Below are 57,341 nucleotides of genomic sequence, written 5' to 3' on the forward strand. Positions count from 1 at the left end.
GGGGGCGGCGAGCTCCCGGTCTTCCCTGCGCCCTCGTTGCGGAGGGTCTTCAGATCGATGCAAAGCTCGGACGCCGGGTGCGTCGCGAGATCGATGCGGTGTGGGCGGCCGTGGCGCAGACCTTTCGTTTTGGTGTCTGAAAGATTCACAAATCGAGAGGTCGCATGCGCAGGCGCGACGTTGCGTGCTCAAAGACAAGCGCCGCCTTGGAAGGCGGCGCCAGGTTGGACTTTCGCTCTTGGTCACTACATCGAGGCCGGCGGCACGTCACAGCCGTTGAGGTCGGAGAGGCCGCCTTCGTTGTCGAAGATGTGGCCGCTGGCCGGCGCGGCGGGATTGAGCGGCGTCAGCGTGACGGCGTTGCAGGTCAGCCCAGTGATGTTGCGCAGCCGCATGAAGATGCCACTCGCATTGGCCGAGGTGATGCTCACTCGGTTCAGCGCGATCTTCAGCACCGGCGATTCCGGCAGGCCGATAATGAGGCCGCCGGTGGTGACGACATTGCGCACCGTCTTCGGATTGGTGGCGGTGAGATCGGAGATCGTGATGTCATGCACATGCGGCTGCGTCGCCGGAATGTGCGGCTGGCTCAGATCGCCCTGGGTTGCGCTGGGGATGGTCGGATAATATTCGCTGATCGAGATCGGCGTCGTCACGTCGGTCATGGTCAGCCGCTCGATCTTCATGTCGGAGATATCGTTGCCGCGGTCGCGTCCGGTCTTGATGCGGAAGCCGTTATCGGTGCCGAGGAAGGTGATGTCATGGGCGTGAATATGGCTGACGCCATTGACGGTTTCGCTGCCGACCGACATGCCATGCCCGCGCTTGAAGGTCGAATTCGCGATGTGGACGTGGGTCAGCGGGAGCTTCGGCAGATTATAGGGTGGCTTGTAGTAGGCGAAGGTCGGGACGCCGGGAACGGCAGGATCGATGCCGGGCAGGCCGGACTTCATCGCGATATCGTCGTCGCCGGTGTCGATGTCGAGATGGGTCAGCCGCACGTCGGTCGAGCCGACCAGGTCGACGCCGTCGGTGTTGGGCGCGCCGGTCGTATCATTGGCGTTGTTGTAGACGCGCAAGCCCTCGACGATTACGTCGGTGTCGTAGCGCAGGCCGAGGTCCCACATCGGCGAGTTGGTCAGCAGCACGCCCTCGATGCGGATGTGCTTGGAATTGTAGAACTCCACCAGCCAGGGGCGCGGCAGGCCGTTCGAGGTCGGGATATCGGGAAAGCCGGGATAGGAGGTCAGCGTCTTGGCGTTGGCGGCGAGCTGCCACCAGCTCAGCGCGCTCGGATTGTCGCTGGTCGCGGCCGCCGCCGGGTCGGCGCCGGAGCCGTCGATGGTGCCGTCGCCAATGATGCCGGATTCGACGACGTCGACGGCCGATATCATCGCCTCGGGCTTGCCCGGCAGGGTCGGGCCGGTGCCGGTCACAGTGGGATCATTGGCAAAGCGGAAGGGATAGCCGATGAAGGCCGGCTGGTAGCGGCTGTGGTCGGTGGTGTTCTTCAGCACGGTCGGCGCATCGATGCGCAGATAGACCCGGCTCTTCAGCTCGATCGGCCCGGTGATATAGGTGCCGCCGCCGCTGATCCGGACGATGCCGCCGCCGGAGCGGGCGCAGCGATCGATCGCGGTCTGGATCGCGGTGGCGTTGTCGGTCTTGCCGTCACCCACGGCGCCATAGCTGTGCGGATCGCACTGGCGGAAGCGATCATCGCGGTCGCCGTAGTCGCGACCGCCGCGATCGTTCATGATGTCGTTGGCCCGTGCGGTCCCCACCGCCGCGAGAGATGCGACGCATCCGAACGCCAGGATCCATTGCAGACGCCGCTTGCCCATGACTTCCTCCCGTTGTGAATAGTTATTTTTGGTTGTGCGAAAAATTATCGGAAACGAATGGTGGGGTAAATCGGGCGGGCGGGATCACCAACGATGTTGTTTCGGCATCGAAGCGGTGCAATGTCAGCATTGATCCGGTTCCCGCAGCACATCGTCTGCTTGGTCTTATGCTTGGAGGTCTGTCATGTCCGAAACGTCAGCCCGATCTTTGGTCCCCGATCTCGCGCGCGAGGCGGCAGGCATCCTGACTGCGCTCGGCGTCGCGCCTCAGTCCATCGTGGGCGGCACCTTGGCGGCGCATTCACCGATCACGGGCGAGGTGCTGGGGCATGTGCATGAGAGCGGCGCCGCCGAGGCGCGCGCCGCGATCGAACAGGCGCATGCGGCCTTTCTGCGCTGGCGGCTGGTGCCGGCGCCACAGCGCGGCGAGCTGGTGCGCCTGCTCGGCGAGGAGCTGCGCGCCAACAAGGCCGATCTCGGCCGGCTGGTCTCGATCGAGGCCGGCAAGATCGTCTCGGAGGGGCTCGGCGAGGTCCAGGAAATGATCGACATCTGCGACTTCGCGGTCGGGCTGTCGCGTCAGCTCTATGGTCTCACCATCGCGACCGAGCGTGCCGAACATCGCATGATGGAGACCTGGCATCCGCTCGGCGTGACCGGCATCATCTCGGCGTTCAATTTTCCGGTCGCGGTATGGGCCTGGAACGCGGCGCTGGCGCTGGTCTGCGGCAACAGCATTGTCTGGAAGCCATCCGAGAAGACGCCGCTGACGGCGCTTGCAACCGATGCCTTGCTGGCGCGGGCGATTGTCCGCTATCGGGATCAGGGCGGGCAGGCGCCGGAGGGGCTATCGGCACTGCTGCTTGGCGGCCGCGACGCCGGCGCGGTGCTGGTCGATCACGCCAGCGTGCCGCTGGTCTCCGCGACCGGTTCGACCGCAATGGGGCACGTGGTCGGCGCGCGTCTCGCTGGCCGCTTCGCCCGCGCCATCCTCGAGCTCGGTGGCAACAACGCCGCGATCGTCGCACCGTCGGCCGATCTCGATCTGACCTTGCGTGCGGTCGCCTTCGCCGCGATGGGCACGGCCGGCCAGCGCTGTACGACCTTGCGTCGCCTGTTCCTGCACGAGGACGTTTATCAACGCTTCATGCCGCGGCTCAAGCAGGCCTATGCCTCGGTCGCGGTTGGCAATCCCTTGGAGAACGGCACGCTGGTGGGACCGCTGATCGATGCGCGGGCCTATCAGGCGATGCAGGCGGCGCTGGCCGCAGCGCGCGGCGAGGGCGGCCTGGCGTCCGGCGGCGAACGCATCATGGTCGGCGGTTGTGAGCAGGCCTATTATGTGCGGCCGGCACTGGTGGAGCTCGCAACGCAGGCCGGGCCGGTCGCGCAGGAGACCTTTGCGCCGATTCTCTATGTGATTCCCTATCGCGATCTCGACGCCGCGATCGAGCTGCACAATGCGGTGCCGCAAGGCCTGTCGTCCTCGATCTTCACCAACGATCTGCGCGAGGCGGAGATCTTTCTGTCGGCGCGCGGCTCCGATTGCGGCATCGCCAACGTCAATATCGGCCCGTCGGGTGCCGAGATCGGTGGGGCCTTCGGCGGCGAGAAGGAGACCGGGGGCGGCCGCGAGTCCGGCTCGGATGCATGGAAGGCCTATATGCGCCGCGCGACCAACACCGTGAATTACGGCCGGACGCTGCCGCTGGCGCAGGGAGTGAGGTTCGACATCGCGTGAGGTCGGAGCGGGCTCGGATCGGTAGGGTGCATCGCTGTGCGGAGCAGGGGGAGCGAGGGAGCTGCAGGGCGATTCATTCCGGCCGCTTCGGCGGCTGCAGCGAGCTATTGGTCCAGCCGATCGCTCTCGGCGAGTGCAGCGGATCGGGGCCATCGCAGGTCGGACAGGTCAGCTCTTTTCGTCCGTCGGCCTGTTCGCGCACGGCAAGCGACCTGCCGCAGGTCGGGCACAGCTTGCGTCGTGGCAGTTCGGGTGGCTTGGCCAAGGCTCCGTCTCCCTGGTCGAAGCTAAGGGAGAGAGATCGGCTTGTGGAATCACTTATGTGAGTATTGCGGACGGACGCGTGCTCGAATTCATCGCGATTGCACCGCAGCCCGGGCTGGCCGCGACCGTGTTGCGTCTGTCGCATTCAGAGCAGCGGGTAAACGATCCTCTGCTAGGACGCGAAGGCGAGCCCGGCCATCATCAGCCCGATCGCGGCAATCCAGCCGCCCAGCGCGCGCAAGGCGATGCCACGCCAATCCTTCGAAGTATCCTTCGAACTATCCTTGGAGCTGTCGGAGAGCGGCCCGCGGAAGGCGAGCGTCAGCGCCATGATCAAGGTGATCGCAGCGTAGCCAGCGCAAGCGAGGCCGCCCGCGAACAGCAGACGGTCGGTGTTGGGGGCGAGATCGCTGGCGTTGGCGGCGCCCCGCAATGCGGCCAGCGCGAAAGCCATCACGCAGAGCAAAACGGTCGGCACGCGCGCACCGGCGGCCAAAAGCAGGCCGAGCACGACCGCGATCACAGCATCGATCGCGGGATTGGCCGCAATGGTCCCAACTCTTGCGCCCAGCGCCAGGCCGGCCAGCAGCCCGAGCGGAAACAGCGCGACCAGCCAGCGGCCGCGTGCGGCGCCCAGCGAGCCCGCGAGCAGGCCCATGGCCAGCCAGAGCAGGACGTCCTGGAGATCGGTGAACGGGTGCAGCGCGCCGGCATAGAAATCGCCAAGCCGGATCGCGACGATGTGGGCCTCGGCCGCAGGCGCCTGCGCGAGCAGCAACGCGGTGGCGATCAGGCCGTGCTTGAGCGTGCGCCTCATGCGGAGGCTCCCAAACTATGAAGCAGGAAATAGCCGCCGAGCAATGCGATGATGGCGCCCAGTCCCTGGACGATGCGCTCACCGGCCGGCCAGCGCGTCAGGGTGCCGATCACGATCCCGCAGAGGTGCAACAGGCCGGTGGCGACGACGAAGCCGATGCCATAGGCGAGCGGATTGGCGGAGCCGGGCAGCTCGGCGCCATGGGCGTGACCGTGAAAGATCGCGAATACCGCAACGATCGCGGCAGCGGCGGCAAAGGGCAGCTTCAGCCGCAGCGCGACCGCGCCGCCAAGCACCAGCGCCGACAGAGCGATCACGACCTCCGGCATCGGCAGCGGCACGTGCAGGATGCCGAGCACACCGCCGAACGCCATCACCAACGGGAAGGTGATCGGCAGCACCCAGATCGCAGGCGCGCCGAGCTGCGCGCCCCAGATGCCGACCGCGACCATCGCGATCAGATGATCGGCGCCGGTCAGCGGGTGCAAGAGCCCGGCCGCAAGGCCGCCGCCGACATCGGCCTGTTCATGGGCAAGCGCCGGCTGCGAGAGCAGAATGGCGGCTGCGGCGAGCGGCAGGGTGCGGAGAGAGCGCAATGACATGGTTCAATCGCGGGTCATGTGGACAGAACAATGAGGAGGCGGCCGATGAACCAGAACATCGCCACCGAGCCGATGGCGTAGGCGGGCAGCGCCTCGCCCCAGCGCGGCAGGACCGCGTCGAGCCGGCGATGCGCCCAGATCAATGCGAGCACCAGGAGCACGAAGGCGAGCTGGCCGATCTCGACGCCGACGTTGAAGAACAGCAGCGCCGGCGGCAGCAGGCGGCGCTCCAGCCCGAGGCCGGCGAGCGCGCTCGCAAAGCCGATGCCGTGCACAAGGCCGAAGGTAACAGCGACAGCCCAGGGATAGCGCGCAGTCCATCCGATCTCGCCGCGCTGCTGCTTCACGATCTCGACGCCGACGAAGACGATGCTGAGCGCGATGCAGGCATTGAGCGGGCGCTCCGGCACGCCGATCAGGCCGAAAGCCGTCGCCGCAAGCGAGGCCGAATGGCCGACCGTGAAGGCCGTGATCGTCTTCACCAGCCGCCAGCCGCCGTTCACGATCCAGATCAGGCCCAACACGAACAACAGGTGATCGGCGCCGAGCAGGATGTGGTCGATGCCGTAGTTGATATAGGTCTTGGCCAGCTCGAGCCAGGTATCGATCGTCGGCGCATCGGTGCCGAGCACGGTCACGACCGGGTTGGCGGTCGAGATCGTGTAGCTGCGCGGCTCGCCTTTGAGCGGAATGATCTTGATCAGCGCCGCCGACATGTCGGCGCCGAGATTGCCGATCGTGATCTGGCCGACCAGGCCCTTCTCGCCGCAGTTCAGCTCCGGCAGACGCAAAAAACAATGCGGCGGGACCTTGAGGTCGACGCGATCGGCCCCAACCGTGGGCTCCATGGTCCAGAGCCCGATGAAGGCGCCGGGCCGCACTTCACGAAACTCGAGCACCCCCAGCGTCGCCTCATGGGCGAACAGGGCGCGAGGAAGGATCAGCGCCGTGACAAGCAGCAGCGCGATCCGCAGATAACGGAGGTCGATCACTGCTCGTACCGCACTTTGTAGTTGGCCTTGAGGCGGGTCACCGCTTCCCACGCCTGTTTGCGGGTCTCTTCGGTGTGCCACATCTTAGCGACGTCGTCGCGCACGTCCTCGAATTTCGCGGGCGTGCCCGGCTCGCGGGAATCGAGCCGCACCACGTGCCAGCCGTCCTTCGACTGCAAGAGACTCCATTCGCCGAGCGGCAGCTTCAACAGCCCGTCGCTGAAGCTCTGGCCGAAGGCGCCGGCGAGGCTTGCGACCGGGCGGCCAAGAATGGCGCGGGTCTGGTCGCGCAAATCCTCGGTTTCGCGCTGCGCGCGGATGTCTTCGAGCTGTTGTTGCGCAGTCGCCTGATCGGTGGGGGGCGTCAGAAAGAAGCCAACACGCTCCGGCGCGTCGAAACGGGCATGATTCTCTGCAAACCAGGTCTGGAGCTGCTCGTCGGTCGGCTGCGGCACACGAACCTGGTCGAAGATCAGGAGTTGCAGCTTGAACGCCACGCGATCACGGATCATCTCATCGCCACGATCGACGCCGAGCGCCTTGCCCTCGCGATACAGAATCTCGCTCGCCACCCAGGCCTCGACCATCTTCTGGATGTCGGCCTCGGTCGGCTTGCGCTCCTTGTCCTCGTCGAAATTGTCGATGAAGGATTGCCGCATCGCCTTGGTGACCACGATCACCTTGTCGTCTTTCGCGGGCGGATGAAGAATCCGGTCTCCCGCGAAGATCAGGCCGCCCAGTACAGCGAAATGCAGGAGCGGCTCGCGAGCGAGCTTCCGCAGCGCGGAAAGCGGCGAGCGTGCATTGCTCGCGTCGCGCTCGCTCGGCTTGCTGTTGCTGTGGTCGGAAGGAATTGCGGAGGCAATATCAAGAGTGTGTGTCGCGTTCGACATCGCGGGCGAAGCCATACTTCTTACAATTCTGCGGGACAGCAAGTGCGGCGCGTATATGCAACGGCCAACTTACTGTTGTCACCCGGCAATCCGCGCTGTCACAAAAATTTCGCACGCCGATGCGGCGGTGCATTTTTCCCCAAAGCAGTGATCCCTAATAAAACCTTCAACAAACTGTCTCCGAGATTTGATTTGGTCCGAGCTGCGAAGAAATTGGCGCGCCGCGTCAGCGGTGGGCATTTTCGTATTTTTGCACTCGTGAAAATTCTGTAGGGGCAACTACATGGTTCCGTCTTCCAAGAAGATCCTGCTGACAGCGGCCTCGGTGTCGCTGGCATTGACGCAGGGCGCCACCGCCGACGAGCGGTTCGGCGAAAAGCATAGGGGCAATCCCTATGTCGCTGGCGATATGCACAATCACAATACCTGCACCGACGGCTCGGTTGCCGCGGGCTACTCGATCGATCGTTCGGTGGGTACCGGTACGGCGGCTGCGGGCGGCAACAACTTCAATCTCGACTGGTTCACGCTCGGCAACCACGGCGGTTCCGGCAACCGCGACTGCCGCTTCAGCGACACCAGCGCGAACATCCCGGGCGACACCACGACCACCTGGAGCCAGACGCTCGGTCAGACCATCGACGGCATCACCATCACCAGCCTGAAGGGCACGCCCAACGGCAGCGGCACCGGTCAGACGATGTGGCGCTGGCAGTCGATCAAGGAAGTCGAATATCCAATCATCGTCAACCGCACCTCGATGTACGACAAGGTGCTGGTCGAAGGTCTGGAGTGGATCGTCCCCGGTCACGAGCACACCGACGTGGCCGTGATCTCGGGCCAGAATCCGCGCGGCTACGGCAATGCCGACAAGATGGCCGAATATGAATTCCGCTTCGACCGCGCCGACACCGACGCGATCGGCCCTGTCGACGCCAGCAACAACCAGATCTGGACCGGCAAGGACAACGTCAACAACTCCGGTACCGCAGGACACGGCAAGGCTGTCGCCGGTATCCAGTGGCTGCAGGCGAATTATCCGCTGACCTCCTACGCGATTCCGACGCACACCGAGCGCCAGGGTCCGTTCAATGCCAGCGGCACTGCCGGCTACAACATCGAGCACTTCCGCGACTTCAACAATGCCGGCCCGACCGTGGCGTTCGGCATCGAATCGCCCGGCCACATGGCCCAGGGGTCGAAGAGCGGCGGCTCGGGATCTTACGGCTCGGGCGCGGTCGGTGGCGGCACCTACGGCATGGCCGGCATCTACACCGCCAAGGTCGGCGGTCTGTGGGACGGCATGCTCGGCGAAGGCCGCAACACCTTCGTCTATGTCAGCTCCGACTGGCATAACCGCGGTGCATTCGGTGCGCGCGATGCCGCGACGACGTCGGACTTCATTCCCGGCGAGTACACCAAGCTCTACGTGCCGAACAAGGATGATTTCCGCGCGCAGTCGATCATCGACGGCATGCGTTCGGGCAATTCCTACTCGGTCAACGGCGACATCATCGGACCCGACCTGAAGTTCCGCGCCAAGGGCGAGTGGGATTTCGACTGGAAGACCATGGGCGAAACGCTCGAAGTCTATCCGGGCGAGAAGATCGTGGTCGAGATGCAGCTGACGATCCCGGCCAAGAACAACAGCCCCTACAGCTTCAACAACCCGCTGTTGGCGCAGGTCGGTATCAACCAGCCGCTGAACAAGCCGTCGCTTGACCACGTCGACCTGATCACCAGCGACATTACCGGCGTGATCCAGCCGGGCGCTCCGGGCTATGCGGTGGCGAACGCCGCCGGCACTGCCGGTGCGGCGATCGTCTACAACACGTCGGCCAAGATCGCCAAGCAGATCAATGCCACCAAGATGAAGAGCGAGAAGCAGAAGGACGGGTCCGTCCGGCTGAGCTTCACGACCACCTTCACTGCGACCAAGACGCCGTTCTACATCCGCGCGCGCGGCACCAATATTCCGGTTGCCACGCCGAACGTGACGGACAGCGCCGGCAACCCGCTGCTGGACCTCAACAACGCCAACGTCAGCTGCACCGATGCGGCCTGCCCGGCACATCTCGATGTGGTCAATGGCGTCAAGAAGGTGACCTACGACGTCCAGGCCTACTCGAACCTCTGGTTCTACGCGAACCCGATCTTCGTGCGGCCTTTCGGCACGCCGAAGCTTCTGGTCGAGAAGAATGCGGAGCTCGCTCGCAAGCTGGCGTTCGAGCACAATCACTGGAACAACTGGGATCACTGGGGCCATTGGGGTCACTGGGGTCACTGGGCCTGGAACGACTGATTGAGTCGCATCCTCAATGGCGGGCACCGTGTTCGGTGTCCCGTCAAGACAACGAATGCGAAGCACCGGTTTCTGCAACCGGTGCTTCCTCTCTTGGGGGATATTTTGAGTCGAATTGATCGTCTTGGGTTTTGTCTTCTCGTCACCGGCGTTTGCAGTCTGGTCTTGATTGGCGGCGCGCGGCCGGCATCGGCCGAAGAGCCGACGCGTGAGGCTTGCGAGGCCGCTGTTGCCGAGGCCAGGGGGCTGGCCGCAACCTTTCCTGCGGATGATATCTCGCGCTATTTCGCCGAGCGCCACCTGCATCAGGCGCTGGTCGAAGCGGGGAACGGCGAGTTCGACGATTGTCTCGAGGCGGTCGAGCGCGCCACGGTGGAACTACGCGAGCACCGCCACGCCCTGAAGCCCGGTGAGCGTCTCAACGTGCTGCAGGCCAACGAGCTGCCGCCGCGCTGAACAGGCGCCGGCGCCGCGTTGTCATTCGCCTGTCATGCTCCTGGGCACATTGTCCGCCGGATTTCAGACACGCTGGATGCCTTGAGCCATGGATACGATCGAGCCGCTTTTCCCGATTCCGCTGATGCGATCCCCTGGTCTCTTGAGCGCAGAGTTGAAGGACGCGGCCGTCGCGGCGATCCGCAGCGCCAAGATCGAGACCAATCTGCGCTCGGGCCAGCTATTCCACACCCAGGTCGCCGATCCCCGCAACAACAACCTGTTTCAAGCGATCGCGGAGCTCGCGGTGCCGAAGCTGGTGGACTTTGGCGAGCTGCTGTTCGGCGAGAAGCTGCAATGGACCGTCAAGGAGATGTGGACCAACATGCTGGAGACCGGCGGCAATCAGACTTTGCACGCCCATGCCAACAGCTTCATCTCCGGCGTGTTCTATTTGACGCCGTCGCATCCCGCGAGCAACACCGTCTTCGTGCGCCCGCCGGGCGGCTATGATTTCTCGTTCCGCCACCATACGCGTGGCGCTGCCGTCGGGCCATACAACGCCGGCAAGTACATGCTGCCGGAGGCGGAGCCGGGCGACCTCGTGCTGTTCCCGAGCTATCTCTATCATGAGGTGCCGCGAAACCAGGGCGAGCAGCGGATCACGATCGCCTTCAATGCGATCCCGGATCATCTCGACTGCTGGGGCTATCGGGTCACCTTCGCTCCCTAGGCGCAACGGGGGTTAGCGGCCGAATTCACGGGCCAGCAGCTCGCTGGCCTCACGACGCGCTGGCGCTGCCGCCGCGATCGCCTGCAGCAACTGTTGTGCTGCAGCCCGGTCGGACCCGAGCAGTGATTTCGCCATGCCCATCAGCGGCACATAGGCAGGATCGAATTCAGGGCTCGCGCGCAGCGCCTCGAGCAGGCCGGGCGAGGCCGCCTCGATCAGCGCCTTGCCGCGGGGATCACCCGGCAGCGCGGCGCCGGCCTCGAGAAATCGATCGCGGGCGCGCCAGTAAGCAGGGAGCCGTTCGGAGAGAGCGTCAGGTTGGGTCAGCAGTTCGGCTGGATCCGGCTGCATGGTTCTGATCACCGACAGCAGCAGCGACCAGGGCGGCGCGGTCAGCGCGACGACATTGCGGCGCGCGTCGAAGGTCACGAACGGATAGTCGTCGGTGTTGCGCGGACCTTCGCCGGCGAAGGCGGCGAGGGCATGCGGACCACCGACATACTGCCCGAGCAGGTCGATCGGAGCCTCGAATCCCAGCGGTTGCACGACGGCGCGCGTGGTGGGAGCGCGCAACCGCGCGGCAAGCGCATTCAGATCGAGATCGCTCGCATCGACGGGGCCGATCAGCGCCAGCATCGGGGTGCGGACGCTGTAGTGATTGAGCCAGGCTGATCCGTTCGGATAAATCGCCAGAAAGCTTCGGATGATCGCGCGCAAGGACGGCAGATCGAGCTGATACAGCGGCAGCCATTGACAGAAGATGCCGCCGGGCGCGAGCCGCCGTTTCACGGCCGCGAAATGCTCGGTCGTATAGAGCGCGCCGCTGCCGTCGAGCGCCGGATGAAACAGGTCGGCAACGATGACGTCGTAAGAGGCCTGGTCCGCAACCACATAGCGCCGCGCATCCGCGACCGTGATCGGTGGCATGCGGTCGTTGGCGGCCGGATTGGCGAAATAGGGCAACAGCTCGACCACCTCTCGCGACAGCTCGACGCCGTGGACGCTGACATCAGGCATGTGCGCGGCCCCGATCACGGTGGCGCCGGTGCCGATGCCGAGAAACAGCGCACGCTTCGGGGCCGGGTGCAGCAGCAGCGGCAGTGTCGCCTGGCGATAGTCGGAGCGGGCCGAGCTGGTGCCGCCCATCCGGAAATGGCCGTTGATCTCGAGATAGCGCGTGCCGGAGACATCATCGACGACGCTTGCTGTGGCCATGGGTCCTTCGCGCATCGCGAGCAGCGAGCCGCCGGCGGGAACGCGGGTCAGCAGCGGAGTCGGGCGGAGCCAGAGCACGAGCGCCGCAAGCAAGGGGGCGGCAGACCACACCAATGCGGTCCGGCGTACCGGCACAAGCAGCAGGTAGGCGAGCGCGACAGGCAACAGAGCGGTCCAGGCGCCGAAGCCAGGGATCAGGATTTGCGCTGTGACCAACGGTGCCAGCGCAGCACCGGCGCCGTTGACGCCGACCGCCCAGCCCAGCGAGCCGCGCTGATCGCGGACGCGCTGAGCCAGCTGACCGAACAGCGCGCCCATCGCCGCCGACGGCACCAGGAACAGCGCCATCGCCACCGCAAGTTCACCGATGATGCCGGCCTCCCGCGCGAACTCGGCCATGTCAGGGATTGCGGGCACGAGGAATGCCGTGGCCAGACAGGCCAACGCCGTCCCGCCCAGCAGCCAGCCTTCTCCGCTCTCGCGCGCGCGGCTGGGCATTCGTTGCCAGATCAGACCGCCTGCAGCGGTGCCCAGCAGGTAGGCCGCAAGCAGGCCGGCGAAGGTGAAGACCGTATCCTCGAGCACCTGGGCTGCAAGGCGCACCACCAGCATCTCGAAGGCAATACCAAGAAAGCCGGTGGCAAACAGCGTGAGCGTCAGCCGCGGGCTATCGATCGTGCGCGGCAAATTCTCGACGTCTGGCTTGGTCGACCGCATGGTCCGACCGAGCGCAAGCGCGCCGAGCGCGCAGAGCAGATTGATGCAGGCGAGCGCAAGCAGGGTGCCGGAGAAGCCGAGCGCAGGGATCAGCAGGAAGGTGGAGGCCAGCGTGCCGGCGACCGCACCCGCGGTGTTGGCGCCGTAGACGCCGGCACTGACGCGGCTCGCACCGCGCCATTCGCGCGTGATCCGCTCCAGCACGGCAAGCGTGCCACCCATCGCGATGGTCGCAGGCAGCAGCGCCAGCGTCGGCAGTGCGAAGCTCGTGGCCCACAGCAGCACCGGCGCCGGCTCGGTGCCGAGCAGCGGGGCGAGGGTGCGGCCTGCGGCCGGCAACAGCCAGACCGCGACCACGCCCCATAGTCCGATGACGGTTTCCAGTGCGGCATAGACCCGCGCAGGCGAGCGGGTGCGGCGGATCAATCCATCGAGCGCGAAGGCGCCGAGCGCAAGTCCGGCGAAAAAGCCTGCGACGGAGCCGAGCACGGCCATCATCTCGGTGCCAAGCGCAAGGCTGAGCTGCCGCGTCCACACGATCTCATAGCCGAGCCCCGCAAAGCCCGAGGCCGTGACGATCGGGATCAGCGCCCAGCTTGCCGGACTTGTGTGTCGCGCCGATGCCTCAGTGGCGAGCCCAGTCGCTGTGATGCTCTGCGGCGCTGCCGAGTTGCGGTCGGTATCAGAGGAGATGGTGGTCATCGCGATGCTTTGGTGGGCTCACAGCGGCACGCTGCGGCCTGCGGCGCATCCCGTGTCGTGCAGCAGTGTCTTATGACCGCCACTTGACAGAAATATTAAGCGGTCCCGCTTGAGATCAGGCCGGCAGGACGCCATGCTACCAGCCGGATGTCGGGTAACGCGGACATTGGACTTGATGCAGATACGGCCAAGTGAAGACCTGCTGCTCATTATCGATGTGCAGAATGATTTCTGCCCCGGGGGCGCGCTCGCCGTCGGCGATGGCGATGCGGTGGTGCCCATCGTCAACCGGTTTGCTGCGAAATTCGACCAGGTGGCGCTGACGCAGGACTGGCATCCTGCCGGCCATAGCTCGTTTGCCTCGAGCCATCCAGATGCCGAGCCATTCCAGACGGCGACCATGGCGTATGGCCCGCAGACCCTGTGGCCGGACCACTGCGTGCAAGGTACGCCGGGTGCGGCGTTCCATCCGGGTCTCGAGACCGACAAGGCACAGCTGATCATCCGAAAGGGCTTTCGCCGGGCGATCGATTCCTACTCGGCGTTCTATGAGAACGACAAGACCACACCGACAGGCCTTGCCGGCTATTTGCGCGAGCGGGGGCTGACGCGCGTATTCCTGGTCGGGCTCGCCACCGATTTCTGCGTGCACTATTCGGCAATGGATGCGCGGCAGCTCGGCTTCGAAGCCGTCGTGATCGACGCCGGCTGCCGGGCGATCGATCTCGGAGGTTCGCTGGCGCGCGCTCATGCCGAGATGGCCGAGGCCGGCGTGCAGCGGATTGCGGATCTCCCGTAAGCGGGACATTCGGAGATCAGCAACCGCGCCGATGCGGAACCCCCTTACCAGGCTGCGCATTGCTTGGACGGCGCACACAGAAGAAAGCGCGGCGCAATGACGCAGTCCGGCCCCAGCTTGCGAGGCCGCATCAGGGTAGTGGGGCGCTTTCTACCTCAAGTCGCAAATGAAAATGCAATGGGCTTTGCACAACCCACATCTGGGTGTTGTTGGCTGACAGGGACAAATACGCCGAACTTGTGAAGCTGTTCATAGGACAACCTTGAGTGGTCTGTTTATTGGAGCATCCGCGAGAGCGTCGCCGTCGGACTCCAAGCGCTTCCGACATCGATAGGACTTCAAGGTTCTCTCGGTCGCCTGACGTTTGGGAATCCGTCAGCGAGGCCCGTCGCGCCCATGCTCGATGCGAATCCAAATCCACGGAGGGAGACCAAAAATGTGTCCACGTGATCTGATGTGGGACTCAGTCAAGGTCCTTGGAATGATTTCGGCCGTCGCTACGACCGTCGTCCCGGCTTCCGCGCAGCAAGTGCCCGCAAGCCCGCTGGCAGCGGCGCCCGCCGACAATCGCTATCCCGATGGAAGCAGGTTGCAGGCGCAATATGCGTCGGTCAATCAGTCGGTCGCGTTGCCGGCGGCGTCGGCCGCGGTGCGCGCCGCGGCTGCAGGATTTGCGTCTGCCGCCGCGGTGCAGACCGATCTTCCGGACGGCTATTCACTGCTGCCGGCGACGGCGAGCCATATCGGCGCCGCCGACCGGCAGGCGAGTGTGGCGCCCGGGGCGAACCCGACCGCCGCTGCCGCGGCTGCAACGGAAAAATTCATCACGGTGTTTCCGTTGGCTTACCATGGCGTGCCCTTGTCGAAAGGAAGCGACTATCTCACTGTCGTCGCGGGTGATGGCCGTGTTCTGGTGACGCGCAAGCGCGGCATGCCGAACACATTCGATGCCACGCAGCCGACGGTCGCACCAGCCGCTGCGGTGCAGGCGGCACGCCGAGATGCCGGCGCCGCCTTCGGGGGGCCCGACCCGCGGCCCGAACTGCAGATCTGGGTCGACGATCAGCAGAAGGGAAATCTGAGCTGGACATTCACACTCAGCTCCGGCGCGCCCGGTGACGCCAATGTGCGCAAATACTGGGTCGCTGCGGTTGGTGAACCGCGTGTGCTGAACTGGGAAAGCGAAGTCTATCACACGCAAAGCGGCATCGTGACCGGTAATATCTGGGCCACGAGCCCGTCGCCGACGACCGCGAACCGCGCCTTGGAGGAGCTTGAGGTCTCGCGTCAATCCGACGGCGTCACGCAGATCACAGGAGCCGATGGACGCTACGGATATTCGACCGCCGCTCCCAGTACCGAAATTCGCGCGAAGCTGCGTGGACCGTTCTTTGTCATCAACAATCAGTCCAGCCCCAGCATGGAGACGGCACAGAGCGGACCAGCGAGCTCGTCGGTCAATCTTAATTTCGGTGCCGGCGGAGATGACCAGCTTGCTCAGACATCCGCATTCTACTGGGCGAATTTCGCCCGCGATCTCGCCCACAACATCCTCGCTCCGACCGATCTCGCCAATCTGCCGGTGCTCACCAACATCAACAATAGTTGTAACGCCTTCTGGAACGGGTCATCGCTCAACTTCTTCAAGGCCGGCAACAACTGCCCGAACACGGCGTATTCGGACGTCGTGATGCACGAGTATGGTCATGGAATCGATGCCGCAAAGGGCGGGATCGTGCACGCCGGCTACAGCGAGGGCTTCGGCGATTCCCTGGCGGTGCTTGCGACGCGTCAACCCTGCGTCGGCCGCGACTTCTTCGGACCGGGCACCTGCCTCAGGCCGGCGAGCGACGTCGTGCTGTGGCCTGCCGCAAGTCCTGACCCGCACGTGGTCGGCCGGCCCTATGCGGGCTTTACCTGGGAGCTCGTGCAGCAGCTCAAGCAGACGTTTTCGGATGATGAGGCCTATGCCATCGCAGCACGCCTCGTGCTCGGCGCAGCTGCCGCCAATCCGGCTGATGTCGCCGACGCCGTTCGCCTGAGCTTTATCGTCGACGACAACGACGGCAACCTCGCGAATGGAACGCCGCATTTCCGTGCCATCGCGAACGCGGCAGACTCCCGCAAGATTCCGCGGCCGGCCGATCCCCCTGTCGGTGGACCATCGGTTGGCGCATCGGCTTCGTTCCCATGGACGCCGGTGAAGACCGTCAATGCGAACAGCAATATCCTGCAGGCGACCATTCATTTGGACAAGCCGGGTCAGGTCCACATCTCGGCTGATACCAGTGCCAGCAGCACCGGACCGGTTCAGTTCGAGAGCGGCGTCTACAACGGCGCGCAGCCGAATGTCGTCTGGACCGACTCCTATCGCAGCTTCAGCCTGCCAGCCGCCAACCAGTGGGCGGCGATGGAGACCAAGTTCGCCATCGATCTCCCGGCTGGCGACCACACGATCTACTGGAAAGTGTGGATTGCCGGAGGATCGCTCTCCCTCAGCTCTGGCGTGATGACGATCGAGGCTTTCGAGGCGGCCGGCGGGCCGGCGGCGCTCACGACGGTCGCGCTCGGACAAAACCAAGAGCCCGGCGTGACGGTCGGCATGTCCGCGACGAACCCAACGCGCAGTCCACCCGGCCTGCCCAACATCTCGCTGTCGCGAGACGATGGAGGACGCGCAATCACGGTCCTGCAATAGAGCGCGCCAAAGGGGCGGACGGTTCGTCCGCCCCTTCCGCAAACGATCTCGGTCACTATGTTCAAATCATGAGACGGCAGAACCCCAGCATCAGGCCTCTGGCTGCAGCACGTGTCGTGTTGCTGGCGTTGGCTGCCATCATGATGCAGTCCGTTCCGTCGGGCGCCGCCAACTGCGCGGGTGGTCCCATGCTTACGGTCAAGGATTCGCAGGACGGATTTGCAGGGAAAACCGGGACGATCTGGACCATCAACGCGGACTGCAGCTATGAAGTCGCGCAGTTCCGTGGTGCAGAGATCAGCGCGCCACATCGGCGCGGCCAATTGACGCCAGAGCAGCAGGCCGAACTTGCAAAGGTGCTCGCGGCCGCGGGCCTCAACAGCCTTCCGTCCCAGATCGGCGACATTCCGCCGGTCAATGCTCATCAGCTCTCGATCGAATATCAGGGCAGAACGATCGTCCTCAGCCTGGGCATGGGCAATGAGGCGCCCGATGCAAAATCGGGCCCCGCACAGCGCGTGATTGAGGTCAGCAACGCGGTGAGGGCTGCGACCGGGATTCAGTGACGAGGAGCGGCGACCCGCTCCTCCTCTGCGTCGTGAATGGAAATCCGACGAGGCACCTCAGGCCGCCGCATCGATGTTCGGATCGGCGATCGCGCCGGCGACACGGACGCGCACCCGCAACGCATTGCCCGGCAGGTAGGCGATCGGCATGTCCTCGACATCGACCGTCTTCAGGCTCTCGCGCTCGGCGCCGGCCTGCACGGCGCGATCCTCGGCGATGGCACGTGCGGCCGCAATCGCCTCGTCGCGGGTAAGATCGCGGAACACCTGGTCGGCCTCGCCGCTGACCTGCGCGATTGCCGCGCCGACCGCATTGGCGCAGTCACCATGGGGCACGCGGACGATCTCGGAAATGCCGGGTAGCCGATCCGGCACCAGGAACGCGCCGCCGCCGACCGCAAGCAATGGCACGTCGCCGGCCTCGGTCTTCATGCGGTCGATGTCGTCGGCCAGCTTGCGATGGGCGTCGGCCAGCGCGGCCTCGATCAGGCTCTTGCCCAGATGCGCCACACGCGAGCGGTTGCCGATGTCGACGAGGCCTGCTGCGACCGCGATATCGGTTGCGGTCAGCCTGTTGCCGCCGAACACCAGCGCGTCCTCGGTCAAGCGATAGCCGACGCTGAGCGGGCCGACGCGGACCGGATTCTCATCCACATGGCTGCCGCCGCCGAGCCCGATCGAGAGCAGGTCGGGCATCCGGAACAACGTTCGAACCCCGCCGACCTCGACCACCGCATTGGCCTCGCGCGGAAAACCGTGGCGCAGCTGGCCGATGTCGCTGGTGGTGCCGCCGACATCGACCACCATCGCATCGTCGAGACCGGAGAGATAGGCTGCGCCGCGCATCGAATTGGTCGCGCCCGAGGCGAAGCTCATCACCGGAAATGCGGTCGCGATCTCCGCCTGCATCACGGTGCCGTCGTTCTGGGTCAGGAACAGCGGCGCATCGATGCCGGAATCGGCAATCGCCTTGCGGAAGGCGGCGACCGTCGTCACCGCTAGATCATGGAGTGCCGCATTCAAGAGCGCGGCATTCTCGCGCTCGAGCAGACCGATGCGGCCGAGGTCGTGCGACAAGGTGACCGCAACGTCCGGGCAGATCTCGGCAAAGATCTCACGCGCGATGATCTCGCAACTCGGGTCGAGCGGAGAGAAGGACGAACTCACGGCCACCGAGCGCAAGCCCTTGTCCTTGATGTTGCGCGCTGCCGCTTTCAGTCCTGCGATGTCGAGCGGCATGAACGGACGGCCGTCGTAGTCGTGGCCGCCCTCCAGCATGATCACCTCGCCACTCACCAGCGCGGCGAGATCGGCCGGCCAATCGCAGAACGGCGGCAATGTGGCGGAGGCCGGCATGCCGATCCGGATGGCGCCGATCTTCTGCACATGGCGGCGTTGCACGACCGCATTGATGAAATGCGTGGTGCCGATCACGACCGCATCGACCGGTACGGCCGCCGCCGGCTTGCTGCGCAACGCCTTCAACGCCTGAAGAATGCCGGAGGTGACGTCGGCCGTGGTCGGGCACTTGACGGAATGAACCACCTTGTCGTCCGCAATCAGGACGGCGTCGGTGTTGGTGCCACCGACATCGATACCAATACGCTTCATCAATCAAACTCCTGCGGGCGCGAAAAGCGACCGGAAATCGAGATCGTAACCAAATGCACGAGGGCCGACGAATTCGAGGCCGCGGGGGCTGGTCAGCACCGCCGGCGCGGGCAGTGCCACGACGGTGACGCGCTGGCCGTAGCGCACCGTCTCGGTGCCGATGCCATGGCCGTTGACACTGTCGAGCACGCAGATCAGGTCCGGCGACATCGCGATCGCCTCGCCGTCGCGCCAGGCCACGATCCATTCGTTCTGGAACGAGAGCTTCAGCTTGGTGCCGCGATCGGCGTCACTGCCTTCGACGACCGCGCTGCCGCGCAAGAACCCCTCGGTGGTACGGCGCTCGACATCGACGATCTTGCCGGTGAAGAGCCTTTGGCCGCCCTCGCAGGCGAGGATGGCCGCGATCGGATCTTCATGGCGGCGATTGGCCTCTTGCACCGCGCGGCCGATGCTGATCGCCTTCGTGGTGGTGAAATGAATGCCCCAGTCCTTGACCTCGCGTCCGGTGCGCGGCGCCTTGCTGGTCGAGGCGATCGAACCCATCTCGACGCAGATCTTGCGGCTGGCCCGCTCCATCCATTTCCAGCTCGGCACCTTGGTGACCACAGCCTCGATACCCCGAGGATCATAGAGCGTGCAGGGGTAGGGGCGCAGGTCGCCGATCGCGACCGACGTCATTTGCGCTTCGGGGAACGCGCGGCCCATGCAGTCCGCATCGACAACGGGAATGCCGAGATGCGCGGCTGCCATCAGCGCCTGCACGCCGTTGCCGCCGCCGATCTCGACCGACATCACCGCGCGGAACTTGATGTCGTTGATCTCCTCCTGCATGCGCACGGCGCGCGCGATGCTGCGGCTGTCGGCGAGACGCTCCTGGCCCACCAACGGCGCGCCCATGTTGGAAACCACGGCGACCCAATCGTCGTCGTCGAGGTCGAGCGGCGACATCAGCTGCACGCGATGGCCCTCGGCGTAGAGCCTGCGCAGATTGAGCAGTCCGAGATACGGGCTGCCGCCGCCGCCAGTGCCGAGGATCCAGGCGCCGACCGCAAGCGCCTCGATGTCGTCGAGGCTGATCGTCTTCAACTCGGTCGCACTCACGAGACCAGCTCCTCGACCACGCGTGCAGCGGCCGCAATCGACAGGATCACCGGCCCGGAATAATGCTGACGCAGGCGGGCCTTGTTGGCGCTGGTGTAGCTCATGCAGTCGAGCACAACGAGATCGGGCTGCTTGCTCGCCATCTCCTTCGCCGCCGCATCGACCGTGGCATCGTCTGAGCCCGGCTGCAGCGTGACGCCAATGACTTCGACACCCTCGCGCTGCCACTTGGTGGCGATCAGCGCGGTCTGCTCGCGCAGCGGCGAGAACACGCCGAGCCGGCCCTTCGGCAGCACGGCCTCGACCATCCGATGCAGCACCGCCGAGGGCAGGATCACCAGGCCATCGGCTGTGAGGTTGGGGAATTTGCCGGTGCAGGCCAGCATCGCCACGTCGATGCCCTCCTGCTTGAAGCGGGCGAGCTGCGCATTGGCGCGGCCTTCGACCGCCTTCTTGCTGATGCGGACATTGTCGCCATTAGGCAGCAGCGTGAACAGCGCGTCGGCACCATCGAGAGGCGGAATCGCATCGATCTCATCGCGGCTCATGCCGTCGAGCGCGCCACGCAGCTCGATTGTAACAGCAGGCGACAGCACCGCCGCGATCTCGGCCTGCATCGAGGGCCGGGGACTTTGCCCGATCACCACGACGCCCATGCGTCGGTGTTGGAGTGGCTTGTTCATATGAGTTACTAATCCTTGAGGATGACGAGATCGGCAGGCGTCCAGCCCAGCATGACCGGGGCGCCCGGTGCATAGAGTTGGCCCGCGCCCGCATTGGGCTGCTGCGCCAGCACGCGATGGCCGTTATCGAGCGAGATGCGATACAGCACGGCGCCACCAAGGAAGTTGGTGCTCTCGACCGTGCCGTTGGCTGACGCGTGCTTCGGATGCAGTGTATCGACCTTGGGTGCGAGTCGGATTTTCTCCGGACGCAGCGCCACCGAAAGCACCGCGCCGTCGGCGGCAGCAGGCGGGCCGGGCAATTCCAGCACCAGGCCATTGCCGGCCGCAATCCCGGTGCCGTTATTGTCGACTGTGACGCGCTGGCCGCGGAAGATGTTGGTGTCGCCGATGAAATCGGCGACGAAGCGCGTCTGCGGCCGGTCGTAGATCTCGACCGGCGTGCCGACCTGCTCGACGCGGCCTGCATTCATCACCGCGATGCGGTCCGACATCGCCAGTGCCTCCTCCTGGTCGTGCGTCACGAACACAAGTGTGAGGCCCAAGTTCCTCTGCAGCTGCTTCAGCTCGAACTGCATCTGCTGGCGCAGCTTCTTGTCGAGTGCGCCGAGCGGCTCGTCGCAGAGCAGCACGCGCGGCTCGATCACGATGGCGCGGGCCAGTGCCACGCGCTGCTGCTGGCCGCCGGACAGTTGGGCCGGCCGGCGATCGTCCATGCCCGACAGCTCGACCATGGCCAGTGCCGCCTTCACCTTGGCTGCGATCGTCGCCTTGTCGAGCTTGCGCATGCGCAGGCCGAAGCCGACATTCTCGGCGACGGTCCGGTGCGGAAACAGCGCGTAGTTCTGGAACACCATCGCCATGTCGCGCTTGTGCGCGGGCACGCGGGTGATGTCGGCGCCGTCGATGCGGATCTCGCCCGAGCTCGGCGTATCGAAACCTGCGATCATCCGCAAGGTGGTCGTCTTGCCGCAGCCGGAGGGGCCGAGCAGAGAGAAGAATTCGCCGGCCCTGATCTCCATCGCCACCGCGTCCACCGCGCGGACGCCGCCTTCATAGACCTTGCTGACCTCGGCGATCTCAATGCCCGCGCTCATGCCCGGAAGATCCGGTTGATGCGGCTGTCGATCGCATCCTTCTGCGCATTGTACCACTTCCAATCGACCTGGATGAGCTTCGAGACCTTCTCCGGCGTGGTCAGGAGCTTGGCGTCGTATTTGGCCTCGAGCTTAACTTTCTTGTTCGCCGGCGAGTACCAGACGGTCTCGGCGAGCCGTTTCTGCACCTCGGGGCGCAGCATGTAGTTGAGGTAGGCGTTGGCGAGCTCCTTCATCTTGCTGCCGGGCGTGATCGTCAGCACCTGCTCCAGCGACAGCACGCCCTCGCTCGGGGTGACAAAGTCGATCGGCTGGTTCTGGCCGTCATAGCGGTAGATGCCGGAATCGTGGATGACGCCGAGGCCAACCTCGCCCGACAAAAACAGCTTCTCCATCGCGCCGGTGAAGTCGACCAGCTTGATCGGCTTCAGCTTCTCGAGCGCCGCATAGGCCGCATCAAGGTCGGTCTGTCCCTTGCCGAACAGCGTGCCGCACATCATCACGAAGGCTTGGCCGAGGCTGTTGACCGGAATCACATAGCCACCGCGCACGCCATTGTATTTCGCGTCCCACAGCTCCTTCCAGGAGGTGATGGGGCCATAGCCCTTGTCGGTCCGCATGCCGAGCCCGATCGCGCTGGTGAAGATCGAGATGCCGACGATCTTGTCGCTCGCAGCGTAGGGATAGACGTCGGCGATGTTCGGCACCAGCTTGGGATCAACCTTGGGCTCGACCAGACCCATCTCGGCCGCAGCCCATTGTTCGTTGGAGTTGGTATGCAGGACGTCATAGATCGGCGCCGCGCGCGAGCTCGCCTGCAGCTTCGGCAGGAACGGCAGGGCGGTGTCGGTCCTGAGCTTGCACTTGAACTCCTTCTCGAACGCCGGTCCGATCTCGGTGCTCATCACGTCGCCCCATTTGCCGCCCCAACCGGTGATGTTGAGCACCGGCTCCTCGGCACGTGCGACATAGGGGGCAGCGACCGCGCCGAGGCCGAGCGAGGCACCGGCGGCCAGCAGCCGGCGGCGGGTCAGATGCGCGCGCGATGCGGATGTCATGGCGGGATCTCCGTTAGAGTTTGACAGTGGAGCGCAGGCCCACGGTGCGGTCGAGCGCGATGACGACGAGGACGGCGAGCAGGATCGAAATCACGGAGGCGGCGCCGATGGTGCCGTCGAGATCGAATTTGAGATAGTTGAACAGCGTGATCGGCAGGGTCTCGTTTCCGGGCGAGACCAGGAACAGCGATACCGGGAATTGGTCGAAGGAGACGATGAAGGCGAAGATCCCGCCGGCGAGCACGCCGGGCTTGACCAGCGGCAGGGTCACCTCGAAGAAGGTGCGCGTCGGACTGGCACCGAGGTTCTGCGCGGCTTCCTCCAGCCTGGTATCGAAATTATGCAGCACGGCGAGCGTGGTGCGAACCACATAGGGAATGGTGACCAGCGTGTGGCCGGCAACGAGGCCCCAGACCGGCCGGCCGACGTCGAGCAGCACATAGGCCTGGAACAGAGCAAGCCCAGTGAGGATCGCCGGCAGCATCAGAGGTGACAGCATGGTCGCGACGATGATCCGCGACCCCGGAATATTGCCGCGCGCGATCGCAAGCGCGGCGGAGGCGCCAAGCACGGTGGCGGCCATCGTCGTCAATACGGCCACTTCCAGGCTGAAGACCAGCGCATGCATGAAGTCGCGCGCCGAGAAGAATTTTTCGAACCAGCGTAGCGACACGCCGACGGGCGGAAACTGGATGAAGGGCGTTGGATTGAGCGCGAACACGAACACGATCGCGATCGGTGCCAGCAGAAACACCAGGATCGCGATATTGGCCGCGAGATAGATGGCGCGGCCAGTGCGGCCGGGCGCCGAGCGATGTGCTATCACTTGATCCGTGCTGCGGCTTGCGCCTGCGAGCTCCGGCCGGGCCAGGGTCGGTGAGGGCGTGACTGACGTCGCCATCGATGCCCCCTTCACTGCAACTCGCGCTGCCCGGAAACCAGGCCGAGCATATGATTATAGGCGACCACGAGCATGAACGAGATCACGAGCAGCACCATGCCGAGTGCTGCCGCAAAGCCGATATTGAAGTTCGCCGAGATCTGCTGATAGATCAGGATCGGCAACGTCATGATCTGGAAACCGCCGAGCAGGATCGGCGTGACATAGGCGCTGATCGCGAGCGCAAATACCAGGAGCGAGCCGGCGAGAATGCCGGGCAGGCTCAATGGCAGCGTCACCTCGAAGAACGCGCGCAAGGGACTCGCGCCGAGATTTTCCGCGGCCTGCTCCAACCGCTCGTCGATGCGGCCGATCACGCCAGTCAGGGTCAGCACCATGAACGGCACATAGATGTGGACGAGGCCAATGATGATACCGGTCTCATTATACATCAGCTGCAACGGCTTTTCGATCAACCCAAGCGACAGCAGGATCTGGTTGATGACGCCCTTGTCCGACAGCAGCGTCATCCAGGCAAAGGTGCGCACCACGATTCCGGTCAGCATCGGCGCCAGCACGGCCATCAATAACAGCGCGTGGCCGGCCCGGCTCTTGATCCGCGCCATCCAATGCGCCAGCGGATAGCCGATCAGGAGTGCAATCAGCGTGGTCCAGAGTCCGATCCGGATCGTGGTCCAGATCACCTCGAGATAATAGCTGTCGTCCGCCAACCTCTGATAATGCTTGGTGGTGAAGGCGATGTGCGGCACGACCACCGGATTGCCGGTGAGCAGGCTCATCACCGCCATCAGGCCGATCGGCAGGAAGAAGAACAACGCGAACAGCAGCGCGCTGGGCAGGATGAGTAGCGCGAGCCCATTGATATGAGACCCGACGGGCCGGCCCATCAGGATGCCAATCCGGCGCGGAGCTCGACCGGCTGCCCGAGCGGATCGCCGGTCATGCGCCGAAGCTTCTCGGCCATGGCGCCGAGCTCGCGCCGGACGATGGCGCGCTCGATTTCGGTCGTCGCCTGCACCGAATAGGAGATCGCGATGCCGATCAGCTCGCCGGTCTCGCCGTTCGCCAGCGCAAAGCCTTGCGAGCCCACGCCCTCGATCGCTTCGTCGGCCGCATCCGAGACGCCGGTGCGGCGAATCTCGTTCAGGCGCGCGATCAGTTGCTCGAAATTCTGCGGCGAGTTCGCCGGCACCTTCGGGTAGTCGAGCGGCACCCGGGCGCGGATCTCGGCGTCGGACAAGCGCGCCAGCATGGCGCGGCCATTCGAGGTGATGATTGCCGGCGTGCGCTGACCCGGCGGATTGACGACGCGCAGCGGATTGGATCCCGGCACGATGCGCAGCACGACCTGCTGATAGCCGTCGAGCACCGCGATGTAGCCGGTGTGACCGGTGCGCGTGCAGACCTCGCGCAGCTCGCGCTCGGCGGTGGCGATCAGGTCGTCATGGGCGCGGTGCAGCCGGCCAAGTTCGAAGGTGAGCAGGCCAGGGCGGTAGCGGCGGCTGTTCGGGTCTTGCTCCAACAGCCCGCAGTCGCGCAGCGAGCGGAGGAGCCGCGAGGTCGAGCTCTTGGGCTTGCCGGTCAAGGCCTGGACGTCGGCGAAGGAGAGGTCCGGCCGGGACGTGGAGAAGCAGCGCAGGATGTCGATAGCGGAGGTCAGGGCGCTCATGGCTGGATCCTTCAGTTCCAAATTTCGGAACATGGTGCCAAATTCTAAGATCGGCCCACGCCCTCCGCAAGACGAAATATCCAGCATCAACTGATGCGCGATTGCGCAACGCTGGCGATCAACGTGCGGGGGAGGAGGGCTCAGTGCTGTCCGGCGGTGCGAAGCCGGCTGACCGCGGAATCGATGCCGTGCCAGGCGGGCTTGTCGGGCGCGAATTGGCTGCGGAGATAGGCGACAAGCTCGACGACCTGTGTGTCGCTGAGGTGTTCGGCAAATGCCGGCATGTAGCCGAGGTCAGGTGACGCCGGCCTGGTGATGCCGTGCAGAATCACCTGGATTAGATTGTCGGGCATCGCGCTGTGGATGTTGCTGTTCAGCGACAGCGATGGACGGCTGCCGAACAGTGGCAGGCCGCCGATCTCATGACAGACCGCGCAGGCGCCGAGATACAGCCGTGCCGCCGGGGACGAAGCGGACGTGACCTTCGTGCTGGTCTCGAGGTGCTGCGCTTTTGCTTCCAGCGTGGCGGCGTCGGGCAGCGCATCCTGGAACGAGGCGAGATAGATCGCCATCGCCCTGATATCAGCCTCAGGCAAACGGCCGAGGTCATTCACGATCGGCGCCATCGGGCCGGCGGCGACGCCATGGAAGCGCGACTGACCCGTGCGCAGATACGTAAAGAGCTCGTCTTCCGTCCAGGGAATCGGCGCTGATGACAGCGAGGTGAGGGCCGGCGCCTCCCGGCCTTCGGCGAAACCGCCGGCGAGATAGGCCTGGCGTTGCTCGGCGCCGAGCGCGTTGCGCGGCGAGTGGCAGGCGCTGCAATGGCCGAGGCTTTCGACCAGGTAGAAGCCGCGATTCCACTGTTCGGATTTTGCCGTATCAGGTTTGAACGGGCTTGCGTCGTGGAAGAGGGCGTTCCAGCCGGCAACCAGTGGGCGCAGGTTGAACGGAAAGCGCAGTTCGCTCGCAGGCGCCTGCTGACGCACCGGCGCCTGTGCCATGAGATAGGCGTAGAGCGCCTGCAGGTCAGCGTCGCTGGTTTTCGCGAAATGCGGGTATGGAAAGGCCGGATAGAGCTGCCGGCCATCACGGTGGATGCCCTCGCGCATCGCGCGCTCGAAGGCAGGGTATGACCACCCTCCGACGCCGGTCTCGACATCAGGCGTGATGTTGGTGCTGAAGATGGTGCCGAACGGCGTCTCCAGGGCGCGGCCGCCGGCATTGACGATGCCGCCGTCGGCGGTGTGGCAGACCGCGCAATTGCCGAGCGCCGCGAGCTGTTCGCCGCGCGCGATCGTCGCGGCGGAATAGACGGAAGCATCGGGACGTGAAATCGGGGCGATGGCCCGTCCGGGCAGCAGGGCTGCGGCGACGCCGATGGCGGCGCTACATGCGGCCGCCACGCTTGCGGCAAGCCCGGTGCGCTTGGCGAACGGCTTGATCCAGGCGGTGCGAGACTTGTCCGCGACGGGAGGCGCCAGCGGCTTGGCTGGCGGCGCCTCCGCCTGCGCGCCGCGCAAGCCCTGCAGGACGCGCTCGGGCGTGAACGGCGGCTCACGGAAACGGACTCCGGTCGCGTCATAGATCGCGTTCGCAATTGCAGCCGCACTCGGCACCGAGGCGGATTCGCCGACCCCGAGCGGCGGCTGATCCGGCCGCGGCAGCATCAAGACGTCGATCTTGGGCACGTCGGGGAAGGTGATGATGGGGTAGGCGCCCCATTCCCGCGCCGCCACCTTGCCGCGCGCGAACGGGACCTCCTCCATGAGCGCGCGGCTGGTCGACTGGATGACGTTGCCTTCGATCTGATGCCGCACACCGTCCGGGTTGATCATCAGGCCGGAATCCTGCCCGGCGACCACGCGCGTGACGCTGACATCGCCGGTTGCGGTGTTGACCGCGACATCGGCGATCCAGGCCGACCAGGCCGCGCCATAGCCGGGAAACTTGCTGTGCACGTACAGCGCATAGGCAAAGCCGCGGCCGCGTACGACGTCGTTTTCGGCGGTCTTCTCCTGCCTGACGGCACGCGGCACCCAGCCGGCGCGCTCCGCGACCGCATTGACCAGATCTCTGGCGCGCTCGTCCTTCAGATGGCGCAGGCGATATGCGATCGGATCGACGCCGGCCTCCGCGGCAAGCTCGTCGATATAGGATTCATGCGCGAACGTATTCGGCAGCGCCGAGACGCCGCGCAGCCAGGAGGCCCGGACGATCGGCGGCATGTCATGCGCGGTGACGCGCATATGGTCGTAATCGTAGGGCGGAATCGCGGTGCGATCGCCCATCTCCCACACGATCGCCTCCGGGGCGATGCGGCCGGTCAACAGCAGCGCCAGCGTCGGTGCACCGTTCGATGGATAGCGCGTGGCAAAGTCGTAGGCCGCCACCGAGCCGTCGGCGTTGAGGCCGCCATTGACGTCCATCAGCTGTGCGGTGCCCTTGGGCTCCCAGAGATGCTCCTGCTCGCGCGTGAGCTGGACGCGCACGGGACGGCCGACCGCGCGCGAGAGCAGGAGCGCATCCGCCGTGACGTCGTCTGCGCAGTTGCGGCCGTAGCAGCCGGCTGCTTCCAGCCGGATCACCTCGATCTCGTGCTCGGGCCGGTCGATCAGCAGCGCCAGATCGCTCCGCAGAATGTGCGGGTTTTGCGTGCCGGAATAGATCCGGACCTGACCGGGCTGGCAGTCGGCGACGGCGCAGGAGGGGCCGATCGAGCCGTGCATCTGGTAGGGCCAGAGATAGCTGCGCTGCATCGGCTTCGCGGCGCCGCTGATCGCAGCTTCGACGTCGCCCTTGTCGAGCAGCTTGCGCGGCCGCGAAGGATTGGCGCGCAGTGCGTTCTCGACGTCGTCGAGATTGCGCAAGGACGGCATCGGCTTCCAGTCGATCTTCAGCCGTTCGGCGGCGAGGGCGGCATGCTCCTCGCGCTCGGCGACGACGCCGACGAAGTCGCCGATCACGACGACATCGACGAGGCCCGGAATGTCTCGGACCGAATCCCTGTCGATTCCGAGCAGGCTGGTGCCGATGAACGGACCGGCATCGACGCCGGCGTAGGGCGGGCGGATCACGCGGCCATGCAGCATGCCGGGCACGCGGACATCATGCACATAGGTCAGCTCGCCGGTGGCTTTCGCCGGCAGGTCGACCCGCGGCACCGAGGTGCCGACCAGAGTGTAGCTGCTCGCGGCCTTGACCGGGGCGTCATCCGCAAGCTCGAGCCGGATCGTCTCGTCCTCGATCAGTTCGCCATAGCTGAGCGTGCGGTTGTTGGGGCCACGGATCAGGCCGTCTTCGATACTGAGCTCATCGCATGCGATGCCAAGCCGCTCCGCGGCGCGCGTCAGCAGGAATTGCCGCGCCTGCGCCGCCGCCTTCCGCAGCGGCACCGCCGTGATCTGGATGGTTTCGCTGGCAATGGTCGCGCCCTGATTGGGCACCCGAGCGGTGTCGCCGAGCACGACGACCACGCGCGCAAAGGAGACGTCGAGCTCCTCCGCCACGATCTGTCCGAGCGCAGTGCGGATGCCGGTGCCGAGATCGACGTGCCCGTTGTAGGCCGTGACCTCTCCGGCTGCCGTGATCCGGATGAAGGTCTCAGCATCCGCGGCCGCCAGCCGTACCACCGAGAGGCAGCCGCGAGGCGGTTTGCTGGCTCCCAGGGTTCCGTCCGTCATCAGTCCAACGCCTCGAGCGTGTGGCCGGCCGCCCGCATCGCAGCGCGCACGATCTCGACATGAGCGCCGCAGCGACACAGATTATAGCGCAACGCTTCGCGGATCTCCTCCTCCGACGGGCGCGGATTGATGGCGAGCAGCGCCTTGGTGGTCATGATCATGCCGTTGAGGCAATAGCCGCATTGCGCCGCCTGTTCCATGATGAAGGCCTGCTGCACGGCATCAGGCTGCTCCCGCGAGCCGAGACCTTCGAGCGTGGTGATGTCGTGGCCGAGACAGCCTCCGACCGGAAACACGCAGGAGCGCGCCGCCTGGCCGTCGATCAGCACGGCGCAGGCGCCGCATTGGCCGAGACCGCAGCCATATTTCGGCCCGTTGAGCCCGAGGTCGTTGCGCAGCACATAGAGCAGGGGCGTGTCGGGCCCGACCGCCACATCATGCGCTTGGCCGTTGACGGTCAGGCGGAGCGTTGCTGGGGTCATCCCTGCGGTCTCGATATCTGCTATCGTTAACAAAGGTTGCGGCGCGAACCGAAGCCGGAAGCGTATCGTTTGTACACTAACATGCAAGTGCCACGTTTCGCGCTGCAGCGCGTGCATGATTTCTCGTCATTGTGCGAGGCAAACTGAACGTTTATCCGGCAGTGCAGCTTTTCCTGCGTGCCGGCGCTTGACAGTTCCGAGCGACGGACAGCATCATTCGTGTACGAATGAATTGCAGGAGCCGCTTCGTTCGAGGCCTTGGGAAGCGATTTCGGATTTGATTGAGCGACCGCATGACGACTGATACGGCGAGCGAGAGTGCCGGCGACAAGATCCGCTGCGATGCCTGTCCGGTGATGTGCTACATCAAGCCGGGCGCCGCCGGCGCCTGCGACCGCTACGCCAATCAGGATGGCGTGCTGGTGCGCGTCGACCCGCATATCCTGCTGGAGCGCACCGTCTCGCATGGCGGCAGGCTGGTGCCGTTCCAGGCGAGCGGCGATTGGGATGGCAAGATCGTGCAGCAGCCCGATCTGTTCGTCACCGCGATCGGGGCCGGCACCACCTATCCCGACTACAAACCGGCGCCGTTCATCGTCTCGTCCGAGGTGGACGGCGTGGACATGGTCACGGTCGTGACCGAGGGCATCTTCAGCTATTGCGGCGTCAAGGTGAAGATCGATACCGACCGTTTTCTCGGCCCGGAGACCGCAACCGTCCGCGTCGACGGCGAGGCCGTCGGCCATGTCACCACCAGTGAATATGGCTCGCAGATGCTCTCGCTCGGCGGTGTGCATCATCTGACCGGCGGCTCGAAGAAGGAGGGCCGTGTCACCTGCGACGCGCTGATGGATCTCAGCAACCGCAAGCCGGTCGAGCTCGTCATCGATGGCGGCGCCACGGTGGTCGTGCAGGCGGGTGCACCGCCGATCGTCAACGGCGTCAAGGAAGAGCGCATGCGGGTCGGCTGCGGCTCGGCGACGATCGGCATGTTCGCCAAGCAGTGGCAGGGTAAAGTCGACGAGGTCGTCGTGGTCGACGACCACATCACCGGCGTCTTGTCCGAGCATCAGGCCGGCAAGCTGCTCGATATTCCCGCAACCGGGATCAAGATGAAGGGACGGCGCTCGACGCCCGGCCGCTACTTCCAGGTGGCGCAGCCCGGCACTGGCTGGGGCGGGACCGACATCTCAGACCCGCTTGCGATTCTCGGGCCATTCGACCCGAAGACCGCGCGTCCGGGCACGACGATCTTGATGGTGTCCACGACCGGTGAGCATGCCGGCTATTACGTGCTCGATGAGGCCCTGCGGCCAGTCGAGCAGGACATGCCGCCGGATTTGAAATTCTCGGTCGAGCGCATCCAGGAGAATTGCGAGCCGGCGCTGTGCACGGTGCTGTTCATGGCGGGCGCCGGCGGATCGCTGCGCGCGGGCGTCACCGACAATCCGGTGCGGCTGACGCGCTCGGTCAAGGATGCGCTGACGCGCGTGACATCAGGCGGCGCGCCGGTCTATGTCTGGCCGGGCGGCGGCATCACCTTCATGGTCGATGTGACGCAGATGCCCGCCGGTGCGTTCGGTTATGTGCCGACGCCGGCGATCGTGGCGCCGATCGAATTCACGCTGAGGCTGTCCGATTATGCGGCGCTCGGCGGCCACATGGATTACGTGCAGCCGCTTGGCTCGCTGAAAGATGTGTCCAAAGACATCCGTCAATTGCCGTGGCCGGTGCGGAGCGCAGGATGAGACGCCCGCAGATCGCATTGCTGCCGGACGACCGCCGCCTGCATCTGCAGGACGGGCCGATCGATCTGATCATCGGAGCAGATGGGGCGGATGGTGAGATTCGCGCTGCCTACCAGGCAGCGGTGCAGCGCTTCACCGGCCTGCTCGACGAGCTCTGTGCCGAGCTGCCGGAGCTGCGCGAGGCAGCTGCGCCCGATCATTGCGGATTGCGGGGCGTCGTGGCCCGCCGCATGTACGGCGCGGTCGCGCCTTATGCTGCGGACACTTTCATTACCCCCATGGCGGCCGTTGCAGGTTCCGTGGCGGAGGAAATCCTCGGCGCGATGCGCGGTGCCGCCAAGCTCGCGCGCGCCTATGTCAACAATGGCGGCGACATCGCGCTGCATCTGTCCGATCGTGCGCGCTTCAGTGTCGGCCTGATGGATCGTCCGGACGGAACAGGCGTGATGCGCAGCATCACTGTTCGCGCCGAGGACACCGTCCGCGGCGTCGCGACCTCCGGCCGCCACGGCCGCAGCTTCTCGCTCGGCATTGCCGATGCCGTCACCGTGCTGGCGCGCACGGCATCGCAGGCTGACGCCGCCGCAACCATCATTGCCAATGCGGTCGATCTGCCCGGCCATCCCGCGGTTGTCCGCCGGCCCGCCAATGAATTGCAGCCGGATTCCGATCTCGGTCACCGCCTTGTCACCTGCGAGGTCGGCGCACTGAGCGGCGATGAGGTTGCCGAGGCGCTGGCGCAGGGCGCTGCGCGGGCGCGGCAGTTGCTCGAGGGCGAGCTGATCGAGGGGACGGTGCTGCAGCTTTGTGGCGAAATCCGCCTGATCTGTGCGAAGCCGCTCGAGATCAATCGTCCGCAACAGTTGCAGGCGAGCGCGGCGTAAGGTTTGATGCAGCCGGGCTCAAGGACAGGGTAACGAACGATGGGCGCCATCATCCGCAAGATCGTCACCGTGGTCGAGGAGACCCATCGCGAAATGGGGCAGGCGGTGGCGCCGCCGACCCGCCGCGCCGCAGCCGTTGCCGTGATCGAAAATCCCTTTGCCGGGCGCTATGTCGAGGATCTCTCGGCGCTGATTGCGATCGGCGAGGAACTCGGCGAGTTGCTGGCGAAAAAGGCCGTCGCGGCGCTCCGCATTGAGGGGCCCTCAGCGCATAGCTACGGCAAGGCGGCCGCAGTCGGCGCCGATGGTGAATTGGAGCATGCGGCAGCGATCTTGCATCCCAAAATGGGCGCCCCGGTGCGTAAGGTGCTAGGAAAGGGCGCGGCCCTGATCCCGTCGTCGAAGAAGCGCGGCGGTGTCGGCTGCACGCTCGACATTCCGCTCGGTCACAAGGATGCCGCCTTCGTGCGCAGCCATTTCGACGGCATGGAGGTGCAGATCAACGATGCGCCGCGCGCCAACGAGATCGTGGTGGCGCTGGCGGTGACCGACAGTGGCCGGCCGCTGCCGCGGGTCGGCGGTCTCACGGTCGGCGAGATCAAGGGCGACGACGGTTTGCGCTAAGTGAGAGCATGCTCCGGAACAGCCGGCATCGGTTTTCCGAATGGAGCATGTTCAAAAGAATAATCGTTCAACATTTGGAGGCTGAAGGGATGCGACGGAGATTTCTGCTTGCGGCGGGCCTGGCCATCGCCGCGGCCGGCATGGCCAAGACGGCCGCCGCCGAGGACGTGATCAAGATCGGTGAGATCAACAGCTACTCGCTGTTGCCGGCCTTCACCGAGCCGTATCGCAAAGGTTGGCAGCTTGCGGTCGAGGAGATCAATGCGGCGGGCGGCATCAATGGCAAGAAGCTCGTCGTCGTCTCCAAGGATGACGGCGGCAAGCCGGCGGATGCGCAGACCGCGGCCAACGAGCTGGTGTCGAGCGAGAATGTCGCAATGCTCGCGGGCACCTTCCTCTCCAATATCGGTCTCGCCGTCAGCGACTTCGCCAACCAGAAGAAGGTCTTCTTCCTGGCCGCTGAACCCCTGACCGACGCGGTCACCTGGTCGAAGGGCAATCGCTATACGTTCCGCCTGCGTCCTTCGAACTACATGCAGGCGGCGATGTTGGTGGAGGAGGCCGCCAAGCTGCCGGCCAAGCGCTGGGCGACGATCGCGCCCAACTACGAGTATGGCCAGTCGGCGGTGGCCGTGTTCAAGAAGCTGCTGTCGGAGAAGCGGCCGGACATCCAGTGGGTCGACGAGCAGTGGCCGCCACAGGGCAAGATCGATGCGGGCCCGGTGGTGCAGGCGGTGGCCGCCGCAAATCCGGAAGCGATCCTCAACGTCACCTTCGGCGCTGACCTGGTCAAGCTGGTCCGCGAGGGCAACACCCGCGGCCTGTTCAAGGGACGCAACGTGGTCAGCTTCCTGACCGGCGAGCCCGAATATCTCGATCCGCTGAAGGACGAGACCCCGGAGGGCTGGATCGTCACCGGCTATCCCTGGTACTCGATCAAGACGCCGGAGCATGACGCGTTCCTGAAGGCCTATCAGGCCAAGTACAACGATTATCCGCGGCTCGGCTCGATCGTCGGCTACCAGACCATCAAATCGGCGGCAGCGATCCTGGCCAAGGCCGGCTCGACCGACGCCGACAAGCTGATCGCGGCGGCCGAAGGCCTCTCGGTGCCCTCGCCATTCGGCGAGATCACCTTCCGCAAGATCGATCACCAGTCGACGCTGGGCGCCTTCGTCGGCAAGACCGCGGTGAAGGACGGCAAGGGCGTGATGGTCGATGCCGCCTATCGCAAGGGTTCGGACTACCTGCCCAGCGATGCCGAGGTCGAAAAGCTCCGGCCGAAGGAGTGAACTCACTCGGCACGAGGGCCTCATGGTTCGAGACGCGCGGCCCGCGCCGCGCTCCTCACCATGAGGATTGAAAGCATGATCCGTTGATCCTCATCCTGAGGAGGCGCGAAGCGCCGTCTCGAAGGGTGAGGCCCCGATTCCAAGCATTTCGTCACCCGGACCGCTCATGGCCTTCTACATCGTCCAGTTCCTGACCGGCCTTGCCAGCGCGGCCTCGCTGTTTCTGGTGGCGTCGGGGTTGTCGATCATCTTCGGCGTGACGCGCATCGTGAACTTTGCCCATGGCGCGTTCTATATGCTGGGCGCCTATGTTGCGTTCACCTTGACCGAGCACTGGTCGGGGGCGCTCGGCTTCTGGGGCGGCATTGTCGCTGCTGCGCTTGTGGTCGCGGCGGTCGGCGTGATCGTCGAGATCCTCTTGCTACGTCGCATCTATCACGCCCCGGAACTGTTCCAGCTGCTTGCGACTTTCGGACTGACATTGATGGTCGAGGATCTCGTGGTCCTGATCTGGGGGCCGGACGATCTGCTCGGTCGCCGCGCGCCGGGTTTCAAAGGCGCGGTCGATTTCTTCGGCCAGAACATCCCGAGCTATGATCTGTTCCTGATCGTGCTCGGCCCGGTCGTGCTCGGCGCGCTCTGGCTTCTGTTCCAGCGCACCCGCTGGGGCATCCTGGTGCGCGCGGCGACGCAGGACCGTGACATGGTCGCGGCGCTCGGCGTCAATCAGAAATGGCTGTTCACCAGCGTGTTCGCGGTCGGTGTCTTCCTCGCCGCACTCGGCGGTGCGCTGCAGATCCCGCGCGACGCCGTGCATCACGCGATGGACCTGCGGATCATCGTCGAAGTCTTCGTCGTGGTCGTGATCGGCGGGCTCGGCAGCATCCTCGGCGCCTTCGTCGCGGCCGTGCTGGTGTCCGAGCTCAACGCCTTCGGCATTCTGATCTTCCCGACCATCTCGCTGATCCTGGTGTTCCTGGTCATGGCGGTGGTTCTGGTCGTGCGTCCCTGGGGCCTGTTCGGCAAGAAGGAGGCGCCCGTGCGCCGCACGCCGGGCCTGACCGTCATTCCCTGGCGCGCACTGACCTCGCTCGAGCGGCTTGCCGCGCTGGTCGCGCTCGCGCTTGCGGCGATGCTCCCCTTCGTCGGCGGCAACTATGCGCTGACGGTGGGCGCCGAGATTGCGATTTTCGTGATCTTTGCCGCCAGCCTGCATTTCCTGATGGCGGTCGGCGGACTGGCCTCGTTTGGCCACGCCGCCTATTTCGGGCTCGGTGCCTATGGCGTTGCCTTCCTGGCCAAGCTGGCGGGACTGCCGATGATCGCCTGTCTCTTGCTTGGACCGCTGCTCGGCACGCTCGGCGCGCTCGTGTTCGGCGCGTTCGCGGTGCAGCTCTCGGGCGTCTATTTCGCGATGCTGACTTTGGCCTTTGCACAGATCGTGTGGTCGATCGCGTTCCAATGGGTGGCGGTGACCGGCGGCGACAACGGCATCCTCGGTGTCTGGCCGGAGAAGTGGGCGGCCTCGCCGTCGCATTTCTACTGGCTCTCGCTCGGCGTTGCCGCGCTGGTGGTGAGCGCGTTGCGCCTGATCACCTTCTCGCCGTTCGGCTATGCGCTGCGCGCCATGCGCGACTCGCCGCTCCGCAGTGAGGCCATCGGCATCAACGGCAAGCTGATCCAGTGGACCGCCTTCGTGGTCGCGGGCAGCACCGCCGGAATCGGCGGGGCGCTGTTCGCCTATCTCAAGGGCAGCGTCTTTCCCGACAACATGGGCATTTCGCTGTCGGTCGATGCGCTGGTGATGGTGCTGCTCGGCGGGGTGGAGACCGTGGCCGGTCCGATCTTCGGGGCCATCGTCTACAAGGCGCTCAACATCTGGCTGGTCAGCCAGACCGATCTGTCCAAGCTCGTGCTCGGTATCTTCATCGTGCTGGTCGTCGTCGTGTTCCCCAAGGGCATCGTCGGCATGTTCGAAAGCATCACGTATCGGCGCCGTGCAGCGCCGCCGAAATCGCCGGTGCTCGCGGCCAAGATGGAGGGCGCGCAATGAGTCTCGGGGTTGCACTGCTCTCGGTCGAGGGGCTTACCAAGTCCTATGGTGGCATTCATGCCGTGCGCGGCGTCTCCTTCATGCTGCAGGCCGGCGAGATCTTGGCGCTGATCGGTCCGAACGGCGCGGGCAAGAGCACCTGCTTCGACATGCTGAACGGACAGAACGTGCCGGACTCCGGGCGCATCTCGGTGATGGGCGAGAACACCACCGGCCGCAAGCCGCGCGAGGTCTGGCGACTGGGGGTGGGCCGCACCTTCCAGATCACCGCGACCTATCCGACCATGACGGTGCGCGAGAACATCCAGGTCGCGCTGGTGTCCTATCATCGGCGACTGTTCGATGTCTGGAGTCCGATGGCGTCCATCGAGCGCGGCGAGGCCGACCGGCTGCTCGATCTCGTCGGCATGGCCGGCTATGCCGAGCGTCCCTGCGGCGAGCTCGCCTATGGCGATCTCAAACGGCTCGAGCTTGCGATCGCGCTTGCCAATCACCCGAAGCTGCTGCTGATGGACGAGCCGACCGCCGGCATGGCGCCGCGCGAGCGGGTCGAACTGATGCGGCTGACCGCCAAAATCGCGCGCGAGCAGTCGATCGGCGTGCTCTTCACCGAGCATGACATGGATGTCGTGTTCGAGCATGCCGACCGCATCCTGGTGCTCAACCGCGGCACCCTGATCGCGCAGGGGTCGCCGGCGGAGGTCCGCGGCAATCGGGAGGTGCAGGCGATATATCTCGGCGAAGGCCTGCTCTATGACAGCAGGCACCGCGAGGGAGCCTCGGCATGAAGCTCAGCGTCTGCAACCTCAACAGCCATTACGGCCCGGCGCATATCCTGTTCGATATCGGCCTCGAGGTCGGCGAGGGCGAGGTGGTGGCGCTGCTCGGCCGCAACGGCGCCGGCAAGTCGACCACCTTCCGCTCGATCGTCGGCCTGGTCGAATTGCGGGAAGGGCAGATCATGTTCGAGGGCAGGGACATCTCGAAGGCCCCGACGCATGAGATCGTGCGCTCCGGCCTCGGCTACGTGCCGGAGGAGCGGCGCATCTTCACCGAGCTTTCGGTCGAGGAAAACCTCGAGGTTGGTCGCCAGCCGCAACGCCCGAACGCGCCGCATTGGACCCGCGAGAAGCTCTATCAGCTGTTTCCCAATCTCGGCGAGATGAAGAACCGCCCCGGCGGACGCATGAGCGGCGGCGAGCAGCAGATGCTGACCATCGCGCGTACCTTGATGGGCAATCCCTCGCTGGTGCTGCTGGACGAGCCGTCGGAGGGCTTGTCCCCCAAGATCGTGGAGCAGATGGTTGACGCGATCCTCACCATGAAGAAAGCTGGCGTTTCCATGGTCGTCTCCGAGCAGAACCTGCATTTCGCCAGGCTGATCTCCGATCGCGCCTATATCATCGAGCGCGGCCGCATCTGTTTTTCCGGCACCATGGCCGAGCTTGACGCGCGGCCCGACATCCGCGACGCGCATCTGTCGATCTGAGGTCAAATACGATGGCAAAAAGTGTCGCGCTGAAACGATCGGTCAAAGCTCCGACCAAGGCTCAATCTAAGGCTGCGTTGAAGGCTCAGCGCACGCCCTATATCCTGGACGAGCAGATCGGCTTCATCCTGCGCCAGGTCTGGCAGCGCCACACCATGATCTTCGCGCGCGATATCGGCACCAATCTGACCCCGACGCAGTGGGCGGCGCTGTCCAAGCTGGCGGAGACCGGGCCCTGTTCGCAGAACCAGCTCGGGCGGCTGACCGCCATGGATGTCGCGACCATCAAGGGCGTCATCGATCGACTGACGGCGCGCGGCCTCACCGAGACCGGCCCGGATCCGCAGGACGGCCGCCGGCTTCTGGTCAGCCTGACGCGCGCAGGTCAGCAACTGGCGGACAAGACCGCGCCGCACGCGCTGGCGATCTCCAAGGAAACGCTGGCCCCGCTCGAGGCCAAGGAACGCGAGACTTTGCTTGCGCTGTTGAACAGGCTGCGCTGACCCCACACTCGTCATTCCGGGACATCGCGACAGCGCTACACGGTGCTTGGGCCACACTCGTCATTCCGGGGCGCTCGCGAAGCGAGCGAACCCGGAATCTCGAGATGTGGGAGGAAGAGAACGGCAAGCCAACTTCGAGATTCCGGGTTCAGCCCTGCGGGCTGCCCCGGAATGACGGTGGTGGTGAGAGTGGCCTACTTCGCCACGATCTCCGGCACCTTCTCCGCCGGCGGGGTGTTGCGGCTGCGCTGGGTGCGCACGATGCCGTCGATGATGGTCATGCCGACGCCCGGCAGGTCACCGAGCTGCACGCTGTCGAGCAGCGTCTTGGCCGGCGAGTGCTGCGCCTTGTCGAGGATGACGAAATCGGCTGAACGGCCGACCTCGATCAGGCCGCATTCGAGCGCGCGCATCCGCGCGGTGTTGCCGGTCGCAAAGCAGAACGCGATCTCCGCCGGCACCTCGCCGAGCGAGGACAGCATCGAGATCATTCTGAGAATGCCGAGCGGCTGTACGCCGGACCCGGCAGGCGCGTCGGTGCCGAGGATGACGCGGTTGAGCTCACCCATCTCGCGCGCGGTGCGCAGGGTGAACAGCGCCGAGCGCTCATTGCCGTTGTGCACCAGCTCGAGCCCGCGCTTGCAGCCCTCGCAGATGCAGCGGATCTGATCGTCGGGCAGCGCCGTATGGCCGCCATTGATATGGCCGACCACGTCGGTGTCGGCTTCGAGCACGACATCCTTGTCGATCAGGCCGGAGCCGGGGATCGAAGGGCCGCCGGTGTGGATCGTGCTCTGGATGCCGTATTTGCGAGCCCATCCGACCATCTTGCGCGCCGTCGGGCCGTCCTTGACACCGCCCAAGCCGACCTCGCCGAGCAGCTTGACGCCGGCCGCGGCCAGCTCCTTGAAGTCGTCCTCGACCATCTCGCATTCGATCACCGGCGCGCCCGCATGCACCTTCACGCCGCCGGGCCGCAAGGTCCAGAACGCGCGCTGCGCGAATACGGCCATGGCCTTCAGCCCGATCACGTCGCGCGGCCGGCCCGGCATGTGCACCTCGCCGGCCGAGATCATGGTGGTGACGCCGCCATGCAGATAGGAGTCGATCCAGTTGATCTGGTTCTGCCGCGGCGTCCAGTCGCCGGCCACCGGATGCACGTGGCTGTCGATCAGGCCCGGCGCCACCGTCGTGCCGTGCGCATCTACAATCGTGGTCGCGCCGGACGTGTCGACATCCTTGAAGCGGCCGATCGCGGTGATCTTGCCGTTCTCGGCGACGATGGTGTCGGCATCCAGGATGGGCCGCTCCAGCGCACCCGACAGCATCAAGCCGATATTGCGGATCACCAGCTTGCTGGGGCCGGTGGCTTGCGGCGCGTCATGGGCCATGGAACGGTTCCTTCTGTCTTCGCGAAGCGGCTTGGCGCCTGAGTTTGCGCCGGGCTGCGGCGCAGCATCAAGCTGCTTATTCATTCGTACACGAATGAGTGCATGCGGCAAGCGGCGGCATTGCACGAAGATTCGGCGCGCGCTGCCGTTCTTGCGGGCCGCGAACCGAACTGGTGTCAACGCAGCGTCGGGATGTAGAACGCCTGGCGGAAATAGGAGCGGAACACCTCCATCGACGGGGTGAAGTCGACATTGCGGCGCCAGGCCAGGCCGACATCCATGGCCGGCACCGGATCGCTCAGCACGATGGTCTCGATGCGCTTGCCTTCCAGCGACCACGGCCGCAGCACCATGTCGGAAAGGATGGCGACGCCCTGGCCATTGGCGACCATCGAGCGCACCGCTTCGACCGACGATGTGCGCAGCACCACCGAGGGCTGATAGGGCGTCTTGCTCCAATATTTCAGCGAGGTGTGCGCAGCCTCGTCGACCGTCAGCATGATGTAGGGCTCGGCAGCGACGTCCTTGAGCCCGACGGCCTCCTTCTGCAGAAGCGGGTGCTTCGAAGGCACCCACAGCCGCCGGCGCGAGCCGATCAAGGTCTCCATGGTGAGATCCGGGTTCTGCACGTTCGAGGTGAGCAGCACCGCGATGTCATAGCGGTTCGACAGCAGGCCTTCCTCGATCGCCTCGCGCGTCAATTCGAACAGCTGGATATTGAGCCTGGGATAATGGCGCTTCAGCCGCTCCAGATGATTGGGCAGGAAATAGCCGATCACGGTGTAGGTCGCCGCGACCGTCAGGCTGCCCTGCACGTCATCCGCCGGCACTCGGAGACTGGTGGCTTCCTCGACCTTGTTCAGGATGTCGTAGGCGTGAAACAGGAATTGCCGGCCGACGGCGGTCAGCTCCATGCCCTGCGGGGAACGGCTGAACAGTTCGGCGCCAACCGTCCCTTCCAGCTCCTTGATCGAGGTGGTGATCGCCGATTGCGAGATCGACAGCGCGGCGGCGGCCTGGGTGATCTGACCCTGCTCGGCGGTGGCGACGAAATAGCGGATCTGCCGCAGGCTGATCGACACGCAAAACTCCATCAAAAGATCAGATAGTATAGGCCGCAGGCTTCAAAAAAGACAAATAGCGCATTCCTTGTGCACGCTGCACGGCAAAAGGGCGGCACAAATACATGTGTATATTCAATGAAATGGTTCGCTGCCCCGCACAAGGGCTGATCATTTTCATATCTGAAAAGCAGAAAATGAAATTCCAACAATAATAATTTTCAATGATGGCCGGCGCCCCTAACGTTCCCGCCTGCGTCTCCAAGCTTCGGCTTCCGAACGCACCAAGTGAAGGGGAAGCATCCGTGCCGGTCAAAGTCGTCGATATCAATTGCGATCTGGGCGAGGCGTTCGGCCAATGGCGGCTGAGCGACGCCGAGGACGCCAGGCTGATGGAGCTGATCAGTTCGGCCAATATCGCTGCCGGCTTTCATGCCGGCGACCCCAATCTGATGGACGCGACGGTCCGGCTCGCCACGCAGCACGGCGTCGGCATCGGTGCTCATCCCGCTTATCGCGACCTGCAAGGGTTCGGCCGTCGGCGGATCGACGGCTCCAGCGACGAAATCGTCAATGACATCGTCTACCAGATCGGCGCCTTGCGCGAGTTCGCGCGCCGCCATGGTGGCACGCTGCAGCACGTCAAGCCGCACGGCGCGCTCTACATGGAGCTTGCCGCCAACGAGCAACTGTCCCGCTCTTTCATCAAGCTGATGCGGACGGTCGCACCGAACTCGTTCGTATTCTGCATGGACATCTCGGTGACCTATCGCGTCGCGGTCGAAGCCGGCCAGCCGGTGATCCGCGAGTTCTACGCCGACCGCGATTACGACCGCTCAGGCGCGATCGTGTTCACGCGTCACGGCATGAAGCTCGATTCGCAGGCGGTGGCCGACCGGGCGTTGCGCGCCTGTCAGACCGGCAAGGTCCGCACCATCGAGGGTGAGGATATCGACATCGCCTTCGAATCCATCTGCTTCCATTCGGATACGCCGGGGTCGTACGAGATCGCCAGCGTGATGCGGCAGACGCTGATCAAGAACGGCGTTCGGATCGCACCCGTCTCGGAGATCGTCCCTCAGAAACAGCAAAGCGAATAGTGCCCCATGAGCAAGACAGAGATCAAATCGCCGCTGCCCGGCGTGTTCTACCGCAAGCCATCGCCGGAGAGCGCACCGTTCAAGAACGATGGCGACACCGTATCCGCCGATGACGTGATCGGTCTGGTCGAGGTGATGAAATCGTTCCACGAGGTGAAGGCGGGCCTGTCCGGCAAAGCGATCCGCTTCATCGTCGATGATGCCGATGCTGTGATGGCGGGGCAGCCGATCGCCGAGGTCGAGGCATGACCTTGCGCTCGGTCCTGATCGCAAACCGGGGCGAGATCGCAGTGCGGATCATCCGTGCGGCGAAGGCGCTGGGCCTGCGCACCGTCCTGGCGCACAGTGTCGCCGATGCGGGATCGCTGGCCGCGCAGCTCGCCGATGAGACGGTCGAGATCGGGCCACCGGCGGCGAAGAAATCCTATCTCAACATCGATGCTGTCGTGAATGCCGCGAAGGCGGCCAAGGTCGACGCCGTGCATCCCGGCTACGGCTTCCTGGCCGAGAATGCCGATTTCGCTGATGCGGTCGTGGCGGCGGGGATCCGGTTCGTCGGACCGAGCGGAGCTGCGATCAGGCTTCTGGGCGACAAGGTGATGGCGCGGCAGGCGGCCGCGAGAGCGGGCGTGCCGACCGTGCCGGGCTCGGAGGGCCGCGTCGCTGATCTTGACGAGGCGAGCGCAATTGCGGCGCGCATCGGTTTTCCCGTGATGGCGAAGGCGGCGGCCGGCGGCGGTGGCCGCGGCATCCGCATCGTGCAGAACGCGGACGAGTTCGCGCGGCAGTTTCCGCAGGCCTCCAGCGAAGCGGCAGCCGCGTTCGGCGATGGCGGGCTCTATATCGAGAAGGTGATCGAGCGCGCCCGCCATGTCGAGGTGCAGATCCTCGGCGACGGCGAGACCGTCGTGCACTGTTTCGAGCGCGAATGCTCGCTGCAACGTCGCCGACAGAAGGTGTGGGAGGAGGCGCCCGCGATCGGCCTGCCCGAGGACGTCCGCGCGCGGCTGTGCGACAGCGCGGTCGCGCTGGCGCGCTCCGTCGGCTACAGCGGCGCGGGTACGGTCGAATATCTCTATGACGACGCGACACAGCAGTTCTATTTCATCGAGGTCAACACCCGCATTCAGGTCGAGCATCCCGTCACCGAGATGATCACCGGGATCGACCTGGTGCAGGAGATGTTGCGTATCGCCGCCGGCGACAAGCTCTCGGTGACCCAGGACCAGATCAGCATCCAGGGCCACGCGATCGAGTGCCGGATCAATGCCGAGGACCCGCACAAGGCCTTCATGCCGGCGCCGGGTACGATCGAAACGCTCGAGGTGCCGAACGGGGAGGGCATTCGCTTCGATACGATGCTGTTCGAAGGCTATGCCGTGCCGCCGTTTTACGACTCGCTGCTCGGCAAGCTGATCGTGCACGGCCACGATCGCGCCGATTGCCTGGCGCGGCTGCGCAGCGCGCTCGATCGCCTCGTGATCTCAGGTATTCCGACCACCATTCCGCTCCACGCGGCGCTGGCGCGCGATCCAAGCGTGAAGGACGGCCGCACCCACACCCGCTTCCTCGAGCCATGGCTCGAGACCGACTTTGCGCAGCTTGCCGGCGCCAGGGAGAACGCCTGATGACGACCCGCTACTCCTTCGGGGGCGATGAGCATCTCTTCGTCGAATGTGACGAGGCGATGTCGCTCGACGCCTTCTTCAAGAGCCTGTCGATGACGAATGCGATCCGCGACGCCGATATCAAGGGCGTCACGGAGATCTGTCCCGCCAATGCTTCGTTTCAGATCAAGTTTGATCCCGATGTGATCAAGCCGAACGATATTCTGAAAGAGGTGCAGGCGATCGAGAGCGCGGCAGCCAACACCGAGCCAGTCATCAAGACCCGCATCATCGAGATCCCGGTGTTCTATCAGGATCCCTGGACGCATGAGACCTTGATGCGCTTTCGCGAGCGCCATCAGGACCCGACAGCCACCGATCTCGAATATGCCGCACGCATCAACGGCCTCGCCGACGTCGATGCCTTCGTCAAGGCGCATAGCGGCTCGCCCTGGTTCGTCTCGATGGTCGGCTTCGTCGCGGGCCTGCCGTTCATGTACCAGATGGTCGAGCGCGCCAAGCAGCTGCAGGTGCCGAAATATCTGCGGCCGCGCACCGACACGCCGAAGCTCACCATTGGCCACGGCGGCTGCTTCTCCTGCATCTATTCAGTGCGCGGCGCCGGCGGCTATCAGATGTTCGGCATCACCCCGATGCCGATCTTCGATCCCGAGCAGAAGATCGGGTATTTGCGCGACTTCATGGTGTTCTTCCGGCCGGGCGACATCGTCAAGTTCAAGCCGATCGATAAGGCCGCCTATGAGCAGGCCGTGGCAGATGTCGACGCCGGACGGTTCGCGCCCTTGATGCGCGACGTCACCTTCGACTTCCGCGAATTCCAAAAGGACATGACCGGCTACAACGCCAGGCTGGAGGGGGCGCTGTCATGACCATCAAGGTGCTTCATCCGGGCCTGTCGACCACCGTCCAGGATCTCGGCCGCCCCGGCTATTTCCATCTGGGGATTCCGATCGGCGGCGCCATGGACCGCCTGGCGCTGCGCGCGGCGAACATGCTTGTCGGCAATGACGAAGGCGCGGCATGCCTGGAGGCCGTGTTCATCGGCCCGCAGCTTGAATTTACACGAGCGGGCCGCATCGCGATCACCGGCGCCGAGATGCCGATCAAGCTCGATGGCGAGGAGCAGCCGGGCTGGACCTCGCTGGAGGTGAAAGCGGGGCAGGTGCTCAGCTTCGATTATCTCAAGAGCGGCGCGCGCATCTACATCGCTGCCGCCGGCGGCATCGACGTGCCTTCAGCGCTCGGCAGCCGCTCGACCTATCCGATCGGCGCGCTCGGCGGATTCAAGGGGCGCGCCATCGCTGCTGGCGACGAACTGCCCGTCGGCAAGGCGGCGGACGGCAAAGTGGGCGCGAGCGTGCCGGAGACACTGCGCCGCAAGCCCGGCCATCCCGCCGAATTGCGGGTGCTGCCCGGGCTCTATTGGCATCGCATCCTCCCGGAATCGCAGCAGAGCTTCTTCGCCGACCAATGGAAGGTCGCGCCGGAAGCCGATCGCATGGGCTACCGTTTCCGTGGCGGCCAGGCGCTCAAATTCGTCGAGCGCGAGCAGCCGTTCGGCGCCGGCTCCGATCCGTCCAACATCGTCGACAGCTGCTATCCCTATGGCTCGATCCAGGTGCCCGGCGGCAAGGAGCCGATCATTCTGCATCGCGATGCAGTGTCCGGCGGCGGCTACTTCATGGTCGGCACCGTCATCTCCGCGGACATGGACCTGATCGGCCAGCTGCAGCCGAACATGCCGACGCGTTTCGTCGAGATCGACATGGACGGCGCGCTTGCCGCGCGCGCCGAGCGCAAGACCCTTCTGCAGAAGATCCGGGCGGCCTTGACCTGACCGCAACAGGCGCGGGCAGGTGAGGGCCGATGTTTTCATGACTGAGATGATAAGGGGAAAATCGATGACGAGTTTTGTGCGAGTGCTGCTGGCGTCGACGGCGCTGGTGATGGCTGGAGCGGCTCATGCCGCCGACTGGTATCCTTACGATGCGGCCAAGATCGATCCGCCGTTCGCGGCGGATGGCAAATCGTCCGATGTGAGCTATGTGCCGCTGGAGAAAGCCTCCAAGCCGTGGAAGCTGTGCGTCTCCTTCCCGCATATGAAGGACGCTTATTGGCTGGGCGTCGATTACGGCGTGGCGGAAGAGGCCAAGCGCCTTGGCGTCAAGATGAACCTGGTGGAAGCCGGCGGCTACACCGAGCTCAACAAGCAGATCTCGCAGATCGAGGATTGCGTCGCCAGCGGCTCGGACGCGGTGATCATCGGCGCCATCTCGGCGGACGGCTTGAACAAGGTGATCGGCGAGATCGCCAAGAAGAAGATTCCGGTGATCGATCTCGTCAACGGCATCTCCTCGCCGGACATTTCGGCAAAGTCGCTGGTGTCGTTCTACACGATGGGCGCCGAGACCGGGGCCTATCTCGCCAAGAAGCATCCCGCGGGTTCGGCCGAGGTCGTGGTCGGCTGGTTCCCGGGCCCGGCCGGCGCCGGGTGGGTCGAGGCCGCCAATAAGGGCTTCATGGATGCGGTGAAGGGCTCGGCGATCAAGGTGCTGGAGCCGAAATATGGCGATACCGGCAAGGAGGTGCAGGCCAAGCTGGTCGAGGACGCGCTGCAGGCGGCGCCCAACATCCGCTATGTCGCGGGCACGGCCGTGACCGCGGAGGCGGCGCAGGGCCTGATCCGCGAGCGCGGCTTGAAGGGCAAGGTCGACCTGCTCGCCTTCTACATGACGCCCGGCGTCTATGAAGGCATCAAGCGGGGTCTCATCATGGCGGCGCCCGCGGACTCCATGGTGATCCAGGGCCGCATCGCGGTCGACCAGGCGGTGCGTATCCTCGAAGGCAAGGACTATGTGAAGCACGTCGGTCCCAAGATCTTCGTGGTGGATTCCACCAACATCGCCACCGTGCCGCAGGCGAACATTCTTCCCCCTGACGGCTTCAAGCCCGTCTTCAACTAAGCGAGGGGTGGATGCGGCTCTGCTCCTGTTCCCTGACGGGGCAGGGCCGCATCGAAAGGGCAGGGCCATGCACAGCAGAGCTGCACCGCTGGTCGAGATGACCGGAATCTCGAAGGAGTTTCCGGGCGTCAAGGCGCTCAGCGGCGTCCATCTCAAGGTCGAGCGCGGCGAGGTCCATGTGCTGTTCGGCGAGAACGGCGCCGGCAAGTCGACGCTGATCTCCATCCTCTCCGGCGTGTTCCGGCCGACCGCCGGCTCCATCCACATCGACGGCGCCGAGGTGAACTTCCACTCCGTCCATGATGCGACCGAAGCCGGCATCGGCACCGTGTTCCAGGAGTTCTCGCTGGTCCCGACCTTGCCGGTGTTCGAGAATCTCTATCTTGGCCGCGAGCTCCAGCGTGGTCCGTTCCTCGATCGAGGTGCGATGATCAGAGGTGCGCAAGGTCTCTTTGCCGAGCTGGATTTCGATATCGACGTCACGCGTCCGGCCTCCAGCCTGTCGCGGGCGCAGCAGCAGATGGTCGAGATCGCGAAGGCCTTTCTTGCCAATGCGCGCGTGCTGATCCTGGACGAGCCGACGGCCTCCCTGACCGAGCGCGAGACCGAGCGGCTGTTCACCTTCATCGGCAAGGCTGCGAGCGCCGGCGTCGGGATCATCTACATCTCCCATCGCATCCAGGAATTCGCAGAGATCGCTGACCGCATCTCGATCCTGCGCGATGGCCGGCTGATTGCGACGGTCCCTGCGCGCGCGACCTCGGAGCGCGAGCTGATCGAGCTGATGACCGGACGCGCCGTCGATCAGATCTATCCGAAGATCGCCCGCCGCACGGACGCTCCGGTCGTGATGACCCTTGAGGAGATCCGCACCGCCGGCGTGCTTGGCGCGAGTCTCCAGGTTCGGGCCGGCGAGGTGCTCGGGTGCGCTGGCCTGGTCGGCAGCGGCAAATCGCGGATCTGGCGTGCGGCAATGGGATTGCAGCCCTTGCGCGCCGGCAAGGTCACTTTGAAGGGGGGCGACGTCACCGGCGCAACCACGCGGGCGCTGTTGAAGGCGGGCGTGTTCTTCCTGCCGTCCGATCGCAAGAGCGAGGGCTTGCAGATGACCGCGAGCGCGCGGGGCAATATCGAGCTCAGTTTGCTCGATCGCGCCGATGTCACGGGACTGTTCGGCTTCATTGCTCCGCGGCGCAGCCGCGCGCTGACGGACGTGATCGGCGACAAGGTCGGCATCGCCCAAGGTGCAATGGACCGTGCGGTGTCGAAGCTGTCCGGCGGCAATCAGCAGAAGGTGCTGTTCGGCAAGGGCTTTGGCAATGACCGCGACGTCTACATCTTCGACGAGCCGACGGTCGGCGTCGACATGGGCACGCGCATCGCGCTGTACCAGCTGATCAAGCAGATCGCTGAGGCCGGCAAGGCCGTCGTGGTGATTTCATCCGACCTGCCCGAAGTGATGAATCTCTCCCACCGCTTGCTGGTGTTCGCCAAGGGGCGCATCTCGGCCGAACTCTCGGGCGAGGCGATCACGGAAGAGAACGTGCTGAAACACTTTTTTGCTGATACGGAGAAGGCGGCGTGAGCATGCCAACAACAACCGCCGTCGAGGACGATACGGCGTTGCGCCGCCCGAATGCCGCGCTTTCGGCGTTGCGCTCGGTCTTCCTGCGGGTCGGGGTGCTGCCTTTCTTCCTGGTCGCCACCATCATCGCATTCTCGCTGGTGTCGCGTGAATTCCTGGCGCTGCAGAACCTCACCAACGTGGCGCGGCAATCGGTCTATCTGATCCTGGTCTCGCTCGGGCAGATGCTGGCGCTGGTCACCGGCGGCTTCGATCTGTCGGTCGGCACGGCGATCGCGCTCACCTCCGTCGTTTCGGCGATCGTCATGGTGGCGCTGTCGCACATGTTGTCGCCCGACCTGGTCTGGCTCGTGATCGTGCTTGGTTGTTGTGCCGGCTTCGCCGCGGCGCTGGTGATCGGCTGCCTGAACGGGCTCGGCATTGCTGTGTTCGGCGTGTCGCCCTTCATCATGACGCTCGGCGTGCAGTCGGTCGGCGCCGGCATCGCGCTCTTCCTCACCGGCGGCGTGCCGGTCTCGGGCGTGCCCTATGAGTTCGGCGATCTGCTCGGCTTCGGCCGCATCCTGGATGTTCCGGTGCCGGTGCTGATCGCTATCGTCGCGGCGGCCGTGATCTGGCTGGTCATGAACCGCACCCGTTTTGGCAAGCACGTCCAGGCGGTCGGCGGCAACATCAAGGCAGCGCGCCTCTCGGGCGTGAACACCACCAAGGTTCTGTTCACCGCCTACGCGCTGTGTGCGCTATTGGCCTCGATCGCCGGCCTGCTGCTGACGGCGCGGGTCGGCTCCGGCGAGACCAATCTCGGCGGCACCATCGCGCTGGAGTCGATTGCGGCCTGTGTCATCGCCGGGGTCTCCCTGCATGGCGGGATCGGCCGGGTCGAGAATGTCGTGCTCGGCGGCTTCTTCATCGTGCTCCTGCAGAACGGCATGAACATCGCGCAGATCGGCTCCTACATGCAGATGGTGCTGTTGGGATCGCTGCTCGTGCTAGCCGTCATTCTCGATCAGGTCCGCTACCGGCTGCTGGTCGGAGAGCGATAGGTCCTCAACCTGACCAGGCCACGCAAGCGGGCCCTCTTTGCGCTGCGTGACCAGGTCGGGCCTTCCGCCCGGTTCGAGAACCATCCTCCACCGCCGTGCCGAATTGATGCAGACGGCCGCCGCACGCGGCTTGCAGGTGGTGGACGGGGTCGCCATGATCCGGCATCAACTGCCGCTGCAGACGGCGTTCTGGCGCGGAGAGGCATGATGGACGACAGGCACACGATCTCTGCCGGCGGCATCGCGGCGACCATCAAAGCCGACGGTGCCGAGCTGTGCTCGCTGACAACGGCTGGCGGTCTCGAGCTGCTCTGGCAGGCCGGCCCGGAATGGCCGCGCCATGCGCCCTGGCTGTTTCCGATCGTCGGTCGCCTCAAGAATGATCAGTTGCGTCATCGGGGCAAGACCTATCCGCTGACACAGCACGGCTTTGCCCGCGATCTCCGCTTCGATTGGCTGGAGCAGACGACGCAATCCTGCACATTGCAGCTCACCGACAGCGAGGCCACACGGGCGCGCTATCCCTTCGCCTTTCGCCTGACAATCGCCTTCAGGGTCGGTGCGGAGAACCTGGAGGCCAAGGTCGAGATCGAAAATCCCGGCGAGGAGATTTTGCTGGCATCGTTCGGCGCGCATCCGGCGTTCAACTGGCCGCTCACACCCGGTGCGTCGAAGCAGGACTCTGTCTTGATCTTCACCGAGGATGAAACCGCGCCAATCCGGCGACTGTCCGGCGGGCTGATGCGACCGGAACCTGAGCCGTCACCGATCCAGGGCAACATGCTGACGCTGTCGGAGCGCCTGTTCGAGGAGGACGCGATCATTCTCGATGCGCCGCGCAGCACGGTGCTCAGCTATATCGGACCCGGCGGACCGGGGCTCAGCGTCGGCTGGGAGGGCTTTCGCGAGCTCGGCATCTGGTCGAAGCCGTCAGGCGCGCCGTTCTTGTGCATCGAGCCATGGCGCGGCTATGCCAGCCCGGTCGGCTTTGATGGCGAGTTCATCGACAAGCCGGGGCTGATGCATATCGCGCCGGGTACCGCGGAGACTTTGGCGCTCCGCATCAAAGCTCATGAAGCCATTTGAGCTGACCGATGACGGCCTCTCCCTTCACGATCCGCAAGCTCGAGGCATTCTGCTATCGCTATCCGCTGCAGACGCCGGTCGTCACCTCGTTTGGCACCATGCTGAACCGGCCCGCGGTGTTCGTGCGGGTCGAGGACGAGGACGGCGTCGCCGGCTTCGGTGAAGCCTGGTGCAATTTTCCGGCGCCCGGCGCCGAGCACCGCACGCGGCTCCTCAACGAGGTGCTGGCGCCGGCAGTCATCGGATGCAGCGCCGCCGAACCGCTCCAGCTGTTCGAGCGCCTGACGGAAGGGACCGCCGTGCTCGCGCTGCAGAGCGGGGAGGCGGGTCCATTTGCCCAGGCGATCGCCGGCATCGATCTCGCGGTCTGGGACCTGTTTGCGCGCCGGGAAGGCAAGCCGTTGTGGCGCCTGCTCGGCGGCAGCGGACCGACCATCCGGGTCTATGCCAGCGGCATCAACCCGGCCGGGGCGCGCGCCACCGCGGAGGCTGCGCTCGAACGCGGCCATCGTGCGCTGAAGCTGAAGATCGGCTTCGAGCTGGTGTCCGATCGCGCCAATCTTGCGTCCCTGCGTGACGCCGTCGGCGACGGCATTCAGGCCGCGGATGTCAACCAGGGCTGGTCGTTGGACCAGGCCGTGCGACTCGCGCCCGAGCTTGCCTCATTTGATCTCGCCTGGCTGGAGGAGCCTATTCGGGCCGACCGGCCCTGGTCGGAATGGCAGGCGCTGCGGAACCGCATCGGCACGCCCCTCGCCGCCGGCGAGAACATCGCAAGTCGCGCCGGCTTCACCCAGGCGCTTGGCGACGATGTGCTGGGGGTCGTCCAGCTTGACGTGGCAAAATGGGGCGGTCTCTCGCTCGGCGTGACAATCGCGCGCGAGATCCGCAAGGCAGGCAAGACGTTCTGCCCGCATTATCTCGGTGGCGGCATCGGCCTCTTGGCCTCGGCGCATCTGCTCGCCGGGGTCGGCGGCGACGGATTGCTGGAGGTCGATGCCAATGACAACCCGCTACGCGATCTGCTCTCAGGACCGGTCGCTAAGATCAGCGACGGTGCCGTCACCCTGAGTGAGGCCGCGGGGATCGGCATCCAGCCCGACTTCGCTGCGATCGAAGCCCACAGGATCTGGTGAGCAGCGCGTTCCCGCGCCGGTTAACCTTGATTTTTAATTGACGTCTGGAAATGGCGCGGCCGTCACCTAGATCAAGCGGCATAGCCGTGGGGTGCTGATAGACTGTCCAAAACAGGCTGACCGTTCTCGGGATATTGCACCGGGACCCGGATAACAGCCCCGGCGACTTTGATCTCGCAAGGCAGGGGGCGCGTATGGGGTTACGCGCATTCAGGAGGAAGCGATGGTCCTGAAAAGTCTGTTTACACTGCTGACGGGTGCTGCGCTGCTGACTGGGGCGGCGGCGCTGGCGGACGAGTACCGTCCGGACGATTTCTTGCAGCTCGATCTGTCCAAGGCGCTGCTGTCGCCGACCCCGCTCGGACCGGAGACGCATTTCGCGCCGGTTCCGGCGGAGGCAAAGGCCGATCACGCGGCCGAGGCAGCGCAGCCCGACAGCAAGGCTGATGTGCCGCGCGCGGTGGCGACACGGCGCATTCACCTGGCCAAGTCTCATGACAAGTCTCATGACACGTCACATGAGGTGCTACATGCCAAGTCGCATGAGGTGCCGCAGGCCAGCTCGCGCATCGCGTCAGCCGACCCAGCTATGACGCTGCGGCCGCGTGGGGCGGCTCGCACCAAGCTTGCACACCGCCGCAACAATCCGCTGGATGCGCAGGCGATGGATACAAGGATCCAGACCTGGCCCTGCAAACCCGGCAATGGTGCGATCTGCAACTGGAGATGAGGCGCAGCGTCCATCAAACTGGCTGCCACGGCCTTGGAACTTCATGCCCACGATCATAGTTAACGTTGGTTGTGGCCGGGTTCGGATCTGTCGAGCCCGTTCGCAGGCAGGTTGAAACCCGTCCCGCCAAGGGTTTGATCTTCAAAGAGCATTGATCTATCCGCCGTCGCCATGGTTCGTTCCGCTCTTCACGCCGGTGGCGCGAGCCTCTTCTCCAAGGAACTCCCATGGACACCATCGAGACCCAGGGCATCAGCCTGCCGCGGCTGGGGCTGGGCACCTATCGCATGCAGGGCACCGTCTGCCGCGAGGCGGTCGAGAGCGCGCTTGCGCTCGGCTACCGCCATATCGACACCGCCGAGATGTATGCCAATGAGGATGCGGTCGGGGCGGCGCTTGCCGCCGCCGGCGTGCCGCGCCAGGAATTGCATGTCACGACAAAGGTCTGGCCGGAGAACCTCGCGCCCGATGCGATCCGCCGTGCCTTCGATACCAGCCTGAGGAAGCTCCGCCTCGACTTCGTCGACCTCTATCTGGTCCATTGGCCGGTCAAGGGCATGAATCTTCCGGCCGCACTCGATACGCTGATGGCGCTGAAGGAGCAGGGACGCACCCGCGCGATCGGCGTGGCCAATTTTACGGTGGCCTTGCTCAAACAGGCGGTCGAGGAGATCAAGGCGCCGATCGCCTGCAACCAGATCGAATATCATGTGATGCTGGATCAGAGCGAGGTCATGCGCTACATGGCCGCGCGCGCGATCCCGCTGGTGGCCTATTGCCCGCTCGCGCAGGGCCGCGCCGCTTCCGACGAGACCCTGATCGCCATCGGCAGGAAGCACAACGCGGGCGCGGCGCAGGTCGCGCTGAAATGGCTGTTGGATCAGAAGGGGGTAGCGGCCATTCCGAAGGCTGCGCGCAAAGAGAGCCAGCAGGCCAATCTCGACGCGCTCAAGCTTCAACTGGATGATGAAGACCGCAAGCTCATCGCCGCGCTGCCCAAGGACAGGCGCTTCGTCAATCCCGGCTTTGCGCCGGATTGGGACTGATCAGCCTCTGGCTCGAACAACGCGAGCGCGCGCAAAGGAATGGCCCCGGGTGGGGCCATTCCTGTCTCGGCGCTTGTGATCAGTACTCGTGGCGGTGCTTGATGATCACGGTGCGGTCGTGGTCGCGGTGGAACGGCCGATAGTCGCGATGCCAGTCGCGATGCATGCGGTATTCGGCGCGAGCGCCGCGCCAGTCGTCATGGTGGCCACGCTTGATGACCACGGTCTCCGCGCTGGCGATGGTCGGCGCCGCGATCACGATGGCACCCAGGGCCGCAACAGCAAAACCAAGCTTCGTCATGATGTCCTCCTCCTCAAGCTTCGGTGGACAATAAACTTGGCGTGTGGCCGAACGTTCCGCTGGAACTAACAGCGGAATCCTGAACGTCTGTTCAGGCTCGCGGCGTTGCTACAAATCGACGGTAGCTCGATCCGTTGACGCGCGAGGATCTAACTAATTGCACTTCCGCAAGGCAGGCGTCGGCCTGTCGTTGGCGATGAAGCGGCCGTCGCGAATGGTGTAGCTGCCGTCGGCGCCGCGATTGAAGAGCGAGCGGATGCTGCCGTCCGCCCCCTTAGTGATCCCGTTCTCGCGGGTCTGCTTGTAGTGCGGCATCACGATCGAGAGCACCAGCGTATCACCGTTCTCGATCCGGGCGTCCGTGACCTCGTTGGTATCGGAGGAGTCGAAGTCGCGCCGATAGATCAAGCGTCCGTCTGCTGTGACTTCGTAGGAGATCGTATTGCCCTGGCCTCGTTTCGCCGGCTTCGCGCAGTCGACCGCCCAGGTCCCGAGCAGTCCCCATTCCTGCGCGATCTCAGTAGCCGCCGATCCGGCGGAGGCGGGTGAGCCGAAGCAAAGCAGGAGCAGGGCGACGGGGAGCGGGCGGAACGACATCACGGGATCAGCTCTGAGGGAAGGGAGCATTCCGAACATAAGCTGCTGCGTCAGCCTTGCAACGCCTCCGCCCATCTGCAGGTGAGGTTTCGGTGCGAGGCGATTGCGCGCAATCCCTTGCGCAACCGGAACAGCAGGCGCATGCTCGCCGCAAATAAAAATCATCATCGGGGGAGCCCAAGCATGTCCGCAGTGTCGCGCCGCGAATTCCTCGTGCAGTCGACCGGAGCCGCAGCGGCGGCCGCGTTCGGCGGACCCTCCCATGCAGCAATGGGGCCGTCCGACAAGTTCGATCTCATCATCAAGGGCGGCGACGTCATCGATCCCAGCCAGTCGCTGCGGGGCAAGCGGGACATCGGCATCCGCTGGGGCACGATCGAGGCGATCGAGCCGGAGATCCCGGCGGAACGCGCCCTGAAGACGATCGATGCCGCGGGCCGCCTGGTGATGCCAGGATTGGTCGATCTGCACTGTCACATCTATGCCTATGGTTCGGCGATCGGCATTCCGCCGGATGAGCTGGTGCAATTCCAGGGCACGACCACCGTGGTCTCGGCCGGAGATGCCGGTGTCAACAATCTCGCCGGCCTGCGCCGCTATATTGCGGGGCAGTCGCGGGCCCGGATCTACGCCTTCGTCCACATCGCCAATAACGGGCTGTCGTCGTTTCCGGTCGCCGAGCTCTACAATCTCGACAATGCCCAGGTCGACGCCTGCGCCATGGCGCTGGCCGAGAACCCAGATTTCCTGATCGGCGTCAAGGTGAGGATGTCGGAGAACGTGATCTTCAAGCACGGGCTCGAGCCGTTGAAGCGCGGTATCAAGGCCTGCGAACTGTGCGGCTGGCCGGCGCGGATGATGGTGCATATCGGCGGGGTCGAGACCAAGGAGCTGATGTCCGAGATTCTCGACCTGCTGCGGCCCGGCGACGTGTTGACGCACGCCTATTCTGGTGCGCCGAACATGTCAGGCGTCTTCACCAACATCGTGCAGGACGGCAGACTGCTGCCGGCGGCGCTCGCCGCCAAGCAGCGTGGCGTGCTGTTCGACGTCGGCCATGGCGGCGGCAGCTTCGATTTCACGGTGGCGGAGGTCGCAATTCCCGCCAGCTGTACGCCGGACACGATCTCGTCCGACATTCACGTGTTTTCCGGCAACTCTCCCGGCGTGCCGTTCCTGCCGAACGTGATGGGCAAGTTTCTCGCCATGGGCTTCCCGCTGGAGCAGGTCGTGACGATGGCGACCTCGGCGCCAGCCAAGATCATCAATCGTGCGCCGAAGATCGGCACGCTTCAGATCGGTGCGCCCGGCGATGTCGCGATCATGGACCTGGTGGAGGGGCCGGTGACCTTCGTCGACACCCGCGACAACAAGCGCGACGGGAAGCTGCAACTGAAACCGGTGCAGACCGTGATCAACGGCGTGCCCTTTGGTCGGCCGTACCAGGCACCGTTCTCGGTGCGGTGAACTGGCGCCTGGCGAGGTCGGCCTCACAGATGCGTCTGGGTCCCGGCTCTGCGGTGCGTCGCTTCGCGCCGCGCCGCGTCCGGGACAAGAGATTCGCCGCTAGGTTATTTCGTGCGCCGCGTGTTCGTCACGCCGCCTTCGTGTCCCGGACGCGGTGCAGCACGAAGTGCTGCTCCGCAGAGCCGGGACCTAAATTAGTCGCAGACAGTTCGCAGTCCATTGCAGGCTGGCTAGCCCGCCGCGCTGGTTCGCTCGACATTCGCTGACCGCACCGGCACGCCAAACTCCTGGCGGCAGATCTCGGCGAGGATAGCGATGCCTTCCCTGATCTGCTGGTGCGAGGGGCTGGCGAAGCACAGGCGCAGCCGGCTTCTGGCGTGAGCGGCATCGGTCGACCATTCCGGTCCCGGATTGATCGAGACACCGGCCTTCAGCGCCGCCTGGGCGAGCTTCATCGCATCCACCTGGTCCGGCAGCTTGACCCAGAGGAAGATCCCGCCCTTTGGTGCAGCGAATTCGGCTGCCGTCCCGAACTCGGCATTCAGCGCCTCCATCAGCGTGTCCAGCTTGGCCCGCAAGCCGCGGACGAGCTGCGGCACGTGGCTCTCGAAATGCGTTTTGCAGTACTCCGCGAGCAGCATCTGCTCCAGCGCGCCTGAGCCGGCGTCGGTCTTCAGGGCCAGCATGATCGACATGATCTGCCAGGGCGCCACCACAAAGCCGACCCGCAGCGCTGGCGCGACCGACTTGGAGAACGATCCGATGTGGATCACGCCACCATGCTCGGCCATGGCATGGATCGCCGGCGGGCGGCTCCCGTCCCAGGTGAGATCGGCGTAGCAGTCGTCCTCGAAGATCGGCACGCCATGGTCTTCCGAGAGCCGCAGCAACTCGCGTCGGCGCGCTTCCGGCAACACGGTGCCGGTCGGATTCTGCACGGTCGGGATGGTATAGATATATTTCGGCTTGATGCCGCGCGCCTTGAGATCGGCGAGTGCGGCGGCCAGCGCGTCGATCCGCATCCCGTCCTGGTCGAGCTGGATGCCGACCGCGTTGACGCCGAGCCTGGCGAGCCGGGTCAAGGTACCTTGATAATTGTCCTGCTCGACGATCACGGTGTCGCCGCGCGCAAGCAGCGCCTGGTTGACCAGATCGAGCGCCTGCAGCGAGCCTGAGACCAGCATGATGTCGTCGGCACTGCAGGAGAGGCCGGCATCGCGTCCAAGCTTCCCGGCAAGAAAGTCGCGCAGCGGCCGATAGCCCTGTGGTCCATGGCCGAGCCCGTAGGTCGCAAGCGAGCGGCCTTCGCGCGTGAGAACGGCATCGGCCGCCCGGCGCAGGTCCTCGACCGGGACGCCGTCGGGATCGTTGTTGCCGCCCACGAAGCTGTATTTGGCAAGGCCAGTCCAGCGCGCCACGGGAGCCGGCAGGCCTGCCGGCAGCAGGGGTGAAAAATCGAATGAGGCCATGTGCGGCGCCTCCCTTGTTCTTGTTTGCCGCCGATCCTAAACAAATCCACAACGATTGTCGTGACATGGACGCGTGCCGACTGAGACGCGTTTCGCGCGGCGGAAGAACTGTCGCGGGGTACTGGCGCCGCCCCGGGAACCCGGCTAAAGCACCGGCAAAACCAGTGAGATTGTTGATGGCCGATTCAATCCAGGAAGTTCTGCAGGCGTTCGCCAAGGGCGAACTCGTGGTGGTGACCGATGACGATGATCGCGAGGGCGAGGGCGATCTGATCGTTGCGGCCTCGCTTTGCACGGCGGAGAAGATGGCCTTCATCATCCGCCACACGTCCGGCATCGTCTGCGCGCCGATCACGAGCGAGGATGCGCGCAGGCTGCGCCTCGATCCGATGGTGGCGTACAACGATTCCAATCATACGACCGCCTTTACCGTGTCGATCGACTACAAGCCGGATGGTGGTACCGGCATCTCGGCTGAGGAGCGGGCGTCCTGCTGCCGGGCGCTGGCCAATCCCAACGCCGGCGCCAACGATTTCG

51 protein-coding genes (1 of these 51 running past the window's edge) are annotated in these 57,341 nt (G+C 65.0%); 29 read left to right on the forward strand and 22 right to left on the reverse strand.

The window, feature by feature from the left end; translation table 11 throughout:
• Positions 1–245: 245 nt before the first annotated feature.
• Positions 246–1,844 carry a glycosyl hydrolase family 28 protein gene (locus BRAS3843_RS25640; protein WP_008972002.1) on the reverse strand — a complete coding sequence of 533 codons (1,599 nt, stop codon included), beginning with the start codon at positions 1,842–1,844 and terminating at the stop codon, positions 246–248.
• Between the two features lie 184 nt (positions 1,845–2,028).
• On the opposite strand from BRAS3843_RS25640, the gene BRAS3843_RS25645 reads away from it, so the two are divergent.
• Complete coding sequence (locus BRAS3843_RS25645) at positions 2,029–3,585, forward strand: aldehyde dehydrogenase family protein (RefSeq protein WP_008972003.1); 1,557 nt, start codon at positions 2,029–2,031, stop codon at positions 3,583–3,585.
• 73 nt (positions 3,586–3,658) lie between these two features.
• Here BRAS3843_RS25645 and BRAS3843_RS25650 read toward each other — a convergent pair whose 3' ends face one another.
• The 5 genes from BRAS3843_RS25650 to BRAS3843_RS25670 all read right to left on the reverse strand — a co-directional run bounded on the left by BRAS3843_RS25650 (position 3,659) and on the right by BRAS3843_RS25670 (position 7,153).
• Complete coding sequence (locus BRAS3843_RS25650) at positions 3,659–3,850, reverse strand: hypothetical protein (RefSeq protein WP_008972004.1); 192 nt, start codon at positions 3,848–3,850, stop codon at positions 3,659–3,661.
• Between the two features lie 171 nt (positions 3,851–4,021).
• Positions 4,022–4,666 carry a HupE/UreJ family protein gene (locus BRAS3843_RS25655; protein ID WP_008972005.1) on the reverse strand — a complete coding sequence of 215 codons (645 nt, stop codon included), beginning with the start codon at positions 4,664–4,666 and terminating at the stop codon, positions 4,022–4,024.
• Positions 4,663–5,268 carry a HupE/UreJ family protein gene (locus BRAS3843_RS25660; RefSeq protein ID WP_008972006.1) on the reverse strand — a complete coding sequence of 202 codons (606 nt, stop codon included), beginning with the start codon at positions 5,266–5,268 and terminating at the stop codon, positions 4,663–4,665. Before BRAS3843_RS25660 ends, BRAS3843_RS25655 begins: the two co-directional genes overlap by 4 nt.
• 14 nt (positions 5,269–5,282) lie before the next feature.
• A complete protein-coding gene (locus BRAS3843_RS25665) occupies positions 5,283–6,260 on the reverse strand; it encodes a HupE/UreJ family protein (protein WP_008972007.1) in 978 nt (325 codons plus the stop codon).
• Entirely contained in the window at positions 6,257–7,153 is an 897-nt protein-coding gene (locus BRAS3843_RS25670; protein ID WP_139024971.1) for a peptidylprolyl isomerase, read from the reverse strand. The genes BRAS3843_RS25665 and BRAS3843_RS25670 overlap by 4 nt, the downstream gene beginning before the upstream one ends.
• A gap of 283 nt (positions 7,154–7,436) precedes the next feature.
• Between BRAS3843_RS25670 and BRAS3843_RS25675 the strand changes: the two genes are divergently transcribed.
• From BRAS3843_RS25675 to BRAS3843_RS25685, 3 genes are all read left to right on the forward strand, one after another.
• Positions 7,437–9,455 (forward strand): hypothetical protein, encoded by a 2,019-nt coding sequence (locus BRAS3843_RS25675; protein WP_008972009.1) that lies wholly within the window; start codon positions 7,437–7,439, stop codon positions 9,453–9,455.
• Positions 9,456–9,911 carry a hypothetical protein gene (locus BRAS3843_RS42595; RefSeq protein WP_347379589.1) on the forward strand — a complete coding sequence of 152 codons (456 nt, stop codon included), beginning with the start codon at positions 9,456–9,458 and terminating at the stop codon, positions 9,909–9,911.
• An 88-nt stretch (positions 9,912–9,999) separates the two neighbouring features.
• On the forward strand, positions 10,000–10,623 hold the full coding sequence (locus BRAS3843_RS25685) for a 2OG-Fe(II) oxygenase family protein (RefSeq protein ID WP_008972011.1): 624 nt from the start codon (positions 10,000–10,002) through the stop codon (positions 10,621–10,623).
• 12 nt (positions 10,624–10,635) lie between these two features.
• Here BRAS3843_RS25685 and BRAS3843_RS25690 read toward each other — a convergent pair whose 3' ends face one another.
• Positions 10,636–13,257 carry a spermidine synthase gene (locus BRAS3843_RS25690; RefSeq protein WP_008972012.1) on the reverse strand — a complete coding sequence of 874 codons (2,622 nt, stop codon included), beginning with the start codon at positions 13,255–13,257 and terminating at the stop codon, positions 10,636–10,638.
• A gap of 175 nt (positions 13,258–13,432) precedes the next feature.
• Here BRAS3843_RS25690 and pncA point away from each other — a divergent pair, with 175 nt between their 5' ends.
• The 3 genes from pncA to BRAS3843_RS25705 all read left to right on the forward strand — a co-directional run bounded on the left by pncA (position 13,433) and on the right by BRAS3843_RS25705 (position 17,320).
• Positions 13,433–14,056: a bifunctional nicotinamidase/pyrazinamidase gene (pncA, locus tag BRAS3843_RS25695; RefSeq protein WP_035982759.1), complete on the forward strand. Its 624-nt coding sequence runs from the start codon at positions 13,433–13,435 to the stop codon at positions 14,054–14,056.
• Positions 14,057–14,492: 436 nt separating this feature from the next.
• A complete protein-coding gene (locus tag BRAS3843_RS25700; RefSeq protein WP_008972014.1) occupies positions 14,493–16,754 on the forward strand; it encodes a hypothetical protein in 2,262 nt (753 codons plus the stop codon).
• Positions 16,755–16,822: 68 nt separating this feature from the next.
• A complete protein-coding gene (locus tag BRAS3843_RS25705; protein WP_008972015.1) occupies positions 16,823–17,320 on the forward strand; it encodes a hypothetical protein in 498 nt (165 codons plus the stop codon).
• A gap of 57 nt (positions 17,321–17,377) precedes the next feature.
• On the opposite strand, the gene BRAS3843_RS25710 is transcribed toward BRAS3843_RS25705, so the two are convergent.
• From BRAS3843_RS25710 to BRAS3843_RS25755, 10 genes are all read right to left on the reverse strand, one after another.
• Positions 17,378–18,931, reverse strand: a complete 1,554-nt coding sequence (locus BRAS3843_RS25710; RefSeq protein WP_008972016.1) for a hydantoinase/oxoprolinase family protein — start codon at positions 18,929–18,931, stop codon at positions 17,378–17,380.
• Positions 18,932–18,934: 3 nt separating this feature from the next.
• Positions 18,935–20,035: a DUF917 domain-containing protein gene (locus BRAS3843_RS25715; RefSeq protein WP_008972017.1), complete on the reverse strand. Its 1,101-nt coding sequence runs from the start codon at positions 20,033–20,035 to the stop codon at positions 18,935–18,937.
• Positions 20,032–20,718, reverse strand: a complete 687-nt coding sequence (locus BRAS3843_RS25720) for an AroM family protein (RefSeq protein ID WP_035982764.1) — start codon at positions 20,716–20,718, stop codon at positions 20,032–20,034. The genes BRAS3843_RS25715 and BRAS3843_RS25720 overlap by 4 nt, the downstream gene beginning before the upstream one ends.
• An 8-nt stretch (positions 20,719–20,726) precedes the next feature.
• Positions 20,727–21,815 (reverse strand): ABC transporter ATP-binding protein, encoded by a 1,089-nt coding sequence (locus tag BRAS3843_RS25725; protein WP_008972019.1) that lies wholly within the window; start codon positions 21,813–21,815, stop codon positions 20,727–20,729.
• On the reverse strand, positions 21,812–22,873 hold the full coding sequence (locus BRAS3843_RS25730) for an ABC transporter substrate-binding protein (protein WP_008972020.1): 1,062 nt from the start codon (positions 22,871–22,873) through the stop codon (positions 21,812–21,814). Before BRAS3843_RS25730 ends, BRAS3843_RS25725 begins: the two co-directional genes overlap by 4 nt.
• Before the next feature lie 13 nt (positions 22,874–22,886).
• Positions 22,887–23,774 (reverse strand): ABC transporter permease, encoded by an 888-nt coding sequence (locus tag BRAS3843_RS25735; RefSeq protein WP_008972021.1) that lies wholly within the window; start codon positions 23,772–23,774, stop codon positions 22,887–22,889.
• A gap of 11 nt (positions 23,775–23,785) precedes the next feature.
• Entirely contained in the window at positions 23,786–24,661 is an 876-nt protein-coding gene (locus tag BRAS3843_RS25740) for an ABC transporter permease (RefSeq protein ID WP_008972022.1), read from the reverse strand.
• Entirely contained in the window at positions 24,661–25,443 is a 783-nt protein-coding gene (locus BRAS3843_RS25745; protein ID WP_008972023.1) for an IclR family transcriptional regulator, read from the reverse strand. Before BRAS3843_RS25745 ends, BRAS3843_RS25740 begins: the two co-directional genes overlap by 1 nt.
• 140 nt (positions 25,444–25,583) lie before the next feature.
• Positions 25,584–29,126 (reverse strand): molybdopterin cofactor-binding domain-containing protein, encoded by a 3,543-nt coding sequence (locus BRAS3843_RS25750; RefSeq protein ID WP_008972024.1) that lies wholly within the window; start codon positions 29,124–29,126, stop codon positions 25,584–25,586.
• Positions 29,126–29,608 (reverse strand): (2Fe-2S)-binding protein, encoded by a 483-nt coding sequence (locus BRAS3843_RS25755; RefSeq protein WP_008972025.1) that lies wholly within the window; start codon positions 29,606–29,608, stop codon positions 29,126–29,128. The genes BRAS3843_RS25750 and BRAS3843_RS25755 overlap by 1 nt, the downstream gene beginning before the upstream one ends.
• 293 nt (positions 29,609–29,901) lie before the next feature.
• On the opposite strand from BRAS3843_RS25755, the gene BRAS3843_RS25760 reads away from it, so the two are divergent.
• The 8 genes from BRAS3843_RS25760 to BRAS3843_RS25795 all read left to right on the forward strand — a co-directional run bounded on the left by BRAS3843_RS25760 (position 29,902) and on the right by BRAS3843_RS25795 (position 38,201).
• On the forward strand, positions 29,902–31,356 hold the full coding sequence (locus tag BRAS3843_RS25760; protein ID WP_008972027.1) for a hypothetical protein: 1,455 nt from the start codon (positions 29,902–29,904) through the stop codon (positions 31,354–31,356).
• Positions 31,353–32,240 (forward strand): UPF0280 family protein, encoded by an 888-nt coding sequence (locus BRAS3843_RS25765; protein ID WP_008972028.1) that lies wholly within the window; start codon positions 31,353–31,355, stop codon positions 32,238–32,240. The genes BRAS3843_RS25760 and BRAS3843_RS25765 overlap by 4 nt, the downstream gene beginning before the upstream one ends.
• Positions 32,241–32,279: 39 nt before the next feature.
• Complete coding sequence (locus BRAS3843_RS25770; RefSeq protein WP_008972029.1) at positions 32,280–32,864, forward strand: amino acid synthesis family protein; 585 nt, start codon at positions 32,280–32,282, stop codon at positions 32,862–32,864.
• An 89-nt stretch (positions 32,865–32,953) separates the two neighbouring features.
• Positions 32,954–34,156, forward strand: coding sequence for an ABC transporter substrate-binding protein (locus BRAS3843_RS25775; RefSeq protein ID WP_035982767.1), 1,203 nt, complete (start codon positions 32,954–32,956; stop codon positions 34,154–34,156).
• Between the two features lie 166 nt (positions 34,157–34,322).
• Positions 34,323–36,209, forward strand: coding sequence for an ABC transporter permease (locus BRAS3843_RS25780; protein WP_008972031.1), 1,887 nt, complete (start codon positions 34,323–34,325; stop codon positions 36,207–36,209).
• Positions 36,206–36,997, forward strand: a complete 792-nt coding sequence (locus tag BRAS3843_RS25785) for an ABC transporter ATP-binding protein (RefSeq protein ID WP_008972032.1) — start codon at positions 36,206–36,208, stop codon at positions 36,995–36,997. The genes BRAS3843_RS25780 and BRAS3843_RS25785 overlap by 4 nt, the downstream gene beginning before the upstream one ends.
• Positions 36,994–37,698, forward strand: a complete 705-nt coding sequence (locus BRAS3843_RS25790) for an ABC transporter ATP-binding protein (protein WP_008972033.1) — start codon at positions 36,994–36,996, stop codon at positions 37,696–37,698. The genes BRAS3843_RS25785 and BRAS3843_RS25790 overlap by 4 nt, the downstream gene beginning before the upstream one ends.
• Positions 37,699–37,709: 11 nt before the next feature.
• A complete protein-coding gene (locus tag BRAS3843_RS25795) occupies positions 37,710–38,201 on the forward strand; it encodes a MarR family winged helix-turn-helix transcriptional regulator (RefSeq protein WP_008972034.1) in 492 nt (163 codons plus the stop codon).
• A gap of 194 nt (positions 38,202–38,395) precedes the next feature.
• Here BRAS3843_RS25795 and BRAS3843_RS25800 read toward each other — a convergent pair whose 3' ends face one another.
• Positions 38,396–39,592 (reverse strand): amidohydrolase family protein, encoded by a 1,197-nt coding sequence (locus BRAS3843_RS25800; RefSeq protein ID WP_008972035.1) that lies wholly within the window; start codon positions 39,590–39,592, stop codon positions 38,396–38,398.
• Between the two features lie 176 nt (positions 39,593–39,768).
• Positions 39,769–40,674, reverse strand: a complete 906-nt coding sequence (locus BRAS3843_RS25805) for a LysR family transcriptional regulator (protein WP_008972036.1) — start codon at positions 40,672–40,674, stop codon at positions 39,769–39,771.
• A gap of 284 nt (positions 40,675–40,958) precedes the next feature.
• On the opposite strand from BRAS3843_RS25805, the gene BRAS3843_RS25810 reads away from it, so the two are divergent.
• The 12 genes from BRAS3843_RS25810 (at position 40,959) to BRAS3843_RS25865 (ending at position 52,970) form a co-directional block, all read left to right on the forward strand.
• On the forward strand, positions 40,959–41,753 hold the full coding sequence (locus tag BRAS3843_RS25810) for a 5-oxoprolinase subunit PxpA (RefSeq protein WP_008972037.1): 795 nt from the start codon (positions 40,959–40,961) through the stop codon (positions 41,751–41,753).
• Between the two features lie 6 nt (positions 41,754–41,759).
• Positions 41,760–42,002, forward strand: coding sequence for an acetyl-CoA carboxylase (locus BRAS3843_RS25815; RefSeq protein WP_008972038.1), 243 nt, complete (start codon positions 41,760–41,762; stop codon positions 42,000–42,002).
• Entirely contained in the window at positions 41,999–43,381 is a 1,383-nt protein-coding gene (locus BRAS3843_RS25820) for an acetyl-CoA carboxylase biotin carboxylase subunit (protein WP_008972039.1), read from the forward strand. Before BRAS3843_RS25815 ends, BRAS3843_RS25820 begins: the two co-directional genes overlap by 4 nt.
• Entirely contained in the window at positions 43,381–44,250 is an 870-nt protein-coding gene (locus BRAS3843_RS25825; protein WP_008972040.1) for an allophanate hydrolase subunit 1, read from the forward strand. The genes BRAS3843_RS25820 and BRAS3843_RS25825 overlap by 1 nt, the downstream gene beginning before the upstream one ends.
• A complete protein-coding gene (locus tag BRAS3843_RS25830) occupies positions 44,247–45,218 on the forward strand; it encodes a biotin-dependent carboxyltransferase family protein (RefSeq protein ID WP_008972041.1) in 972 nt (323 codons plus the stop codon). Before BRAS3843_RS25825 ends, BRAS3843_RS25830 begins: the two co-directional genes overlap by 4 nt.
• A gap of 64 nt (positions 45,219–45,282) precedes the next feature.
• Positions 45,283–46,344 carry a TMAO reductase system periplasmic protein TorT gene (gene torT, locus BRAS3843_RS25835; RefSeq protein ID WP_008972042.1) on the forward strand — a complete coding sequence of 354 codons (1,062 nt, stop codon included), beginning with the start codon at positions 45,283–45,285 and terminating at the stop codon, positions 46,342–46,344.
• A 67-nt stretch (positions 46,345–46,411) separates the two neighbouring features.
• Complete coding sequence (locus tag BRAS3843_RS25840) at positions 46,412–47,929, forward strand: sugar ABC transporter ATP-binding protein (RefSeq protein WP_008972043.1); 1,518 nt, start codon at positions 46,412–46,414, stop codon at positions 47,927–47,929.
• On the forward strand, positions 47,926–48,972 hold the full coding sequence (locus BRAS3843_RS25845) for an ABC transporter permease (protein WP_083841436.1): 1,047 nt from the start codon (positions 47,926–47,928) through the stop codon (positions 48,970–48,972). Before BRAS3843_RS25840 ends, BRAS3843_RS25845 begins: the two co-directional genes overlap by 4 nt.
• Positions 48,973–49,176: 204 nt before the next feature.
• A complete protein-coding gene (locus BRAS3843_RS25850) occupies positions 49,177–50,058 on the forward strand; it encodes an aldose 1-epimerase family protein (protein WP_008972046.1) in 882 nt (293 codons plus the stop codon).
• An 8-nt stretch (positions 50,059–50,066) separates the two neighbouring features.
• On the forward strand, positions 50,067–51,194 hold the full coding sequence (locus tag BRAS3843_RS25855) for a mandelate racemase/muconate lactonizing enzyme family protein (RefSeq protein ID WP_008972047.1): 1,128 nt from the start codon (positions 50,067–50,069) through the stop codon (positions 51,192–51,194).
• 223 nt (positions 51,195–51,417) lie between these two features.
• Positions 51,418–51,924 (forward strand): hypothetical protein, encoded by a 507-nt coding sequence (locus tag BRAS3843_RS25860; protein WP_008972048.1) that lies wholly within the window; start codon positions 51,418–51,420, stop codon positions 51,922–51,924.
• A 227-nt stretch (positions 51,925–52,151) separates the two neighbouring features.
• Positions 52,152–52,970: an aldo/keto reductase gene (locus tag BRAS3843_RS25865; RefSeq protein WP_008972049.1), complete on the forward strand. Its 819-nt coding sequence runs from the start codon at positions 52,152–52,154 to the stop codon at positions 52,968–52,970.
• A 79-nt stretch (positions 52,971–53,049) separates the two neighbouring features.
• Here the strand turns inward: BRAS3843_RS25865 and BRAS3843_RS25870 are convergent, their stop codons facing one another.
• Positions 53,050–53,271: a hypothetical protein gene (locus BRAS3843_RS25870; protein ID WP_008972050.1), complete on the reverse strand. Its 222-nt coding sequence runs from the start codon at positions 53,269–53,271 to the stop codon at positions 53,050–53,052.
• A gap of 153 nt (positions 53,272–53,424) precedes the next feature.
• Entirely contained in the window at positions 53,425–53,868 is a 444-nt protein-coding gene (locus tag BRAS3843_RS25875; RefSeq protein WP_035982786.1) for a hypothetical protein, read from the reverse strand.
• A gap of 183 nt (positions 53,869–54,051) precedes the next feature.
• Here BRAS3843_RS25875 and BRAS3843_RS25880 point away from each other — a divergent pair, with 183 nt between their 5' ends.
• Complete coding sequence (locus BRAS3843_RS25880; protein WP_008972052.1) at positions 54,052–55,335, forward strand: amidohydrolase/deacetylase family metallohydrolase; 1,284 nt, start codon at positions 54,052–54,054, stop codon at positions 55,333–55,335.
• Positions 55,336–55,565: 230 nt separating this feature from the next.
• On the opposite strand, the gene BRAS3843_RS25885 is transcribed toward BRAS3843_RS25880, so the two are convergent.
• On the reverse strand, positions 55,566–56,804 hold the full coding sequence (locus BRAS3843_RS25885; protein ID WP_008972053.1) for a PLP-dependent aminotransferase family protein: 1,239 nt from the start codon (positions 56,802–56,804) through the stop codon (positions 55,566–55,568).
• A gap of 176 nt (positions 56,805–56,980) precedes the next feature.
• Here BRAS3843_RS25885 and ribB point away from each other — a divergent pair, with 176 nt between their 5' ends.
• Positions 56,981–57,341: the beginning of a 3,4-dihydroxy-2-butanone-4-phosphate synthase gene (gene ribB / locus BRAS3843_RS25890; protein WP_008972054.1), read on the forward strand. Its footprint extends 716 nt past the window's final position; 361 of the gene's 1,077 nt are visible here — the first part of the coding sequence; the start codon lies at positions 56,981–56,983; its stop codon lies beyond the right edge, outside the window.

The organism is Bradyrhizobium sp. STM 3843 (genome assembly GCF_000239815.1).
In the GTDB taxonomy this organism is placed as follows: domain Bacteria; phylum Pseudomonadota; class Alphaproteobacteria; order Rhizobiales; family Xanthobacteraceae; genus Bradyrhizobium.

Bases quoted from the DNA above. Each gene is read 5' to 3' on its own strand.
- BRAS3843_RS25655 (WP_008972005.1), bottom strand. From the start codon at position 4,666: ATGAGGCGCACGCTCAAGCACGGCCTGATCGCCACCGCGTTGCTGCTC.
- BRAS3843_RS25860 (WP_008972048.1), top strand. From the start codon at position 51,418: ATGGTCCTGAAAAGTCTGTTTACACTGCTGACGGGTGCTGCGCTGCTG.
- BRAS3843_RS25875 (WP_035982786.1), bottom strand. From the start codon at position 53,868: ATGTCGTTCCGCCCGCTCCCCGTCGCCCTGCTCCTGCTTTGCTTCGGC.
- BRAS3843_RS25745 (WP_008972023.1), bottom strand. From the start codon at position 25,443: ATGAGCGCCCTGACCTCCGCTATCGACATCCTGCGCTGCTTCTCCACG.
- BRAS3843_RS25790 (WP_008972033.1), top strand. From the start codon at position 36,994: ATGAAGCTCAGCGTCTGCAACCTCAACAGCCATTACGGCCCGGCGCAT.
- BRAS3843_RS25775 (WP_035982767.1), top strand. From the start codon at position 32,954: ATGCGACGGAGATTTCTGCTTGCGGCGGGCCTGGCCATCGCCGCGGCC.
- BRAS3843_RS25885 (WP_008972053.1), bottom strand. From the start codon at position 56,804: ATGGCCTCATTCGATTTTTCACCCCTGCTGCCGGCAGGCCTGCCGGCT.
- BRAS3843_RS25730 (WP_008972020.1), bottom strand. From the start codon at position 22,873: ATGACATCCGCATCGCGCGCGCATCTGACCCGCCGCCGGCTGCTGGCC.
- BRAS3843_RS25800 (WP_008972035.1), bottom strand. From the start codon at position 39,592: ATGGCCCATGACGCGCCGCAAGCCACCGGCCCCAGCAAGCTGGTGATC.
- BRAS3843_RS25710 (WP_008972016.1), bottom strand. From the start codon at position 18,931: ATGAAGCGTATTGGTATCGATGTCGGTGGCACCAACACCGACGCCGTC.
- BRAS3843_RS25760 (WP_008972027.1), top strand. From the start codon at position 29,902: ATGACGACTGATACGGCGAGCGAGAGTGCCGGCGACAAGATCCGCTGC.
- BRAS3843_RS25840 (WP_008972043.1), top strand. From the start codon at position 46,412: ATGCACAGCAGAGCTGCACCGCTGGTCGAGATGACCGGAATCTCGAAG.
- BRAS3843_RS25780 (WP_008972031.1), top strand. From the start codon at position 34,323: ATGGCCTTCTACATCGTCCAGTTCCTGACCGGCCTTGCCAGCGCGGCC.
- torT (WP_008972042.1), top strand. From the start codon at position 45,283: ATGACGAGTTTTGTGCGAGTGCTGCTGGCGTCGACGGCGCTGGTGATG.
- BRAS3843_RS25670 (WP_139024971.1), bottom strand. From the start codon at position 7,153: ATGTCGAACGCGACACACACTCTTGATATTGCCTCCGCAATTCCTTCC.
- BRAS3843_RS25645 (WP_008972003.1), top strand. From the start codon at position 2,029: ATGTCCGAAACGTCAGCCCGATCTTTGGTCCCCGATCTCGCGCGCGAG.
- BRAS3843_RS25660 (WP_008972006.1), bottom strand. From the start codon at position 5,268: ATGTCATTGCGCTCTCTCCGCACCCTGCCGCTCGCCGCAGCCGCCATT.
- BRAS3843_RS25880 (WP_008972052.1), top strand. From the start codon at position 54,052: ATGTCCGCAGTGTCGCGCCGCGAATTCCTCGTGCAGTCGACCGGAGCC.
- BRAS3843_RS25750 (WP_008972024.1), bottom strand. From the start codon at position 29,126: ATGACGGACGGAACCCTGGGAGCCAGCAAACCGCCTCGCGGCTGCCTC.
- BRAS3843_RS25830 (WP_008972041.1), top strand. From the start codon at position 44,247: ATGACCATCAAGGTGCTTCATCCGGGCCTGTCGACCACCGTCCAGGAT.
- BRAS3843_RS25770 (WP_008972029.1), top strand. From the start codon at position 32,280: ATGGGCGCCATCATCCGCAAGATCGTCACCGTGGTCGAGGAGACCCAT.
- BRAS3843_RS25870 (WP_008972050.1), bottom strand. From the start codon at position 53,271: ATGACGAAGCTTGGTTTTGCTGTTGCGGCCCTGGGTGCCATCGTGATC.
- BRAS3843_RS25755 (WP_008972025.1), bottom strand. From the start codon at position 29,608: ATGACCCCAGCAACGCTCCGCCTGACCGTCAACGGCCAAGCGCATGAT.
- BRAS3843_RS25675 (WP_008972009.1), top strand. From the start codon at position 7,437: ATGGTTCCGTCTTCCAAGAAGATCCTGCTGACAGCGGCCTCGGTGTCG.
- BRAS3843_RS25855 (WP_008972047.1), top strand. From the start codon at position 50,067: ATGACGGCCTCTCCCTTCACGATCCGCAAGCTCGAGGCATTCTGCTAT.
- BRAS3843_RS25740 (WP_008972022.1), bottom strand. From the start codon at position 24,661: ATGGGCCGGCCCGTCGGGTCTCATATCAATGGGCTCGCGCTACTCATC.
- BRAS3843_RS25850 (WP_008972046.1), top strand. From the start codon at position 49,177: ATGATGGACGACAGGCACACGATCTCTGCCGGCGGCATCGCGGCGACC.
- BRAS3843_RS25725 (WP_008972019.1), bottom strand. From the start codon at position 21,815: ATGAGCGCGGGCATTGAGATCGCCGAGGTCAGCAAGGTCTATGAAGGC.
- pncA (WP_035982759.1), top strand. From the start codon at position 13,433: ATGCAGATACGGCCAAGTGAAGACCTGCTGCTCATTATCGATGTGCAG.
- BRAS3843_RS25735 (WP_008972021.1), bottom strand. From the start codon at position 23,774: ATGGCGACGTCAGTCACGCCCTCACCGACCCTGGCCCGGCCGGAGCTC.
- BRAS3843_RS25825 (WP_008972040.1), top strand. From the start codon at position 43,381: ATGACGACCCGCTACTCCTTCGGGGGCGATGAGCATCTCTTCGTCGAA.
- BRAS3843_RS25700 (WP_008972014.1), top strand. From the start codon at position 14,493: ATGTGTCCACGTGATCTGATGTGGGACTCAGTCAAGGTCCTTGGAATG.
- BRAS3843_RS25640 (WP_008972002.1), bottom strand. From the start codon at position 1,844: ATGGGCAAGCGGCGTCTGCAATGGATCCTGGCGTTCGGATGCGTCGCA.
- BRAS3843_RS25685 (WP_008972011.1), top strand. From the start codon at position 10,000: ATGGATACGATCGAGCCGCTTTTCCCGATTCCGCTGATGCGATCCCCT.
- BRAS3843_RS25705 (WP_008972015.1), top strand. From the start codon at position 16,823: ATGAGACGGCAGAACCCCAGCATCAGGCCTCTGGCTGCAGCACGTGTC.
- BRAS3843_RS25690 (WP_008972012.1), bottom strand. From the start codon at position 13,257: ATGACCACCATCTCCTCTGATACCGACCGCAACTCGGCAGCGCCGCAG.
- BRAS3843_RS25720 (WP_035982764.1), bottom strand. From the start codon at position 20,718: ATGAACAAGCCACTCCAACACCGACGCATGGGCGTCGTGGTGATCGGG.
- BRAS3843_RS25785 (WP_008972032.1), top strand. From the start codon at position 36,206: ATGAGTCTCGGGGTTGCACTGCTCTCGGTCGAGGGGCTTACCAAGTCC.
- BRAS3843_RS25815 (WP_008972038.1), top strand. From the start codon at position 41,760: ATGAGCAAGACAGAGATCAAATCGCCGCTGCCCGGCGTGTTCTACCGC.
- BRAS3843_RS25820 (WP_008972039.1), top strand. From the start codon at position 41,999: ATGACCTTGCGCTCGGTCCTGATCGCAAACCGGGGCGAGATCGCAGTG.
- BRAS3843_RS25865 (WP_008972049.1), top strand. From the start codon at position 52,152: ATGGACACCATCGAGACCCAGGGCATCAGCCTGCCGCGGCTGGGGCTG.
- BRAS3843_RS25795 (WP_008972034.1), top strand. From the start codon at position 37,710: ATGGCAAAAAGTGTCGCGCTGAAACGATCGGTCAAAGCTCCGACCAAG.
- BRAS3843_RS25765 (WP_008972028.1), top strand. From the start codon at position 31,353: ATGAGACGCCCGCAGATCGCATTGCTGCCGGACGACCGCCGCCTGCAT.